At 31.9% G+C, this 57,671-nt stretch carries 63 protein-coding genes, 2 tRNA genes, 2 other RNA genes, 3 pseudogenes, 1 riboswitch and 1 other annotated feature (2 of these 72 only partly in view); of the genes and pseudogenes, 7 read left to right on the forward strand and 63 right to left on the reverse strand.

Annotated elements, in window-relative coordinates:
* The 6 genes from RCG18_RS02865 to fdhF all read right to left on the reverse strand — a co-directional run.
* On the reverse strand, positions 1 to 1,254 hold the 5' portion of the coding sequence (locus RCG18_RS02865; protein ID WP_308039935.1) for an NADH-quinone oxidoreductase subunit NuoF. 552 nt of this gene lie to the left of the window's left edge; 1,254 of the gene's 1,806 nt are visible here — the first part of the coding sequence; it begins with the start codon at positions 1,252 to 1,254; its stop codon lies beyond the left edge, outside the window.
* A gap of 2 nt (positions 1,255 to 1,256) precedes the next feature.
* The gene (nuoE, locus tag RCG18_RS02870) at positions 1,257 to 1,745 is read right to left on the reverse strand and encodes an NADH-quinone oxidoreductase subunit NuoE (protein ID WP_308039936.1); all 489 of its coding nucleotides are present in this window, start codon (positions 1,743 to 1,745) and stop codon (positions 1,257 to 1,259) included.
* A gap of 152 nt (positions 1,746 to 1,897) precedes the next feature.
* Positions 1,898 to 2,677, reverse strand: a complete 780-nt coding sequence (gene fdhD / locus RCG18_RS02875; RefSeq protein WP_308039937.1) for a formate dehydrogenase accessory sulfurtransferase FdhD — start codon at positions 2,675 to 2,677, stop codon at positions 1,898 to 1,900.
* Entirely contained in the window at positions 2,670 to 3,209 is a 540-nt protein-coding gene (gene mobB / locus RCG18_RS02880; protein WP_308039938.1) for a molybdopterin-guanine dinucleotide biosynthesis protein B, read from the reverse strand. The genes fdhD and mobB overlap by 8 nt, the downstream gene beginning before the upstream one ends.
* Positions 3,187 to 4,392, reverse strand: coding sequence for a gephyrin-like molybdotransferase Glp (glp, locus tag RCG18_RS02885; protein WP_308039939.1), 1,206 nt, complete (start codon positions 4,390 to 4,392; stop codon positions 3,187 to 3,189). Before glp ends, mobB begins: the two co-directional genes overlap by 23 nt.
* A gap of 74 nt (positions 4,393 to 4,466) precedes the next feature.
* Positions 4,467 to 6,617: a formate dehydrogenase subunit alpha gene (fdhF, locus tag RCG18_RS02890; RefSeq protein ID WP_308039940.1), complete on the reverse strand. Its 2,151-nt coding sequence runs from the start codon at positions 6,615 to 6,617 to the stop codon at positions 4,467 to 4,469.
* Between the two features lie 795 nt (positions 6,618 to 7,412).
* Between fdhF and RCG18_RS02895 the strand changes: the two genes are divergently transcribed.
* Positions 7,413 to 7,787, forward strand: coding sequence for a hypothetical protein (locus RCG18_RS02895; RefSeq protein WP_308039941.1), 375 nt, complete (start codon positions 7,413 to 7,415; stop codon positions 7,785 to 7,787).
* A 91-nt stretch (positions 7,788 to 7,878) separates the two neighbouring features.
* Here RCG18_RS02895 and ssrS (RCG18_RS02900) read toward each other — a convergent pair.
* From ssrS (RCG18_RS02900) to RCG18_RS02945, 10 genes are all read right to left on the reverse strand, one after another.
* Positions 7,879 to 8,075, reverse strand: a non-coding RNA gene (ssrS, locus tag RCG18_RS02900) — 6S RNA.
* An 11-nt stretch (positions 8,076 to 8,086) separates the two neighbouring features.
* Positions 8,087 to 8,169: transfer RNA gene (locus tag RCG18_RS02905), tRNA-Leu, on the reverse strand.
* 56 nt (positions 8,170 to 8,225) lie between these two features.
* On the reverse strand, positions 8,226 to 8,834 hold the full coding sequence (locus RCG18_RS02910; protein ID WP_308039942.1) for a lytic transglycosylase domain-containing protein: 609 nt from the start codon (positions 8,832 to 8,834) through the stop codon (positions 8,226 to 8,228).
* Between the two features lie 22 nt (positions 8,835 to 8,856).
* On the reverse strand, positions 8,857 to 9,480 hold the full coding sequence (coaE, locus tag RCG18_RS02915; RefSeq protein WP_308039943.1) for a dephospho-CoA kinase: 624 nt from the start codon (positions 9,478 to 9,480) through the stop codon (positions 8,857 to 8,859).
* A 31-nt stretch (positions 9,481 to 9,511) separates the two neighbouring features.
* Complete coding sequence (gene polA / locus RCG18_RS02920; RefSeq protein WP_308039944.1) at positions 9,512 to 12,178, reverse strand: DNA polymerase I; 2,667 nt, start codon at positions 12,176 to 12,178, stop codon at positions 9,512 to 9,514.
* 32 nt (positions 12,179 to 12,210) lie between these two features.
* Positions 12,211 to 13,356 (reverse strand): chorismate synthase, encoded by a 1,146-nt coding sequence (aroC, locus tag RCG18_RS02925; protein WP_308039945.1) that lies wholly within the window; start codon positions 13,354 to 13,356, stop codon positions 12,211 to 12,213.
* A gap of 278 nt (positions 13,357 to 13,634) precedes the next feature.
* Positions 13,635 to 14,552, reverse strand: coding sequence for a glutaminase A (glsA, locus tag RCG18_RS02930; RefSeq protein ID WP_308039946.1), 918 nt, complete (start codon positions 14,550 to 14,552; stop codon positions 13,635 to 13,637).
* Between the two features lie 335 nt (positions 14,553 to 14,887).
* Entirely contained in the window at positions 14,888 to 15,022 is a 135-nt protein-coding gene (locus RCG18_RS02935; RefSeq protein ID WP_308039947.1) for a hypothetical protein, read from the reverse strand.
* A gap of 205 nt (positions 15,023 to 15,227) precedes the next feature.
* Positions 15,228 to 16,229 (reverse strand): GGGtGRT protein, encoded by a 1,002-nt coding sequence (locus tag RCG18_RS02940; protein ID WP_308039948.1) that lies wholly within the window; start codon positions 16,227 to 16,229, stop codon positions 15,228 to 15,230.
* A gap of 20 nt (positions 16,230 to 16,249) precedes the next feature.
* Positions 16,250 to 16,942 carry an iron-sulfur cluster assembly scaffold protein gene (locus RCG18_RS02945; RefSeq protein ID WP_178905976.1) on the reverse strand — a complete coding sequence of 231 codons (693 nt, stop codon included), beginning with the start codon at positions 16,940 to 16,942 and terminating at the stop codon, positions 16,250 to 16,252.
* Positions 16,943 to 17,249: 307 nt separating this feature from the next.
* Here RCG18_RS02945 and RCG18_RS02950 point away from each other — a divergent pair.
* Positions 17,250 to 17,336, forward strand: a tRNA-Leu gene (locus RCG18_RS02950).
* Between the two features lie 243 nt (positions 17,337 to 17,579).
* On the opposite strand, the gene RCG18_RS02955 is transcribed toward RCG18_RS02950, so the two are convergent.
* The 13 genes and pseudogenes from RCG18_RS02955 to RCG18_RS03015 all read right to left on the reverse strand — a co-directional run bounded on the left by RCG18_RS02955 (position 17,580) and on the right by RCG18_RS03015 (position 25,841).
* On the reverse strand, positions 17,580 to 18,374 hold the full coding sequence (locus RCG18_RS02955) for an RnfABCDGE type electron transport complex subunit B (RefSeq protein WP_308039949.1): 795 nt from the start codon (positions 18,372 to 18,374) through the stop codon (positions 17,580 to 17,582).
* 18 nt (positions 18,375 to 18,392) lie between these two features.
* Positions 18,393 to 18,971, reverse strand: a complete 579-nt coding sequence (rsxA, locus tag RCG18_RS02960; RefSeq protein ID WP_178905973.1) for an electron transport complex subunit RsxA — start codon at positions 18,969 to 18,971, stop codon at positions 18,393 to 18,395.
* Between the two features lie 29 nt (positions 18,972 to 19,000).
* The gene (locus tag RCG18_RS02965) at positions 19,001 to 19,675 is read right to left on the reverse strand and encodes an electron transport complex subunit E (RefSeq protein WP_308039951.1); all 675 of its coding nucleotides are present in this window, start codon (positions 19,673 to 19,675) and stop codon (positions 19,001 to 19,003) included.
* Positions 19,675 to 20,247 (reverse strand): RnfABCDGE type electron transport complex subunit G, encoded by a 573-nt coding sequence (locus RCG18_RS02970; RefSeq protein WP_308039952.1) that lies wholly within the window; start codon positions 20,245 to 20,247, stop codon positions 19,675 to 19,677. The genes RCG18_RS02965 and RCG18_RS02970 overlap by 1 nt, the downstream gene beginning before the upstream one ends.
* Positions 20,248 to 21,179 (reverse strand): annotated as a pseudogene (locus tag RCG18_RS02975) (RnfABCDGE type electron transport complex subunit D). It lies immediately after the preceding gene.
* A 14-nt stretch (positions 21,180 to 21,193) separates the two neighbouring features.
* Positions 21,194 to 22,516 (reverse strand): electron transport complex subunit RsxC, encoded by a 1,323-nt coding sequence (gene rsxC, locus RCG18_RS02980; RefSeq protein WP_308039953.1) that lies wholly within the window; start codon positions 22,514 to 22,516, stop codon positions 21,194 to 21,196.
* 293 nt (positions 22,517 to 22,809) lie between these two features.
* Positions 22,810 to 22,863: a sequence feature (sodium ion sensor (DUF1646 type); this cis-regulatory element may regulate processes involved in with the transportation of sodium ions), on the reverse strand.
* A gap of 48 nt (positions 22,864 to 22,911) precedes the next feature.
* Positions 22,912 to 23,310, reverse strand: a pseudogene (locus RCG18_RS02985) (DUF2809 domain-containing protein).
* Between the two features lie 69 nt (positions 23,311 to 23,379).
* Entirely contained in the window at positions 23,380 to 23,541 is a 162-nt protein-coding gene (locus RCG18_RS02990) for an aspartyl-phosphate phosphatase Spo0E family protein (RefSeq protein ID WP_308039954.1), read from the reverse strand.
* Between the two features lie 589 nt (positions 23,542 to 24,130).
* The gene (locus RCG18_RS02995) at positions 24,131 to 24,325 is read right to left on the reverse strand and encodes an alpha/beta-type small acid-soluble spore protein (protein WP_308039955.1); all 195 of its coding nucleotides are present in this window, start codon (positions 24,323 to 24,325) and stop codon (positions 24,131 to 24,133) included.
* A gap of 467 nt (positions 24,326 to 24,792) precedes the next feature.
* On the reverse strand, positions 24,793 to 24,984 hold the full coding sequence (locus RCG18_RS03000) for an asparagine synthase (RefSeq protein ID WP_178905964.1): 192 nt from the start codon (positions 24,982 to 24,984) through the stop codon (positions 24,793 to 24,795).
* A gap of 91 nt (positions 24,985 to 25,075) precedes the next feature.
* Complete coding sequence (locus tag RCG18_RS03005; RefSeq protein WP_308039956.1) at positions 25,076 to 25,234, reverse strand: hypothetical protein; 159 nt, start codon at positions 25,232 to 25,234, stop codon at positions 25,076 to 25,078.
* A gap of 119 nt (positions 25,235 to 25,353) precedes the next feature.
* Positions 25,354 to 25,503: a polynucleotide phosphorylase gene (locus RCG18_RS03010; RefSeq protein WP_308039957.1), complete on the reverse strand. Its 150-nt coding sequence runs from the start codon at positions 25,501 to 25,503 to the stop codon at positions 25,354 to 25,356.
* 137 nt (positions 25,504 to 25,640) lie between these two features.
* Positions 25,641 to 25,841: an alpha/beta-type small acid-soluble spore protein gene (locus RCG18_RS03015; RefSeq protein WP_308039958.1), complete on the reverse strand. Its 201-nt coding sequence runs from the start codon at positions 25,839 to 25,841 to the stop codon at positions 25,641 to 25,643.
* Positions 25,842 to 26,045: 204 nt separating this feature from the next.
* Here RCG18_RS03015 and RCG18_RS03020 point away from each other — a divergent pair, with 204 nt between their 5' ends.
* Positions 26,046 to 26,399: a DUF2512 family protein gene (locus RCG18_RS03020; RefSeq protein ID WP_308039959.1), complete on the forward strand. Its 354-nt coding sequence runs from the start codon at positions 26,046 to 26,048 to the stop codon at positions 26,397 to 26,399.
* A gap of 47 nt (positions 26,400 to 26,446) precedes the next feature.
* On the opposite strand, the gene RCG18_RS03025 is transcribed toward RCG18_RS03020, so the two are convergent.
* From RCG18_RS03025 to RCG18_RS03070, 10 genes are all read right to left on the reverse strand, one after another.
* Complete coding sequence (locus RCG18_RS03025) at positions 26,447 to 26,653, reverse strand: hypothetical protein (RefSeq protein WP_308039960.1); 207 nt, start codon at positions 26,651 to 26,653, stop codon at positions 26,447 to 26,449.
* A gap of 95 nt (positions 26,654 to 26,748) precedes the next feature.
* Positions 26,749 to 26,898, reverse strand: a complete 150-nt coding sequence (locus tag RCG18_RS03030) for a hypothetical protein (protein ID WP_308039961.1) — start codon at positions 26,896 to 26,898, stop codon at positions 26,749 to 26,751.
* A 21-nt stretch (positions 26,899 to 26,919) separates the two neighbouring features.
* A complete protein-coding gene (locus RCG18_RS03035; RefSeq protein WP_308039962.1) occupies positions 26,920 to 27,054 on the reverse strand; it encodes a hypothetical protein in 135 nt (44 codons plus the stop codon).
* 92 nt (positions 27,055 to 27,146) lie between these two features.
* A complete protein-coding gene (locus tag RCG18_RS03040) occupies positions 27,147 to 27,692 on the reverse strand; it encodes an MEDS domain-containing protein (protein WP_308039963.1) in 546 nt (181 codons plus the stop codon).
* 83 nt (positions 27,693 to 27,775) lie between these two features.
* Complete coding sequence (locus tag RCG18_RS03045; RefSeq protein ID WP_308039964.1) at positions 27,776 to 28,558, reverse strand: NUDIX hydrolase; 783 nt, start codon at positions 28,556 to 28,558, stop codon at positions 27,776 to 27,778.
* Between the two features lie 168 nt (positions 28,559 to 28,726).
* The gene (locus tag RCG18_RS03050; protein ID WP_308039965.1) at positions 28,727 to 28,870 is read right to left on the reverse strand and encodes a hypothetical protein; all 144 of its coding nucleotides are present in this window, start codon (positions 28,868 to 28,870) and stop codon (positions 28,727 to 28,729) included.
* Positions 28,871 to 28,884: 14 nt separating this feature from the next.
* Positions 28,885 to 29,043 (reverse strand): hypothetical protein, encoded by a 159-nt coding sequence (locus tag RCG18_RS03055; RefSeq protein WP_308039966.1) that lies wholly within the window; start codon positions 29,041 to 29,043, stop codon positions 28,885 to 28,887.
* A gap of 12 nt (positions 29,044 to 29,055) precedes the next feature.
* Entirely contained in the window at positions 29,056 to 29,256 is a 201-nt protein-coding gene (locus tag RCG18_RS03060) for an H-type small acid-soluble spore protein (RefSeq protein ID WP_308039967.1), read from the reverse strand.
* Positions 29,257 to 29,296: 40 nt separating this feature from the next.
* Positions 29,297 to 29,431 carry a hypothetical protein gene (locus tag RCG18_RS03065; protein WP_308039968.1) on the reverse strand — a complete coding sequence of 45 codons (135 nt, stop codon included), beginning with the start codon at positions 29,429 to 29,431 and terminating at the stop codon, positions 29,297 to 29,299.
* A gap of 55 nt (positions 29,432 to 29,486) precedes the next feature.
* The gene (locus tag RCG18_RS03070) at positions 29,487 to 29,651 is read right to left on the reverse strand and encodes a CPC_1213 family protein (protein WP_308039969.1); all 165 of its coding nucleotides are present in this window, start codon (positions 29,649 to 29,651) and stop codon (positions 29,487 to 29,489) included.
* A gap of 212 nt (positions 29,652 to 29,863) precedes the next feature.
* Here RCG18_RS03070 and RCG18_RS03075 point away from each other — a divergent pair, with 212 nt between their 5' ends.
* The 3 genes from RCG18_RS03075 to RCG18_RS03085 all read left to right on the forward strand — a co-directional run bounded on the left by RCG18_RS03075 (position 29,864) and on the right by RCG18_RS03085 (position 34,552).
* On the forward strand, positions 29,864 to 30,949 hold the full coding sequence (locus RCG18_RS03075) for a hypothetical protein (protein ID WP_308039970.1): 1,086 nt from the start codon (positions 29,864 to 29,866) through the stop codon (positions 30,947 to 30,949).
* 183 nt (positions 30,950 to 31,132) lie between these two features.
* A riboswitch (ZMP/ZTP riboswitch) is annotated at positions 31,133 to 31,215 on the forward strand.
* A 75-nt stretch (positions 31,216 to 31,290) separates the two neighbouring features.
* A complete protein-coding gene (gene pflB, locus RCG18_RS03080; RefSeq protein ID WP_308039971.1) occupies positions 31,291 to 33,537 on the forward strand; it encodes a formate C-acetyltransferase in 2,247 nt (748 codons plus the stop codon).
* Positions 33,538 to 33,892: 355 nt separating this feature from the next.
* The gene (locus tag RCG18_RS03085) at positions 33,893 to 34,552 is read left to right on the forward strand and encodes a DUF6483 family protein (RefSeq protein ID WP_308039972.1); all 660 of its coding nucleotides are present in this window, start codon (positions 33,893 to 33,895) and stop codon (positions 34,550 to 34,552) included.
* Between the two features lie 69 nt (positions 34,553 to 34,621).
* Here the strand turns inward: RCG18_RS03085 and RCG18_RS03090 are convergent, their stop codons facing one another.
* The 22 genes and pseudogenes from RCG18_RS03090 to RCG18_RS03195 all read right to left on the reverse strand — a co-directional run bounded on the left by RCG18_RS03090 (position 34,622) and on the right by RCG18_RS03195 (position 55,546).
* On the reverse strand, positions 34,622 to 35,173 hold the full coding sequence (locus RCG18_RS03090) for a DMT family transporter (RefSeq protein WP_308039973.1): 552 nt from the start codon (positions 35,171 to 35,173) through the stop codon (positions 34,622 to 34,624).
* Positions 35,174 to 35,226: 53 nt separating this feature from the next.
* Positions 35,227 to 35,418, reverse strand: a complete 192-nt coding sequence (locus RCG18_RS03095) for an EamA family transporter (RefSeq protein WP_308039974.1) — start codon at positions 35,416 to 35,418, stop codon at positions 35,227 to 35,229.
* Positions 35,419 to 35,449: 31 nt separating this feature from the next.
* Positions 35,450 to 35,632, reverse strand: a non-coding RNA gene (gene ssrS / locus RCG18_RS03100) — 6S RNA.
* Between the two features lie 76 nt (positions 35,633 to 35,708).
* On the reverse strand, positions 35,709 to 37,496 hold the full coding sequence (gene aspS, locus RCG18_RS03105; RefSeq protein ID WP_308039975.1) for an aspartate--tRNA ligase: 1,788 nt from the start codon (positions 37,494 to 37,496) through the stop codon (positions 35,709 to 35,711).
* A 29-nt stretch (positions 37,497 to 37,525) separates the two neighbouring features.
* Positions 37,526 to 38,779: a histidine--tRNA ligase gene (gene hisS / locus RCG18_RS03110; protein ID WP_308039976.1), complete on the reverse strand. Its 1,254-nt coding sequence runs from the start codon at positions 38,777 to 38,779 to the stop codon at positions 37,526 to 37,528.
* A 34-nt stretch (positions 38,780 to 38,813) separates the two neighbouring features.
* A pseudogene (locus RCG18_RS03115) lies at positions 38,814 to 40,249 on the reverse strand (coproporphyrinogen III oxidase).
* Positions 40,250 to 40,452: 203 nt separating this feature from the next.
* Positions 40,453 to 41,052 (reverse strand): MBL fold metallo-hydrolase, encoded by a 600-nt coding sequence (locus RCG18_RS03120; RefSeq protein ID WP_308039977.1) that lies wholly within the window; start codon positions 41,050 to 41,052, stop codon positions 40,453 to 40,455.
* Positions 41,053 to 41,245: 193 nt separating this feature from the next.
* Positions 41,246 to 41,695 carry a D-aminoacyl-tRNA deacylase gene (gene dtd, locus RCG18_RS03125; RefSeq protein WP_308039978.1) on the reverse strand — a complete coding sequence of 150 codons (450 nt, stop codon included), beginning with the start codon at positions 41,693 to 41,695 and terminating at the stop codon, positions 41,246 to 41,248.
* A gap of 30 nt (positions 41,696 to 41,725) precedes the next feature.
* A complete protein-coding gene (locus RCG18_RS03130) occupies positions 41,726 to 43,906 on the reverse strand; it encodes a bifunctional (p)ppGpp synthetase/guanosine-3',5'-bis(diphosphate) 3'-pyrophosphohydrolase (RefSeq protein WP_308039979.1) in 2,181 nt (726 codons plus the stop codon).
* Positions 43,907 to 44,012: 106 nt separating this feature from the next.
* The gene (locus tag RCG18_RS03135) at positions 44,013 to 44,531 is read right to left on the reverse strand and encodes an adenine phosphoribosyltransferase (RefSeq protein ID WP_308039980.1); all 519 of its coding nucleotides are present in this window, start codon (positions 44,529 to 44,531) and stop codon (positions 44,013 to 44,015) included.
* Between the two features lie 110 nt (positions 44,532 to 44,641).
* Positions 44,642 to 45,514, reverse strand: a complete 873-nt coding sequence (locus tag RCG18_RS03140) for a DHH family phosphoesterase (protein WP_308041954.1) — start codon at positions 45,512 to 45,514, stop codon at positions 44,642 to 44,644.
* A gap of 164 nt (positions 45,515 to 45,678) precedes the next feature.
* Entirely contained in the window at positions 45,679 to 46,557 is an 879-nt protein-coding gene (gene secF / locus RCG18_RS03145; RefSeq protein ID WP_308039981.1) for a protein translocase subunit SecF, read from the reverse strand.
* A 1-nt stretch (position 46,558) separates the two neighbouring features.
* Positions 46,559 to 47,839 (reverse strand): protein translocase subunit SecD, encoded by a 1,281-nt coding sequence (gene secD / locus RCG18_RS03150; RefSeq protein WP_308039982.1) that lies wholly within the window; start codon positions 47,837 to 47,839, stop codon positions 46,559 to 46,561.
* Between the two features lie 145 nt (positions 47,840 to 47,984).
* Positions 47,985 to 49,352: a thioether cross-link-forming SCIFF peptide maturase gene (scfB, locus tag RCG18_RS03155; RefSeq protein ID WP_308039983.1), complete on the reverse strand. Its 1,368-nt coding sequence runs from the start codon at positions 49,350 to 49,352 to the stop codon at positions 47,985 to 47,987.
* 106 nt (positions 49,353 to 49,458) lie between these two features.
* On the reverse strand, positions 49,459 to 49,596 hold the full coding sequence (scfA, locus tag RCG18_RS03160; RefSeq protein ID WP_178905865.1) for a six-cysteine ranthipeptide SCIFF: 138 nt from the start codon (positions 49,594 to 49,596) through the stop codon (positions 49,459 to 49,461).
* 101 nt (positions 49,597 to 49,697) lie between these two features.
* Positions 49,698 to 50,066 (reverse strand): TIGR04086 family membrane protein, encoded by a 369-nt coding sequence (locus RCG18_RS03165; RefSeq protein WP_308039985.1) that lies wholly within the window; start codon positions 50,064 to 50,066, stop codon positions 49,698 to 49,700.
* A gap of 59 nt (positions 50,067 to 50,125) precedes the next feature.
* Complete coding sequence (yajC, locus tag RCG18_RS03170) at positions 50,126 to 50,473, reverse strand: preprotein translocase subunit YajC (RefSeq protein WP_308039986.1); 348 nt, start codon at positions 50,471 to 50,473, stop codon at positions 50,126 to 50,128.
* A gap of 325 nt (positions 50,474 to 50,798) precedes the next feature.
* Positions 50,799 to 51,929: a tRNA guanosine(34) transglycosylase Tgt gene (gene tgt / locus RCG18_RS03175; protein ID WP_308039987.1), complete on the reverse strand. Its 1,131-nt coding sequence runs from the start codon at positions 51,927 to 51,929 to the stop codon at positions 50,799 to 50,801.
* Positions 51,930 to 51,954: 25 nt separating this feature from the next.
* The gene (queA, locus tag RCG18_RS03180; protein ID WP_308039988.1) at positions 51,955 to 52,980 is read right to left on the reverse strand and encodes a tRNA preQ1(34) S-adenosylmethionine ribosyltransferase-isomerase QueA; all 1,026 of its coding nucleotides are present in this window, start codon (positions 52,978 to 52,980) and stop codon (positions 51,955 to 51,957) included.
* A gap of 42 nt (positions 52,981 to 53,022) precedes the next feature.
* Positions 53,023 to 54,084, reverse strand: a complete 1,062-nt coding sequence (gene ruvB, locus RCG18_RS03185; RefSeq protein WP_308039989.1) for a Holliday junction branch migration DNA helicase RuvB — start codon at positions 54,082 to 54,084, stop codon at positions 53,023 to 53,025.
* A 17-nt stretch (positions 54,085 to 54,101) separates the two neighbouring features.
* Positions 54,102 to 54,695 (reverse strand): Holliday junction branch migration protein RuvA, encoded by a 594-nt coding sequence (gene ruvA, locus RCG18_RS03190; protein ID WP_308039990.1) that lies wholly within the window; start codon positions 54,693 to 54,695, stop codon positions 54,102 to 54,104.
* Between the two features lie 245 nt (positions 54,696 to 54,940).
* Complete coding sequence (locus tag RCG18_RS03195; RefSeq protein WP_308039991.1) at positions 54,941 to 55,546, reverse strand: hypothetical protein; 606 nt, start codon at positions 55,544 to 55,546, stop codon at positions 54,941 to 54,943.
* A gap of 360 nt (positions 55,547 to 55,906) precedes the next feature.
* Between RCG18_RS03195 and RCG18_RS03200 the strand changes: the two genes are divergently transcribed.
* Positions 55,907 to 56,158, forward strand: a complete 252-nt coding sequence (locus RCG18_RS03200; RefSeq protein ID WP_308039992.1) for a hypothetical protein — start codon at positions 55,907 to 55,909, stop codon at positions 56,156 to 56,158.
* Between the two features lie 153 nt (positions 56,159 to 56,311).
* Here the strand turns inward: RCG18_RS03200 and RCG18_RS03205 are convergent, their stop codons facing one another.
* A complete protein-coding gene (locus tag RCG18_RS03205) occupies positions 56,312 to 57,052 on the reverse strand; it encodes a YebC/PmpR family DNA-binding transcriptional regulator (protein WP_308039993.1) in 741 nt (246 codons plus the stop codon).
* 321 nt (positions 57,053 to 57,373) lie between these two features.
* A protein-coding gene (locus RCG18_RS03210; RefSeq protein ID WP_308039994.1) for a YigZ family protein crosses the window boundary here: on the reverse strand, positions 57,374 to 57,671 show its 3' portion. Its footprint extends 353 nt past the window's final position; the window shows 298 of its 651 coding nt (coding positions 354-651); the start codon falls outside the window, past its right edge; the stop codon is at positions 57,374 to 57,376.

The following is a 57,671-nucleotide window of genomic DNA, read 5'->3' on the forward strand; positions in this document are numbered from 1 at the left end:
GTCTACTTGTAAATCTAAATATTCTTCAGGTAGACATCCACCAGAAGGTCCACCTATTTGAACAGCTTTAAACTTTCTGTCGTTTAATACTCCGCCGCCTATATCATATATTATTTCTCTGAGAGTAGTTCCCATCGGAACTTCTACCAATCCAGTATTTTTAACCTTACCAACTAGTGAGAAGGCTTTTGTACCTTTACTATCTTTCATAGTTCCTATGGAACTATACCAATCTCCACCTTTGCTAATTATTATCGGAATATTAGCCCAAGTTTCTACATTATTTAATACCGTTGGTTGACCCCATAAGCCTTTTTCAGTAGTGTGAATATACTTAGCTTTTGGCTCTCCAACTTTTCCTTCGATTGAGGATAATAGCGCTGTAGATTCTCCACATACGAAGGCACCACCACCTCTTACTATATCAATATCAAAATCAAAACCACTATTCATTATATTTTTGCCAAGATATCCTCTTTCTCTTGCTTGCTTTATTGCTAGCTTCATATTTTCAATAGCTAGTCCATATTCATCTCTTATATATGCAAAGCCTTGGTTTGCTCCGATAGCATAAGCACATATGGCCATACCTTCTATAACACTATGAGGGTCACCTTCCATTATACTTCTATCCATAAATGCACCAGGGTCACCTTCATCACCATTACATACTACATATTTAGGAGCAGTATCTATTTTAAAAGCAGTGTTCCACTTACGTCCTGTTGGGAAGCCTGCGCCTCCTCTTCCTCTAAGACCTGACTTAGTTACTTCTTCTATTACATCGCCCTTTTTCATATCAAATATTACTTTATGAAGAGCCTTATATCCATCTTTTTCTAGATAATCTTCAAAAACAACAGGATCTATTTCTCCTACATTTCTAAGTGCTATTTTTATCTGTCTTTTGCAGAATTCACTTTCCCTATGGTGTCTTAATCTTTGCTTTGTTGATGTTTCAAAGTAAAGAAGCCTATCGATAACCTCGCCATTCATTATTGTCTTTTCTACAATTTCTTGTGCATCTTCAATTTTTACTTTAAAGTAAGCAATATCATCAGGCTGAATCTTTACTACTGGCCCCTTTTCACAAAGTCCATCACAACCTGTAGCTTTAAATTCATATTCTGCTTCTACAGAAGCTGCTGCTCCTAATTCAGCTACTTTTTTCTTAAGCTCTTCATATAACTCCATACTATTTCTAGCTAAGCAACCTGTCCCACAACATACATAAATAGTTTTCTTTACACTCATCACTATTCACCTCTATATTCATCAAGAATTTCTTTTACCATTTTAGGCGTTAAGTTACCATAGTATCTTTCATTAATCATCATTACAGGTGCTATAGCGCAACATCCTATACAGTTAACAGTATTTATTGAGAACTTAAGATCTTCTGTAGTTTGTCCTGCTTTAATCCCTAAACATTTTTCAATCTCGTCAAGCGCAACCATTGAGCCTGCAACGTGACAAGCAGTTCCGTCACATACAGTTATAATATACTTTCCTTTTGGTGTTAAACTTAAAGCTTTATAGAAAGTTGCCATACCGTATAATTTACTTACAGGTATTTCTAAGTATTCTGCGAGAGTTTCTAATGCTTCTCTTGGTATATACTTATACTTTCTTTGTATATCCTGAAGTATTGCCAGAGTAAATCTCTGCTCCTTAGGATACTTTTCTATTACGTCTCTCGCACACAAGCTGTCTTCGCGTAATTCTTGTTTTTGTGCCGCTTGCATAAATAAATCCCCCTCTTATTGCAAATTTATATAAACAGAATAACAATAATTATCCCGCTTATCCCTAAAACCTAAAACCTATTTAAAACCCAAAATCAATTTAAAACCCCAAACCCATTTCTAATAAAACCTTATTTTTAAATTTTTGATAACTATTTTATCCTATAAGGACATGTATAAATCTTCATCTTTTCTCCTCTTACAAACCCAGCTAATGTTATATTTAATTTTTGTGCAAGTTCTATTGAAAGACTAGTTGGTGCAGACTTTGAAATAACTATTGGTAATCCAAACCTAGCAACCTTTAATATCATTTCAAAAGACACCCTACCACTTATGAAGATAATCTTATCATTTAGCGATATATTTTGCATAAGTGCCTCTCCAATTGCTTTGTCCATAGCATTATGGCGAGCTACATCTTCGCAAATCACAACTATTTTTTCCCCATCTGATAAAGCTACGCAATGCGCTCCTCCTGTTTGCTTAAAAGCCTCAGAGTATGATAAATTCTCTTCCATTAATTCGTAAACTTTTGAAACATCAATAGAAAGACAATTATCCTCTGCAGCTTTACAATTTAACGATTCAACTAACTTCGAAAAAAAATCTGCTCTACTCTCTTCATTAAAACCTACCGGTAATAGTTGTCTTAATTGTTTATCGTTATTTGCATCTAATTTTATCTTAACTACACCACTTTTTTCATCTAACTCAAAACTTTCTACTTCATTCATATCAGAGATTATTCCTTGAGTTCTTAAAAATCCCCAGACCAAAGCATCTAATTTTTCATGTGTACATAACAGTGTTGCTATATGTTTTTCATTTACGAATAAACTTAAAGGATACTCATAAATCATACTTTCAGAGCTACTTTCTTTTTCATGCTTATCATATCTAATTACAGGATATTTTTTTATCTTAATCAACTACACTTCCTCCCAAAATGTTTCTCTCAATAAAATCACACACTTCTTCTGGGCTGTTTATATCTAGAACTGGAATATTTATATTTAATGTTTCATTACTTGCAACAGCAATGAAGCTTGAGCTATCAAATTTAGGATTTTGACACAACAAATTACTGTCAACTTCCTTTCTATGAATCTCTATTTTAGGGAACTTGTTATCTTTAAACCCTTCGATTATAATGATATCCATATCTTTAAATAGCCATAGCAATTCATCTATTGTCCTTTTAGTTTCAATTCTTTGAATCATAGCTAATTTTGAGTCTGATGAAACTACAACCTTATCTGCTCCAGCCTCTGTGAGCTTAAAGCTATCTTTTCCTGGGTAATCTATCTCAAATTTATGGACATCGTGTTTTATTGCTCCTACTTTATATTTTTTATTTTTTAATATTTTTATAATATTCTCAATCAAAGTTGTTTTTCCAGTATCAGACTTTGTTGATACAATCGAAATTATTGGTACTTTATTTAAATATGAATCTTCCATTGACTTCCTCTCCTGCTTTTACAATTTCCTTATCTATTATAATAATTCCATTCGCCTTGCTTATTGTTAAGAGTTGATTTGAACTTTGAGAACCTACTTTGTATGCATAGCGGATTCCATCTTTTTCTTCAATATTTACATAAACATAGTTTATTCTCCCCTTCACAGAGCTAAAGTCTTCTCCTAAAACAACTTTAAATTCCTTATTATGTGTATCACTTTTACCCATCATCTTTTTAACTGCAGGTCTTACAAACTGTTCAAATGTATTTATTACTGCTAAAGGATTTCCTGGAAGCCCAAAGAATAACTTATTCTTGCATTTTGCAAATGTGAATGGCTTGCCAGGTTTTATAGCTACTGACGAAAATTTAACATCAGCACCTAATTCTTTTAAACAGTTCTCAACAAAATCATAATCTCCAGCAGATACCCCTCCAGAAGTTATAATAATATCACCCTCTTCAAAGGCATCTTTCATCTTTTTAAATAATAAACTCATATCATCTCTTACAATGCCATAAGACTTTACATTAGCTTGAAGATTTTTTCCAAGCGCCATAAGTGAATATCCATTACAGTCTCTTATCTTACCTGAGGTTAACTCTTCATTGACATCTATAAGTTCATCTCCGGTAGTAATTATAATTATTTTAGGTGCTTTAATAACTTTAGCAGAATTAAATCCCAGTGAAGCCATAAGCCCAATTTCTGATGGTCTTATAGTCATACCTGATAATAGAGCAATATCTCCTTTTCTAATTTCTTCACCAAGATTTAATATATTTCTATTCTTTTTTACCGGATTGAATATAGCTACCTCTTCGTTGTCGGCTTCAACATTTTCAATCTGAATTACTGCATCAGCCCCATTAGGTATAGGCGCTCCTGTCATTATTTTCAATGCTTCTCCACACTTTAGCTGACCTTCATAAAAATCACCTGCTTTAATTATCCCTTTTATTTTAAGTTTTACAGGCTTTTCTTCTGAAGCATTTTCTGTATTTTCACTTATAATGGCATACCCATCCATAGCAGATTTATCAAAAGGAGGTAAATTATCTTTTGAATAAATATCCTCCGCTAAGACCTTTTCTAATGAACTTAATATATTTACTGTTTCAAATCCTAATACTCTTGTTTCTTTTAATACTATTTCTAAAGCTTCTTCGATTGTTATCAATTTAATTTCCTCCTATGTTCGCTAAATAGTTTCTCAAAAGACCTATCTTTTCCAAGATAGGCCTTTATATTATTTTATGCTTCCACTTTTTCGGTTTGAACATTCATTGCTTTTCTTACTCTATTGTATTCCTCCTTAACAAACTGCTCTGCTTTTTCTTGGTCTTCTATTGTTTCAATTTTTACAGCACAGTATTTATATTCAGGAGTCTTCGATATAGGATCTAAATTATCTATAGTCAATTCGTTGCATGCACCTATCCACCATTGATATGTCATGTAAACTGCCCCTCTGTTAACTCTATCTGTAATTAGCGCCCTAGCTACTACAGAACCTCTTCGAGAGCTTATTCTTACTAGCTCCTGATCATTAACCCTAAGCTTTTCTGCATCCTTCGGGTTCATTTGTATGTAGCCTGGTTCATCAGCAAGTTGCTGAAGGGCACGACAATTGCCTGTCATTGTTCTTACGGAATAATGACCTACTTCTCTAACTGTAGATAAAACTAAAGGATATTCTTCATCTGGAGTTTCCATTGGCGGTCTCCATTCTGAAGCAGATAACTTTGCTTTTCCACTTGGAGTTGAAAATTTATTTCCTTCATACAGGTATGAAGTTCCTGGATGTTTCTCATCAGGGCATGGCCACTGAATACCCCCAAGTTCCTCTAATCTTTCATAGCTAGCTCCTGTAAAGTTTGGACATAAATTTCTCATCTCATCCCATATTTCTTTTGTATTATTATAATGCATATTATAGCCCATTGCAGTGGCAACCTCTGAAAGTATTTGCCAATCTGGCTTAACATCACCACTTGGCTCTATTGCTTTTCTAAACCTTTGGAAGCCACGATCAGCACAACTATAAACACCTTCATGTTCCCCCCAAGATGTTGCTGGTAATATTACATCAGCATGCAATGCTGTCTTGTTCATAAATATGTCCTGTACAACTACAAGTTCCATTTTCTCTAATGCTTCTCTAACTTCTGCTGAATTTGGATCACTTTGAACAGGATCCTCTCCCATAATATAATAAGCTTTAATCTTGTTTTCTTCCAATGTAATCCTTGGAACTTCAGTTAAATGATATCCAATCTTATTGGAAAGCTTTACACCCCATGCTTCTTCAAATTTTCTTCTAACATCATCATCATCCACTTTTTGGTAACCAGGATATACATTTGGTAAAGCTCCCATATCGCAGGCTCCCTGAACATTATTTTGGCCTCTTACTGGTCCAATGCCTACGCTTGGCCTTCCAAAATTGCCAGTTAATATAGCAAGAGCTGCTAGTCCTTTAACAACATCAACTGCCTGCCCAAATTGACATACTCCCATTCCATATAATATCATAGGATTCTTAGCTGATGAATACATTCTCATTGCTTTTCTTATATCTTCTTTCTGAACACCTGTTATTTCATTCGCATATTCAGGAGTATATTTGCTAACTAAGTCTTTGTACTCTTCAAAGCCTTCTGCATGCTTTTCAACAAACTCCTTATTATAAAGGCTTTCGTTTATTAATGCATTCCCTAGAGCATTAACTAACGCCATATTAGTTCCATTTTTTATTGGAAGCCATAAATCAGCTATCCTAGCAGATTCTGTTATACGAGGATCAACAACTATAACTTTAGCTCCATTTTCCTTTGCTTTAACAATTCTTCTAGCAACTATAGGATGAGAGTCTGCTCCATTATAACCAAAAATAAATATTAAGTCAGCATTGTCTAGTTCATGAATCCCATTAGACATTGCTCCATTTCCCAATGTGTAGGCCAAACCGGCTACTGAAGGAGCATGTCAAACTCTTGCACAGTGGTCTATGTTATTACTCCCAATCACTGCACGAATAAATTTTTGCATTATATAATTTGCTTCATTTCCTGATCCTCTTGCACATCCCGTTCCCATAATTGATTCAGGACCATACTTTTCCTTTATTTCACTTAATTTTGAAGCAGTAAAATTTATAGCCTCATCCCATGATACTTCCTGAAGCTCTCCATTTTTTCTAATCATTGGTCTTTTAAGACGAGAAGTTAAAAGTTGTGGATCATTTAAAAAGTCCCATCCATAATAACCTTTCAAGCATAAAGTTCCTTCATTAGTTCTACCATTTGCTGGCTCAGCTCTAACTATCTTATTATCCTCTACAATCAGATTAAGGTTGCAACCAGCACCACAATAAGGGCACACTGTCAGCACCTTATTTTCCATTGTAATTCCCCCCTTTTTGTCTATCTCTTAATTTTTCTTATTGATACAAATTTATTTATAACCATTGTTTAATATATTAGAATACCACAATGTCTCTCACGAGTCATTTGCAGCATACCTATCAGTTCTTGTAATTTACAAATAAACATGAGATTAATTAAATTATCAAATAATTAATTATTTTAAAATGTATAGCGGGAATTTATTCAAAGTATACTAGAGATTAGTGACAAGAACGATTACTGAGTAACTTAGTATAACTATTTCAATGAATATATAATTTAGTAGATTAGTATGTTTGATCAACCTTTAATTCATTTACAATTTTATTTGTGATTAATTAGATTAGTTCTACTTATAATAATATATTAAAATATTAGGAAATTCATGTCAAGTTCTACTAATAAAGCAAAAAATAACTATAATTTTTTTAAAATAACATTAAAATAAGTTAATTCTTAATTTTCTCACATATCATTTAATCACATTAAACTCACATAAAAAAACACAAATTCGCAGCAAATTTTTTATCATCTATTGTATATTATTGTATTACTGTTATTTTTTTATCAATAATTTATTATTTCAATTTATTCACTTTGCATTAAGCTGCACTTCTTAAATTAAAGTTATTGTAAAATCTCTCAATTAATAATGAGTATATCAAATTTCATAATTTCACTATTAATGTTAATAAGATAATAGAATACTATTATCTCATATGGGAATTCTACTTAATGGATTCACAATTATGAATCTATCTTAGTAATTTGCATTTTGAAAGGAGATTTTCTCATGGATAACAAAAAAGCTTTAGAAGAAGCAAAACAATTAAATCAACAGTCTAGACAAAGCATGTCTAGTACAGGAATGGCTGGTGGCATGACTAGCAGCACAAATACTTCAGACCTACAAGAGGCTGTTCAACTTAATCAGCAATCAAGACAAGGCGGCACTTCAGCAATGGCTAGCAGTACTAGCACTGGAATAACTAGTGGAGCAGATTCTGCAGATTTACAGGAGGCTAGACAACTTAATCAGCAATCAAGACAAGGTAGTACTTCAGCAATGGCTAGCAGTACTAGTATGGGAATGACTAGTGGAGTTGGCTCTTCTGATTTAGAAGAAGCTAAGAAGCTTAATGAACAATCAAGACAAAGCAAAAAATAGTTATTAATTATATAAGTTATGCAGAATATAACATATAATCTGTATAAAATAAAAGAGAGGTAAATTTACCTCTCTCAATTACTTTTCAAAAGTATAATCCGAAATACCGCCGCTCTAATTTTGACACCTATCTCTCCGATAGGTGGGTGTCCTCACAGATGTTTCTATCGCCTTCAAAGCCGTCACAAAGGGTCTCACAAGAAAGTACATATCTACGCCTAAATGTTGAACTCCCGTTCTAGTAATGTAGGTTCAAAATATAGAGCTTCTCAAATATCTCAGAAATTATACAATTTTAATGGTGCGAAAGACGGGACTTGAACCCGTACGGTCTCCCACACGCCCCTCAAACGTGCGCGTCTGCCAATTCCGCCACTCTCGCGTCTCTACCTATATTATAGTATATTTTATTTAATTGTCAACTGTAAAATAAATCTCCTAGTTTTTAAGCCTTACATATTGCATAAATATATCTATTGCTGTTTTTAATGATTTGCTTTGGTTTTTATCATATAAATACTTATAGATGTTATAATTTACTTTAACTTTTTTTACATACTTGTCAGTCTCCTTGAAAGGTATGTAGTGAAGATTCTTTCCATCTGCTGAATGATCTGAACTCTTTAACCATTTTTGTACATTTCCTCTACCACCATTATATGCAGCTAATACTACATCCATATTTCCGTTAAATTCTTCTCTTAAATTATTTAAATACCAGCATCCCATTCTTATATTAAATTCAGGATCATTTAACATTGAAACATTAAAATCCTTTATATTCATTTTCTCTGCAGCCCACTCCGCTGTATCAGGAGTTATTTGCATTAGTCCATAAGCATTCTTATGTGATCTTGCTCCTTCTTCAAAATTACTTTCTGCCTTTATTACTGCAGAAACCAAATAAGGATCCAATGCATATGTCTGAGAATATTTAACTATATAGTTAGAATACTTTAACGGAAAAAATAACTTTATTATATTTGCAATGTTCATTATAAAAACAATAAATACTATAAGCAATAATGCACGTTTAATAGTTTTCAATATACTTTATGTCTTAAAATATCTATAATTTAAGACACTCCACCCCCCTATACTTTTTGCCAATTTCTCTTAATGCTCTATATAGTTCCTTTTCAGTATACTCTAAAGTTTTTGAGTTATCTATTATAAAATCACATACCCTTTTTTTATCTTCTAAAGGCATTTGAGAACTAATTCTATCAATTACCTGTTCCTCTGTTAAGTGATCTCTATTTTTTACTCTTTCTATTTGGGTTTTTGAATCAACCCATACAAGTATATTTACATCCATATACTTATGAAGATTATTTTCTATTAACGTAGCTGCATCAACGAAACATACTTGTTTTCCTTCTTCTTTAAATCTATCTAGCTTGATAAATATATATTCTATTATAAATGGCATTATTATTTTTTCGTATTTTTTTCTTCTTTCTTCCACAGCAAATATGTAATTACCAAACTCTTTTCTTTTAAGTTCTTCCTTTTTATTAAAAAACTCTTTTCCAAATTGTTCTTTTACTTTTTGAAGTATCTCAGGATAAACTTTTAATACCTCTCTTGCAGCGATATCTGCATCTATAATGCTGAATCCTTTTTTTCTAAGCATATCAGATATAGTACTTTTCCCGCTTCCTATACCACCTGTAATACCTATTTTTAGCACACAGCAACACCTCTTTAATTACAGTTTTATATTATTTAGCTTCATACCAATTTTCACCTATATTTATATCAACTTCAAGAGGTACCCTTAAATCCAAAACCTCTTCCATCTCTTTTTTTACTATGGCTTTTACCTCTTCTAACTCTTCTTTGCGTACATTTAAAATAAGTTCATCATGAACTTGTAGTATTAATTTACTATTAAGGTTTCTTTTTCTTAATTCATCATATACATTAACCATAGCTAATTTTATAATATCTGCAGCACTTCCTTGAATAGGAGTATTCATAGCAAGTCTCTCTCCAAAAGATTTTACTATCTTATTTGATGCCTTTATCTCTGGAATAAATCTTCTTCTATTCATAATGGTAGTTACATATAGGCTTCCCTTCGCTTGCTCAATTGCATCATTTAAATATTTCTTTACACCCGGATATCTCTCGAAATATGTATCTATATAACTTTTAGCCTCTTTTCTAGATATCTTTAGATCCTTTGCTAAACTAAAATCTCCTATACCATAAACTATTCCGAAATTTACTGCCTTAGCATTACTTCTCTGCAGCGGAGTAACTTCATCTATAGGCACTCTAAATACTTCTGATGCAGTTTTAGTATGAATGTCACTATGGTTTACAAAAGCATCTATCAGATTTTCATCATTAGCTATGTGTGCAAGCACTCTGAGCTCTATCTGTGAATAATCTGCTGAAAGTATAACACAATTATCATTCTCTGGCACAAAAACTTTTCTTATCTCTCTTCCCATTTCATATTTGATTGGTATATTTTGAAGATTAGGTTCTGTACTTGAAAGTCTTCCTGTGGTTGTAACAGTTTGATTAAGGCTTGAATGAATTTTCCCATCCTCATCTACTACAGCTTTTAATCCTTCAATATATGTTGAGTAAAGTTTTGTAAGTTGTCTATAGTAAGTTATCTTTTCTATTATTGGATGCTTATCTGAAAGCTCATCTAAAACTTCAGCGTTAGTTGAATATCCTGTTTTAGTTTTCTTAATTACTGGCAAATCAAGTTTTTCAAATAATATTTTTCCTAATTGCTTAGGAGAATTTATATTGAATTCTTCTTCTGCAAGATCATATATTTCTTTTTGTATAGTGCTTATTTCAACTTTAAATCTCTCACCAAGCTCTGTTAACTTTTCTGTATCTACCTTAAATCCTTCATATTCCATATATGCTAATACTTCAGTAAGTGGTTGTTCTACTGTATATAAGAGTTCATCCATATTTGCTTCTTTTATACTAGTTTCCAAAGACTCAAATACCTTACTTAAAAGAGCAGTATGCTTTATTTGCTTTGTAAGTTCATCTCCTGTAGGCCTAATTAATAAATAATTTCCTATAATATCTTCAAGTTCATATTCTCCTTTTGAAGAATCAATTAAATATGCAGCTATTTTTGTATCAAATTTTATTCCTTTAAAGCTTATGCCCATTTTGCGCAATATAGTATGTGGTATCTTAACATCATGACTTACCTTCTGTATGTTTTTATCTTCTAATATAGATTTAAGTAAGTTTATTGCTTGCTCTTCGTTAACATCCATAAGTTGTTTTATTTCTATAACATAATTATTTTCATTTAGATTTACAAATATTTTTTCTATATAACTTTTAGAGTAAACACTAGCATCTGTTATTTTAAAGGTCATATACAAAAGTTCACTCTTATTTTTACAAACTGTAAGTATTTGCTCTATAACATCTTTAAATCTATCAATTTTGTTAATACTTTCAAATATAACATCTTGCTCTTCATCACTCTTATCTGACTCTATATCTATGCTTTCACTACCCTTTTCTATTCCTGGAATTTTATCAACTAGCGTTTTAAATTGGAGTCTCATAAATAACTTTCTTAAACCTTCAGCATTATAATTCTCCTTTGATTTTATAGAATCTAAATCTATATCAATAGGCACATCCTTCATAATTGTAGCTAACTTTTTACTAAATATGGCCTGCTCACTGTACTGCTGTAAATTTTCTTTTATTTTCTTACCACTTATATTGTCTATATTATTAAGTACATTTTCTATGCTCCCATACTCTTTTATAAGTTTAAAAGCAGTTTTTTCTCCTATTCCAGGAACTCCAGGTATGTTGTCTGATGAATCTCCCATAAGACCCTTTACATCAATAAATTGATTTGAAGTAACACCATACTCTTCAACCATTCTTTTCCCATCGTAAATTTCCTTTTCTGTAATTCCCTTTTTAGTTATTATAACCTTAATATCATCTGAAGCTAATTGAAGCGCATCTCTATCTCCCGTAACTATGTATACTTCTATATCTTTATTTTCTGCAAAAGTAGAAAGTGTTCCAATTAAATCGTCTGCCTCGAATCCGTCTATTTCAAAAATGTTAATTGAAAGCAATTCCAATAACTCCTTAACCACTGGGAACTGCTCAGCTAACTCCTCAGGCATTTTTTTCCTTCCAGCTTTATACTCCTTGTATTCACTATGTCTAAAGGTAGGCGCACTTCTATCAAAAGTGGATACAATATAATTAGGACTTATTTCTTCCTTCATTTTTAAAAGCATAGTAATAAACCCATATACAGCATTAGTGTGTAAACCTTCCGAATTTGTTAAAGGTGGAAGTGCGTAAAATGCTCTATTCATTAAACTATTACCATCTAGTATCAATAATCTTTCTTTTGTCATGTAAAATTACCTCCATTATAGTTTATATATCCTTATCTCTCATATACTTCTCGTCTGTATTCTACAACATATTGTTTTAGTTCTTGAAAGCTATCACAAGGAAACTTACTCATAATCTCTTTCAATATCTCAAAGGCACAAACATTTTCCAATACTACTGAAGCTGGAATAACTCCACATACATCAGATCTTTCATATCTATTTACTACATTTGTTCTATTAACTAAATCTATAGAATCTAAACTCTTTTTCACTGTGGGAATAGGTTTCATATAGACTTTCATATCTATATTTTCTCCATTAGAGACTCCTGCTTCTATGCCTCCACAATTATTCGAAGTTCTTATTATTTTTTCATCTACATAGTATATAGGATCGTTAAAGCTACTTCCTAGCTTACTTAAATCAAGCCCATTGCCAAATTCAATTGCCTTTATTCCTTGTACCGACATCAAAGCTCTGCTTAAATTTGCATCAAGCTTCCTATCCCATTGAGTATAACTTCCTATACCAATCGGCATGCCTTTTACAGAAATAAAAATACACCCTCCTATAGTGTCTCCCTGTTCTTTGCACATATCTATTTTCTCTATTATCTTTTCTTCAACTATACTATTATAACATCTTATTGAACTGCTCTGGATTTTTTTAAATATTTTATCGTCATATAGGTCTACTGTATCATCAAAAATATTACCCACACTATTAACCTTACTTCTTATCTCTATATCTAGATCTCTTAATATATTTCTGCACAAAGCACCTACAGCGGTCCTTATAGCTGTCTCTCTAGCTGAAGTTCTTTCTATTACATCTCTAATATCTCCTGTACCATACTTAAAGAACCCAACCATATCCCCGTGTCCCGGACGCGCTACCTTAATTCTTTCCTCATCTTTAGGTTCTCTACTCATTAATTCTTTCCAATTTTCATAATCCTTATTAAATATTACCATGGTAATAGGATTGCCCGTTGTTTTTGTCCCTCTAACGCCGGACCAAAATTCAACCCTATCTTGTTCAATTTTCATTCGATCTCCGCGGCCATATCCATTCTGTCTTCTTTTAAGCTCATTATTTATAAAATCTATATCTATATTAAAATTAGATGGTATACCCTCTATTATTGCCACTAAGGCCTTTCCGTGGGATTCACCAGCATCTAAGAATCTCAGCATACTTTAACTCACCTTTCACGATTTAAAATTAGAAAATAACATATATAATGTACCGTTGCTTTCTTTTACTATTATAAATTAGAAAAAGTCTATTGTAAAAAGTTAAATAAACTATACCCTTTTTCATATGATATATCAATAGAAATACTGGTAAATATTATATGAATTATATAAAAGTAAAAAAGATTATATCTGATACATATTTAATAGCTATTTACAAAATATGTCTATTAAATAATTATTTCAGATATAATCTTTTAAAATATTTTATCACCTATCTAAAATATACTTAAATCTAATTCTTTTGATAACTCTTCTAGAATTTTTACTCCAGCAATACTGTTACCTTTAATATCAAGTGCCGGTCCAAATACTCCAATTCCCATTCTCGTAGGAACTGCTGCAAGTATGCCTCCACCTACTCCACTTTTACATGGTATTCCTATCTTTACTGCAGTATCACCTGATGCATCATACATTCCACATGTAACCATTATTGTTTTAACAATCCTAGCCACATAGGCTGGTACAACCCTTTCACCATTCCAAGGTAAAACTCCATTATTAGCTAACACAGCTCCGACTCTTGCTATATCCTTGCAAGTTGCTTCTATAGCACACTGCTTAAAATATACATCTAGTACTTCTTCTACCTCTCCCTCTATTATTCCAGTACTCTTCATGAAATAAGCCAAGGATCTGTTTCGATGTCCTGTATTTTTCTCTGATTTATATACGTCTTCATTGATATTTATATCTGGATTTCCTGTTATTTTTCTAGTAAACTTTAAAATTCTTTCAAAGATCTTGTCCCCATCACTACCTGCAATTAAAGAAACCGTTGCAATAGCTCCTGAATTTATCATAGGATTTAAAGGTCTTTGTGGACTCTTAGTCTCTAGATTTATTATAGAATTAAATGCATCTGCAGTTGGCTCCATTCCAACCCTTTTAAACACATTTTCTTTGCCATTATCTAAAATAGCTAACATTAGAGTTATAACTTTAGAAATACTTTGAATTGTAAACTTCTCATCGCAATCTCCAGAACAATACTCTTCTCCATCTAAAGTAGTTATACATATTCCTAATGCTTCTGATTTAGCCTTAGTTAATTCTGGTATATAGGATGCTACTTTTCCATCTTTCGTATAAGCTTTATTATTTTCAATTAAACTATCTAATAACTTTTCCATATATTCTCCCACCTATCTAATACTTTAGATTATATATAATTTTAGTATTTCATTAAATTCATTCATATATTTAAATGAAACTCCTTCTCCTTTCGTCGAATGAGTAAGCGATTCACTGCAAATCAAAGATTTGAGTTCTCTGCTTAAATGAAATTTTTTCATAATTTGTTTGAAACTTAATTTATATCTTTTAAACTTTGATGAATTTTGTATTAATACCTGCATATATCATTATATATCGTTTTCACCTGTTTGTAATCACTTTTTTTGTTATCATTGTATAAAAAAAAGCAGCAGAATTTTATTAAATCTGCTGCTGGTATATTCAAAAATTATTAACCTCGTGGGAGGATTCTACCTATCATATCAAATAAAAATCTGCATGATTCCTTCTTTTTAGTTTTTACCTTTTTATTGTCATTACTTTTTTTGTCATCTCCAAAATTCATATTCTTTGTCATTTCCTTCATACAAACCACTCCCTTTTCCTATTTTTATTTGCAGTTTGTATAGCATTAAGCTATTCAAATCTTATATTTCTACTATTATAATATGTTTATATTAAAATGTCACTATAAAAATAAAAAATTTTTAGAATTTTTTTAATTTTAAAAATTTATGCCTCTATGCTTGACATAGAGGCACTTTAACAAAATTTTATTTATGAAATTTTTGCTATTTACTCATTGCTTCTTCGATAGCAACAGCTACTGCAACGGAAGCACCTACCATAGGGTTATTACCCATTCCGATTAGCCCCATCATTTCAACGTGAGCCGGAACTGATGAAGAGCCTGCGAATTGAGCATCTGAATGCATTCTTCCCATAGTATCTGTCATACCATAAGAAGCTGGGCCTGCTGCCATGTTGTCTGGGTGAAGAGTTCTTCCAGTACCGCCACCAGATGCAACGGAGAAGTATTTCTTGCCCATTTCAACACATTCTTTTTTATATGTTCCTGCAACTGGGTGCTGGAATCTTGTAGGGTTAGTTGAGTTACCAGTTATTGATACATCAACTCCTTCGTGATGCATTATAGCAACACCTTCTCTAACATCATCTGATCCATAGCATTTAACTTTAGCTCTTGGTCCATTTGAGTAAGCTTTTTCTTTAACTATTTCTAACTTTCCTGTATAATAGTCAAATTTAGTTTGAACATATGTAAATCCATTTATTCTTGAGATTATATAAGCAGCATCTTTTCCAAGACCATTTAATATAACTCTTAATGGCTCTTTTCTAACTCTGTTAGCTTTTTCAGCTATTTTTATAGCGCCTTCAGCAGCTGCAAATGATTCATGTCCTGCTAAGAATGCAAAGCATTTAGTTTCTTCTCTTAAAAGCATAGCCGCTAAGTTTCCGTGTCCAAAACCAACTTTTCTGTCATCAGCAACTGATCCTGGGATACAGAAAGATTGCAATCCTTCTCCTAAAGCTTCAGCAGCTTCAGCAGCTTTTGCACATCCTTTTTTTATAGCTATTGCAGCACCTACTATATAAGCCCAGCAAGCATTTTCAAAGCATATTGGCTGAGTTGATTTAACTATGTTATAAACATCTATTCCTTTTTCATCACATACAGCTTTAGCGTCTTCTAAAGTCTTCATACCATACTTTTCGAGCACTGGTGTGATTTGATTAATTCTTCTTTCATAACTTTCAAATAATGCCATTTTCGTGTCCTCCTTATATATTATTCATGTCTTGGATCGATAACTTTTACGGCTTCATCAAATCTACCATATTGACCAGTAGCTTTTTCCATAGCTTCGTTAGCATCCATTCCTTTTCCTATAAACTCCATCATTTTCCCAAGGTGAACAAATTTATATCCAATAACCTCATTATCTGCATCTAAAGCTATCTTTGTAATATATCCTTCAGCCATTTCTAGGTATCTTGTTCCTTTAGCCTTTGTTCCGTACATAGTACCAACTTGGCTTCTTAATCCTTTTCCTAAGTCTTCAAGTCCTGCTCCTATTGGTAGTCCACCTTCTGAGAAAGCAGTTTGGCTTCTTCCATATACTATTTGTAAAAATAATTCTCTCATAGCTGTATTTATAGCATCACAAACTAAATCTGTGTTTAATGCTTCAAGTATAGTTTTTCCTGGAAGTATTTCTGATGCCATAGCAGCAGAGTGAGTCATTCCTGAACATCCTATTGTTTCAACTAAAGCTTCTTCAATTATACCGTCTTTAACATTTAAAGTAAGTTTGCAAGCACCTTGTTGTGGAGCACACCAACCTACACCGTGCGTTAAACCTGATATGTCTTTTACCTCTTTAGCTTGTACCCATTTTCCCTCTTGTGGAATTGGAGCTGCTCCATGATTTGGTCCTTTAGTTACACAACACATTCTGTCAACTTCTGTTGAATAAATCATTTTTTATTCTCCTTCCTACATATATAATTATTATTTATATAGAACATAGTTATACTTATGTTCTAATAGTGTTATTTTTAACCCGCAGGGACTTTTTTGTTCCCACAAACACATAAAAAAATACATCTTTTCAACAATTATATTTTAGCAAATAAAAACTACTATCACAATAGATTTTATACAAAAATTGAAATCAAAACTATATACATAACATTTTGACAATTCAAGTAGAATATTTAATTATTTATATAATCTTAAACTCCTATTGACTATGTTTGGTATATGTGATATTATAATTTTGTCACTTGCCGAAGTGGTGGAATTGGCAGACGCAACGGACTCAAAATCCGTCGTTGGCAACAACGTGCGGGTTCAAGTCCCGCCTTCGGCACCAAGTTATATCAATGGTTAAAGGCTCCTTGGATGAATAATCCAAGGAGCTTTTTTCATGTCTATGTCCTCCAACAAATAAGCATACTGATGGAATCAAAGAACTTAATAATATTAACTTCAGATTATAAACACCATATATAGAGAAAATATCTTAGTGCAGAAAACCCTATAGCAAGAAAAGTTTCTAGCTATAAGGTCCTATTTAAGCATCAAATACTACATACTGCTCTTAATTTTATCCGCACTATTCTCTCTTCACAATAGCATGAGTCGGGCATTTCTCTATGCAGATTCCGCAACCTACACACTTCTCATGATCTATAACTGGAAGGTTATTAACCATTTCAATCGCTCCTTCAGGACAGTTTCTTGTGCAAAGGCCACAAGATATGCATCCAACGCTGCAGTTATTCTTAACTTCTATACCTTTTGTTCTCGAATTGCATCCTATCTCAACCTTTTTTGATAATGGTAGCAGATCTATAACTTTTTTAGGGCAAGTTTTTACACAAGCACCACATCCTATGCACTTCTCTTCATCTACTACCGCAATATCATTAATAATACTCAAAGCTTCAAACTTACAAGCTTCAACACAGCTGCCAAGGCCTAAACATCCAAACTCACAGCCTTTTGAACCGCTACCGGGTATATTCACTGCATCAGTACAGCTTGCTATACCATAATAGATTCCTTTTTCCTTAGCTTTATCGCAAGCTCCTTTACATTTTACAAAAGCAACATTGGCTTCTCCTGCATCAATAGACACTCCCATTATTTCTGCGATTTTTGCAGCTCCTGCTGCTCCTGCTGGAACGCAACAGTTTGTTGCAGCGATTTCGTCTGCAACAGCTTGGGCATAGGCATCACAGCCTGCATATCCGCAACCACCACAATTGGCTCCTGGTAAACATTCTTTTATTAATGGTACCTTTTCATCTACTTCAACAGTAAATTTCTTAGATGAATATCCTAAAATTATTCCAAATAATAAGCCAAGTCCACCTAAAGTTATCACTGCTAATAATAATTCTTTCATTCGTAGATATCTCCCCTCTTAATGTATTAATCCTTGAAATCCTAAAAATGCTATAGACATTAATCCTGCAGTTATTAATGATAATGGTAATCCCTTTAAAGCTTCAGGTATTTTATCATTAGCTTCCATTCTTTCTCTAAGCCCTGCGAGAAGCACTATCGCAAGCATATATCCGAGACCAGATGCAGCACCAAAGACTAAAGATTCTACTAAAGTATATTTTTCCTGTACATTAATTAATACCGCTCCAAGAATAGCACAGTTTGTTGTGATTAACGGAAGAAATATTCCAAGGGCAGAATAAAGAGATGGACTCATCTTCCTTATTACCATTTCAACGAATTGTACCAAAGAAGCAATAACTAAAATATATGCCATAGTGGTTAAATAAGTTATATTTAAAGGTATTAATATAAAGTTGCTTATTAAATAAGTAATAAGCGATGCAATGGTCATAACAAAGGTAACTGCAAGGCCCATTCCCTTTGCTGTTTCAATTTTTTTAGAGACTCCAAGGAAGGAGCATATTCCTAAAAATCTTGACATTACAAAATTATTAACAAATAAAGCTCCAATAACTAAATAAAATAGTTTCATTGTTAAACATCCTTTCTTTCAATACACTGCTATTTGGTAGAAGAACAGGCAGACTTATTGGGGCAGTGTGCACAGCCTTCAAATTCGGAAATTCTTTTACTTCCTTTTCCACTCTTTTTAAGTTTTGAGTAATTAAGAAGTGCCATTAAAATTCCTAATGTAAAAAACGCACCTGGTGCAAGTATCATAATCAAAGCAGGTTCATATGAAATTGGAGCAATTTGAATATCAAATATTTTACCAGTACCGAGAAACTCCCTTATGATTCCTATAACTCCTAAAGCCAATGTAAAACCTATTCCTTGACCAAGCCCATCAAATATTGAAGAAATAGGATCATTTTTAGAAGCATATGCTTCCGCTCTTCCAAGAATAACACAGTTAACAACAATAAGTGGTATGAATATACCAAGAGACTTATATAATGAAGGCACAAAACCTTGCATCAAAAACTGGATAAGAGTAACAAATCCGGCTATTACAACTATAAAGCTAGGTATTCGTATTTTATCAGGTATAAATTTTCTAAGAAGAGATATAACAAAATTAGAACCCATTAATACCACAGTTGATGCTAATCCCATTCCTATGCCATTTTTTGCACTTGTAGTAATAGCTAAAGTAGGACACATTGCTAGAACTTGTACGAATATTGCATTTTCAGTAAAGATACCATTTTTAAGCCTTTCCTTAATGCTTGCCATTATTTTTGTCCCCCTTTCAACTTGTTTTTGTAAAAATCTACTGCTTCGTTAACTCCAGTAGTAACTGCTTTTGAAGTAATTGTAGCACCTGTCATAGCTTCAATTTCATTTGGTTTTGATACAGCACTTTTTACTACTTCAAAAGCATTGGCTACAGGTTTATTCTTATATTGCCCTGAAAATTTTGGCTGCACAGCATTAGCACCAAGTCCTGGCGTTTCAGATTGAGACAATATTTTAATTCCTGTGACCTCTCCTTTAGTAGAAATACCTATCATAGTTTGTATTTCTCCACTATAGCCTTTGCTAGAAACTTTTATAGTGTATCCTATAGTTTTAGAATCTGCTATTGCTTCATTAACTTCTAAAATATTTTTTTCATCGACACCTTGGACTTTTTTAAAATCCTCTGCATCTGTAATTAGCTCTTTCATAGCCTCTTTATTAGTTTTAATATTTTGATTTTCTATAGGTGCCTTAGTAATTGAATAAGCACTTGCTAGTATAAAGCCTGCCACTGAGGCAATAACTAAAAGAATTAACCCTAATTTAATTATTTCTTTATCCTTCAATTACTTCACCTCCCCAAACACTCTTGGCGTTACATATTTATCTATTAACGGAACAAACAAGTTCATAATTAATATAGAATAGGACACTCCTTCAGGATAACCTCCAAAAATACGGATTACTGTAGCTAAAAAACCACAGCCTATTCCAAATACAATTTGTCCATTGGCTGTCATTGGAGAGGTAGTGTAATCCGTAGCCATAAAGAAAGCTCCTAACATGAGCCCACCAGCAAATATTTCATAAATGCCGTTTCCAGCCATTAATCCATTTCTACCTATAATAGTTGTAAGTATTAAAACCGTAACTATATAAGATACTGGTATATGCCATGTAATAATTCTTTTATAAAAAAGATAAGCCGCACCGACTAGCAGTGCTAAAACTGAGGTCTCACCTATACATCCACCTACATGTCCTATAAAAACATTATATAAGCTCGGTAAATTTCCCTGATGTAACTTTAGAATTGCAAGTGGTGTGGCTGAAGTAATTCCATCTATTTTCCATGTAGTCATAGCAACAGGGTAACAAGCAAGTAAAAACGCTCTTCCTGCTAGTGCTGGATTAACTATATTTTGCCCTATGCCTCCAAAAACTCCTTAACTATAAGTATAGTAAAAACACTACCTACAACCGCCATCCATAGAGGTAAGGTTGGTGGAACATTAAAGGCAAGTAAAAGACCCGTTACTACCGAACTATAGTTTCCAATAGTAATAGGACGTTTTGTAATCTTTTGCCATGCATACTCTGTGGCAACACAGGATATAACTGTTGTTAATATCACGAGTAAAGCTTGAGTTTTAAAGAAGTATACTCCCGCTATGTTTGCTGGTATCAAGGCAATTATTACATCCCTCATAATTGATTTTGTAGAATCATTATCACGAATATGTGGGGATGACGATAATGCGAAATTTGTTTTAATCATTATAGTGCCACTCCTTAATCTATTTTTTTTCTATTTGCTATAATTCTTCTCTTCGCTGTACGTATAGATTGTACTAAATGACGTTTAGCTGGACATGAAAAAGCACAGCACCCACACTCAATGCAATCCATGCCATGAAGCTTTTCAAAAGCCTCGTCTTCTTTTCTTCTTGAATAAGAATCAAGAAAACTTGGAGTTAATTTCATAGGGCAAACTTGTACACATCTACTGCATCTAATACAACTTGATTCCTCTGGTATTACCCCTTGTTCCTTCGTTAAGCAAAGTATACCTGAGGTTCCTTTAACAACTGGAATTTCTAAGGAAGATATAGTCATTCCCATCATTGGTCCTCCTCCTATAACCTTTATAGGCTCTTCCTTAAATCCTTCGCAGGCTTCTATCAGTTCAGACCAAGATGTACCAATCTTGACCTTTAAATTTTTAGGGTTTTTAACAACCTCCCCCGTTACAGTTACAACTCTTGTCATAACTGGCCTTCCAAGCACTACTGCATTATATATTTCACGAACAGTTGTAATATTTTGCACAATACATCCTACATCTGCTGGCAACTTACCTGAAGGAACTTCTCTTCTAGTAATAGCATATATTAGCTGTTTTTCGGCACCCTGAGGATATTTTGTCTTTAAAAGAGCTACCTCCATATTAGATATATCCTTAAGAGTTTTTTTCATTAACTGCACTGCATTCATCTTATTATTTTCAATTCCAACATATATTTTGGCTTGCGGAAATAAGAATGCTAATACCTTTAACCCCTCAACTATCTCACCGGTTTCTTCAAGCATTAATCTATGGTCACAGGTTAAATAAGGTTCACACTCTGCAGCATTTATCACTATAGAATCAATAGGCTTATCTGGTGGAGGAGTTAGCTTTACATGAGTTGGAAAAGTTGCTCCACCCATTCCCACTACTCCAGCTTCCCTAATAAGACCTATTATTTCTTCTTTAGATAACTTGTGATACTCTTCGGGTTTTGGTATTTCTATTTCTTCATAAAGCTCATCATTCTTAACGACTATAGACTTAACCTTACTTCCATTAGATGTAGGCATATCAATAACTTTTTCCACTGTTCCAGAAACAGAGCTATGCACCGGAGAGGAAACAAAACCGCTTGCCTCACCAATCTTTTGTCCGACTAATACTCTGTCTCCCTTTTTTACTAAAGGAGTACAAGGAGTACCAATATGTTGTGACATCGGATATATTAATAATTCTTTTGGAAGTAATTCTTCAATAGCTTTATTTTCAGTAAGATATTTCCCATGTGGTGGGTGAATACCTCTTTTAAAGGTGAATATATTCATAAGTAAACCTCCCTTATAAAAATGTATTTAAGAATTCTTTAGGCCTTCATTTATCCTAATCCTAGAGTGTTTTTTTATTCTATCCGCTAAAATTTCAAACTAAATTTTAAATGGTTCTTGTATTTTTAAAAAAATGCCTAAAAGAAGAGAAAATTCTCTAAGGAAATATATTTTCCATGGTCTAAAAATACATTTCTTTAGAGAAAAATTTAAAGCTATTAGCAAAACAAATAAAAAAGTAAATTTAAACGCTAGGCATTTCAAAAAATAAAAAAATGGGATACTCAAATAAGAGTTTCCCACCCTAGAAACAAATTTCTTGGAACCAAACTTTAGTTTGTCCAACCGATAAAAAAAATATTACATAAAGAATATACCATAAAATTTATATTAGTTCAATTTTCAAACAAAAAAAGCTCGATAATTACTCCTACCCCAATTCCTATAGCATAAGCTAGTAAATCACTCCATAAAAATACATATCCTAATACATATCCTAATACCAATCCTCCTATTGCTGTTTTTCTAATACTATCTATCCAACTTGCATGGTATAGCTGGCTTAATTCAATAAAATAGCAAAATACTATTGCTATTAATGCAACTTTCTTTGTTTCTATAGTTCTAAAAATAAAACCGAATGTAAAGAAAATCATTAACGCTCAAAGAGCATCACCTAAATATGTATTTAAAAATCCTGGTATAAGATTACTCATCCTTCTTGAGCATAATCCTAAAATAATTACAACTAGTACCATAACCCCATACAGCAGTCTATTGCGTTTATAAGTCATACTTAAACCTCACCTTAAATTAATTTTTTAAATTAATGAACTGATGATTAATATATAAATTTTTAAGATTTAAATGAACAATCTATTGTACTCATTTAAGCTACAATCTAGCATTTGGCTTGCTAATATCACTTCCGGATCAGTTAAACTGCCCTTTCTATTTATCAAGTCATGCATATAGTCTCTCATCTTTTCTATTTTTTTAATTTTTTCAATTAACTGCTTGTCCACTATAGGCACCTCCATTTTTAAATAATAATATTCGATATAAATTACTATGAACTTATCATTATTTGGTAATTATAATTATATTATACATCATTTAAAACAAATATTCAACCATTATTTACAAAATTTAAGATTTTTTTGAATTAAATTTGTATAAAAAACGGTATTTTAATTTTTTAGTTAATTACACAGTTCAAAAGTACAAAATTTAATTTCATAACAAAATAAGCACCTGAATTTAACAAGTGCTTTACTGTAGCGGCATTAAATGCCTATTTTTTATTATCTATTTATTTTTTGTAATATCGTAATATTAATTTAATATATTTAGCTTAAGGGGGTTTTAGTTTGATGAATTATCATATATTTGCTATAGTGGGTATTCTCATTATGGTGCTATTTATTTCATTGATGGGGTTGCTTATATATTCACTTATCCTATTTATTAAATTTGCTAATTTAGGAATAGAGTCATTTACTATTTACATTAGTAAGAATTCCAAAAGTAATAATTTAAACTAATATGTTAAAAGTCTATAGGCAAATAAAGAGTCAGAGCTAATTTAACTCTGACTTTCATTCTAGTATATTATTATAAGCCTTTTTCATAAGCTTCTACCATTTTTTTAACCATTTGCCCTCCAACAGAACCATTTTCTCTTGAAGTAAGATCTCCATTATATCCTTCTTTTAAATTTACACCTACTTCTCTAGCTGCTTCCATTTTGAATCTATCTAATCCTGCTTTTGCTTGTGGTACTAACACTCTATTTCCTCTGCTTGCCATAATCTAGTTCCTCCTTTTAATTTATTAAATATTTGATTGTAATATAAGTTTATGTATTTTTCTATTTAATAACCTATTAAATTACATGTAAAAAATCTACTTATTGCTAAAGGTTGTATCAAAAACTATTAATTAATGTTTGTGGCTCATTAGTATAAAACTTAAAATTTTGGCTAAAATATATAATGCCTTGATAATGTAACACTACCCATAAAGTTATGATTAACATCTACTTAAAACATTTAGCCGCATAATTAAAATAACTCTGATTAAATTCAGAGTTATTTTAATTTAAAACCGTAAAATATTATATCTATTTTCCAAACTTATCTTTTATATTTTAGTATAAAAATTTTTATTTGAGGTTAAACTTTACTTGAGATTAATAAAATAATTAATCTCGCTATAATAAATTTCCTTCATTTAAAAAAGAAGCTAGGCTTAAAACCCGGCTTCTTTTAATTTTTTTATCTATGCTCAATTAAATCTATAGTTCCTAGTACTATATGGGCTAATCCAAATCCTAATGCAGCTGTTTCTGCCATAGGCAACATTTCTTTTCTCTTCATTCCTCTCTTCTTCATATCCATTGCTCTTAGAGCCACTGCTCCTGTAGTTACTGCGACACCTAAAACTGTAGGTACTAAACCTTCTCTCATATGACTACCTCCTAAAAATTAAGTGTATTATTATTTTCTCTAATGCTACTTTACTTTATTCTGAATTTAAGCACCTTAGTTTCCACATTATTTATTCATTTCTAGGATTATAGTAATAATTTGTTGTAATTTGAGTAGATATATGAGTATCATCTCCATATACTTGACTATCTATATCAGAATCATTTTGTGGAGTTAGACTTTTTACCTGTTTTCTATCTGATTCTTGCTTTGAATATGTTTTTTCCATATAAACACTCCCTTCTAAACTTATTTTCTTACATAGAAATTATTTTATACTTTGTAATAATATTTTAGATTAAAATAAACATTCCTAAGGTTAGTAAATATAACCTTAGGAATATTACACTATCTATTTTGTTCCATGACCATAAAATAATATGCTGTACCAAACTCTTCATTAAACTTTTTTTCTAATTCTCTCATTCTTTTTTCTTGATGTTCCTTTAAATCTGCATATTCTAGAGCTTTTATGCTATTTACAAACTTATCTTCCATGTAAATACCTCCTAATGTTCAAATATAATTAAGATATTAATCTCTTATTATTTTAATAATTATATTACACTTTTATGCAACAACTTTATATTATAAAAAGTCAGATGGTAAATGACCCATCTGACTCTTATATATATTTAACTTAAGCCTTTTTCATATGATTCAACCATTCTTTTAACCATTTCTCCACCTATTGAACCATTTTCTCTGGATGTTAAATTTCCTTTATCTATATTCTCATAATTTGGCAACCCAAAATCACTTGCTACCTCTATCTTAAATTGGTCTAATGCATATTTAGCTTCTGGTACTAATACTCTATTTCCTCTGCTTGCCATAAAATATTACCTCCTCTTTAAACCTTTATAAGTTTTGGTGTGGTTGCATATAATATTTACTTGTATTATAAGTTTGCTCCATTACAGATTTATTAATCTATTTAATTAGATGAAAAGCAGCTATTATTTTTCAAAATTGGGACAGAATATTATTATATTAATAAACAAATCTGTATATTAAATAAAGAAGGGAGCTTTGTATTTATGGCTGGTTTCATAATAAAAATTATAATTTTTCCCGTTATATTATTACTATCTAACTATATATTTACTGATATATCTTATCCATATTTTTACCAATCTATATTTGTTGGTGTTGTGCTTGCCGCAATAACTCATTTGATAGATTTAGTTCTATTAAGACCAGGTTTTTTACTAATAAATACAATATGTGAGTTTTTAGCAGCATTTGCAGTTATTTATTCTACACAGTTTTTACTTCCAGGTTCTTCAGTTAACTTGATTGGAGCTTTAATAGCCGCAACTATTCTGGCAATTGTTGAATTTTTTATTAATAGATATTTATTAACTAACACTAAATTAAAAAAACTTGAATAATTAACTCTAGATTTATACATTAATAAAATAAAAGAGCTTTTCAGCTCTTATTTGTCTTTTATGCCATTTAATTCGTACATAAATGGCCTTATTTCTTCTTCTTTTATTGTTCCATCTTTATTGTACCCTGTTTGCATTGTAGGTTTAATTTCTATTGTTTCTATCTCATCTGCACTTCTATTAGCTTCATTAATGTCTTTTATTTCTTTAAGTCTTTCCTCACTTATTTGTTGCCCTATCATATGCCTTTTCATAATACTCACCCTCTTTATAGCTTATATAATTCACTGGCTAGGCATTGAAAACCTCAGTTATATCTTCTGAGGTTTTCAAGTTCTCTTTGATCTATTTATATGTCTTCATTTTTTATTCTTAATATTTCTGTATGGCTTAACTGAGTTTGTTGTATAACCTGTGAAATACTATTCCCTTTATCAAGTAGTCTTTTTGCATGCCTAACAGCTTGCGCATGCGGAAGTTTTTGATTTTTTTTAACCATAGCATATCCTCCAAACATAGACTAATGTGGTTTTACATTATCATTTTTCTTTTGCTTTTCCACTCTATCTTTTTTGTATTTATTTTGACCATTATCCATTGCATATAATCCTATGGCTGCAGCTTGCTTGTTTGTCAATTTACCTTTAGCACTCATAAAAAAACACCTCACTCCCAAATTTATTTTTTCCAAAGCAAAGTGTTTTATGCTTTTATAATTAAAGCATAAATACCAGATGCATGTAATTTTTATATGCACCTGGTATTTTTCATTAATCTAAACTTATAAAACCTATAATTATGATTATCGAAAGATTGTTCTAGTAAAACATCATTGATAAATTTCTTTTTATTAATATAATCATCAAAATCGTAAGCACACATCATAGAGACATTCTTTCCTTCAACAGCCTCAGTTAACATATTTTCGAAATCTAAAAAATCTTCATTTGATACTTTTTTTAATAAATAACTTACTTGATTAACAATCCTTATACCTAAATAACCTTTATCTTTCGCCTTTCTTTCACAATCAAGAAAATAATCAGCTAAACATTTTATTTCTTTATTATTATAAATCTGCATTAAATGTGGGATATTAAAAGTTTCTATCTGAAAACCTTCTTTATGTAAGCTTTCTGAAATAACTTTATACAACTCTGGTTCTACATGTAAATATACTAATTGTTTCTCTTCAATTCCCTTATTTACATAATCGTAAATATTAACAAGCATATGTTCTATTCCACAGTAATATAAAACACAATGCACTCCGTATACCCCGTAATTATTCATGATAGTTATCCTTTTCATAATATAGTTTTAACAAGTATATTCTACAATTTATACATATATTCCTTCTAAAACTTAACTCTAGTCTATACACTTTTATTTACTTTTTCTATAATATTTTGACAAATTCTATCTAAATTCATTTGATATAATTCATCATATTTAAACCATTTTCCTCCACATTCTACATCAATATCATAACTATCAGATATCTCAATGTAAATTATATCTATTTTATATAAAATTCCATCGTTTTCACTTAAAAAAAACCCTATATTATTTATTAATTTGTTGTTAAGATTTCTAATATATTTCGATATAAATTGATTTTTTTGAGACGGTAACTCAAATTGTTGATTTTTTTCATTATAAAGCAATAAACAATACTTAGTTTTATTTACTATTTTACATATAAAAAATTCCTTTTTTTTAATAAACTTTTCCGAATCTATAATATTTCTAAATGGAACTATCTCATTATAAGTTATTCTCTCTAAATCACTATCATCATAGAAATCTTTCCACTTAATATCCACTAATCTGTAATATTGTTTTAATTCTGGTTCTGGTTCATATCCAAGCTTAGCCTTTCCCTCAGTAGGATATGCTAAAAAAGTAACTACTCGATTATACATGGACGTTTTTATTTGAGGTACCCCTTCTATTTTTATAGATAAAAGTTTAACTTTTAATCCAGTCTCTTCATATGCCTCTCTTATTGCAGCTTCTTCATCAGTTTCACCAATTTCTCTTCCACCTCCAGGAACTCCCCAAAAGTATAGATCTCTTTTTATATCATGATGCTTTAGTAAAATATACTTTCCATTTTCTACAATAAAAATTTGAACTCTTGTATCTCTTTTAAGCATTTCCTTCACCGCCTCGTAAGCTTATTCTATAAAATCAAAGTATTCTATTATATTTATTATACAACATTCTTCAAGGTTTATATCATAAATTTACATAAACAGAATTCTAAGCTCAACACACATTAAAAGGCTAATGAATTTATACTCCATCAGCCTTTTGTTTATAATTTAAAAGTGTTTTGTTATACCCTTTTGTACTCTTTTTATATCCTTTTCTCTTAGATGTGTTTCCTTTCTAATTTTGTCTCCTGTTTCTCCATCTATAAGCATCTCTCTAGCCCTCTCTTTTAAGCTATCTACTTTATCACTCATAGCTAGACCTCCTTTTATCTGTTACCATTCATTTTATCCTTAGCCTTTATTACATCCTGTTCATTAAGCTCTGTTATTTCTTTTATTTCTCCCATACCCATTCCTTTGTCAAGCAGATCTTTTGCTGTTTCCATTGCTTTTTCATGATGCCCTTTATTTCTCCATCTTCCCATAAACTAACACCTCTATCTATCTATATTAATTATTTTTCTTGTATCTACCAAATCATCTACTGGAACATAAACATTTTCTCCCATATCCAAAATTCTAACCTTAACTCTACCAGCTTTATCATCTACACCATCAAGCCATACTGAATGACGATTATATAGTACTTCTATATTCTCCGGTGAGCTCATTATTTCTTTAACTCTTTCTATATCCATAATAAATTACCTCCACCTTTTGCAAATACATCTAACTAGTTTAATCTGCATTCCAATTTTCCTTAGTATTTTTTCCATCTTTATGCTCTGCCTTATATTTTGCACTTCTAGAATGATATTTTGCACTATTAGGGTCATCTGACCACTTTTTAGGTTGCTTGTTTCTATTTTCCATAAAAACTCTCCTTTTACTCATTATTTATATAAAAATTATATTTCTGTATAATAACTTATTGCTCTTCGTCTAATCCTACTAATGAGTCCAAATGTTTTTCCGATTGTGTGCCAAACTTTGCTCTTGAACTTTCATCTTGTGGACTGTGATCTATATGTTTTTTTCTAAATCTTCCATCTTCTTTTTTATTATTATTTGTGTGCTCCATTTTGTTTTGCATACACATCTCTCCTTTCTAGTACTAGCTTTTCCTCTATAGTTGTTTTTATGCTTAAAGAATAAACCTTCAAATATAGTTAAACAATATAATTAAATTAATCGTATGTATTAATGTTTTATATTTACTACTAAACAGTACTTTGATAAAATTTATCTACCAGGTACTATATTAAATAAGTTAAACACTAATTTTTTTTATACGGAGGTACTTTTATGAGCTTTAAATTACCTGAATATCACTCACCAAATTTTGCAGAAGAACCTTTTATATCAGCTCCTAACGTTAAAACGGAAAGAGTTACATTAAAAGGAATAGCTCCTGATAACTATCATGCAACATCAATATATCCTGAATACTTTAAGATAGATGGAAAATGGATTCTCGCTTCTGAGAGCCGCATGGATTGTGTTGTAGTTGTTAATGAAAATAAAAAATTGGATATTAAAGAATTTAGAAATTTAAATGTTGGAGATAATGTTGTTCTAGGTAGAAGAGAAAATGCTGAAGATGGTATATTTGTATATGTTGATGGTTTTATACAGGATTCAGTTGAGGAGCAGTCATTTGCATTCAGATCCGGCCGAACAAGGGAAAGTTCATATTCAAAAGACTATGATAGTTTGTATGAACTATTAAAATATGAAAAGGATAACGGATACATATTATGGGTTTTAGGGCCTGCTGTAATATTTGATCATGATTCAAAAAATGCTATGTCTCAATTAATAGAAGGTGGTTATGTTGATGCCATTTTCGCAGGAAACGCATTGGCAACACATGATTTAGAAGGTTCAGTATTAAAAACTGCTTTAGGTCAGGATATCTATACACAATATTCAGTTTTTAATGGTCATTATAATCATATCGATATTATTAATAAGGCAAGACGCGCAGGTTCATTAGAAAAATTTGTTGAAAGTGAAAATATTACAGACGGAGTAGTTTACACCTGTGTAAAAAACAACATTCCTCTGGTACTAGCTGGTTCAATAAGGGATGATGGGCCTCTACCTCCTGTTATTGCTAATGTTTATGATGCCCAAAATGCTATGAGAGTTCACTGCAAAAAGGCTACTACTGTTATCTGCCTTGCGACACAACTTCACACTATAGCTACAGGAAATATGACACCAATGTATAAAGTTGAAAATGACAAAATAAGACCAGTATATATATATACTGTAGATATATCGGAATTTGGAGTAAATAAACTTAGAGATAGAGGAAGTTTAGAAGTAACCTCAGTTGTTACCAATGTTCAAGATTTTCTCGTTAATATAGCTAATAATTTAATTTAAAGAAAAATAGATTTTAGAGTAATTAATTTATTTAACTCTAAAATCTATTTTTTGTTTAAATTAAATTTTTTAGATTTAGTAATTGACATAAATTAGATTATTGGTTACTATTATAATATAATTAAAAAAAGTCAAAAAATTTTTAAATTACGTTACAATATTTAGTATTTGTATTGTCTTTACAATTAGTCACATTACTGGCGGAAGTGGAGTTTACCACAGGGAGTGTGATTTGTAAAAAAATGCCGACCGCCTGGGCAAAATGTCCAGGTGGTATTACGCTTTTCGATGCCTTCTGGACTACTAGTAAACTATTTTTTTATTTTAAGGAGGCATTTTTTATGAAGAAAAACGTATGGCAAGGATTCCAATTAGGAAAATGGACAGAAACAATAGACGTAAGAGACTTCATACAAAAGAACTATACAATGTATGATGGAGATAAAAGTTTCTTAGCAGCTCCAACAGTTAAAACTAAGAGTTTATGGGACAAGGCAGAAGCTCTTATTATAGAAGAAATTAAAAAAGGCGTTATGGACGTTGAGACTAAGGAATTCTCTGGTATAAACAACTTTAAACCAGGATACTTAGATAAAGAAAATGAAGTAATCGTTGGATATCAAACAGATGCTCCATTAAAGAGAATAATGAACCCATTCGGTGGAATGAGAATGGTTGAGCAATCCCTTGAAGAATACGGCTTCAAAATGGATGAAGAATTAAACAAGAACTTTAAGAAATACAGAAAAACTCACAACGAAGGAGTTTTCGATGCTTATACAGAAGAAACAAGAAAAGCAAGAACAGTAGGTCTTTTAACTGGACTACCTGATGCTTATGGAAGAGGAAGAATAATAGGTGACTACAGAAGAATAGCTCTATACGGAATGGACTTCCTAATAGCACAAAAGAAGAAGGATTTAAACGAATTAAAAGGATCCTGTGATGAAACTATAAGACTTAGAGAAGAAGTTTCAATGCAACTTCGTGCTATGCAAGAATTAAAAGCAATGGCTTTATCATATGGAATAGATATATCAGCACCAGCTTCAAATGCTGTGGAAGCAGTTCAATTCGTATACTTTGGATACTTAGCTGCAGTAAAAGAAAATAACGGAGCAGCAATGTCACTAGGAAGAAACACTACTTTCTTAGATATATTCATAGAAAGAGATCTTCAAAGTGGAGCTATAACAGAAGCAGAAGCTCAAGAAATAATCGACCAGTTTGTTATAAAACTAAGAATGGTAAGACACTTAAGAACTCCTGAATACAATGACTTATTTGCAGGAGACCCTAACTGGATAACTGAATCAATCGGTGGAGTTGGAGTTAACGGAAAGTCATTGGTTACTAAAACAGCTTTCAGATTCTTACACACACTAACAAACTTAGGACCAGCACCAGAACCAAACATGACAGTACTTTGGTCAGAAAAGCTTCCTGAAGGCTTCAAGAAGTATTGTGCAGAGATGTCAATAAAGACAGACTCAATCCAATATGAAAATGATGATATAATGAGACCAATATATGGAGATGACTACGCTATAGCTTGCTGCGTATCTGCTATGGAAGTAGGTAAGAGAATGCAGTTCTTCGGAGCAAGAACAAACTTAGCAAAAGCGTTACTTTATGCTATAAATGGTGGAGTAGATGAAAAGAAAAAAGCTAAGGATGGCAGCTTAATAGAAGTAGTACCTGGAATAGAAAGAATAACTGATGAAGTTCTTGATTTCGATAAGGTAATGACTAACTACAACAAAGTATTAGACTATGTAGCTGAGTTATATGTTGATACAATGAACACAATACACTATATGCACGATAAATATGCTTATGAAGCAGGACAAATGGCTCTTCACGATACAAAGGTTAAGAGATTCATGGCATTTGGTGTAGCAGGATTATCAGTTGCAGCTGACTCTTTAAGTGCAATAAAATTTGCTAAAGTTAGACCAATAAGAAATGAAGAAGGAATAGCAGTTGACTTTGAAATAGAAGGTAACTTCCCTAAATACGGAAATGACGATGATAGAGTAGATGATATAGCAGTAGAATTAACAAAGAAATTCTCAACTGAGCTTAAGAAGCATAAGACATATAGAAATGCAGATCACTCACTATCAGTGTTAACTATAACATCAAACGTTGTTTATGGTAAGAAAACAGGATCAACTCCTGACGGAAGAAAAGCTGGAGAAGCTTTTGCACCAGGAGCAAACCCAATGCACGGAAGAGATGAGAATGGAGCTTTAGCATCACTGAATTCAGTAGCTAAAATACCATATAGAGAATACTGCCAAGACGGTGTATCAAATACATTCTCAATAATACCAGATGCACTTGGAAAAGATGAAGAAAGCAGAATAAATAACCTTGTAAACTTAATGGATGGATACTTCGCACAAAGTGCATTCCACTTAAATGTAAATGTACTTAGAAGAGAAACTCTAGTAGATGCTATGGAAAATCCAGAAAAGTATCCAACTTTAACAATAAGAGTTTCAGGATATGCTGTTCACTTCAACAGATTAACTAAAGAACAACAAAAAGAAGTTATAAGCAGAACATTCCACGAAAAAATTTAGCCCAAAAATTAAACTTTCCAATCCCCTTCCGGAAAGTTTAATTTAACCTAATAAAACCTAAAACCTAAAAATACATCCTTAAGCTATTTTGTTTAAGGGTGTATTTTTAATTTCAATAATTGAATGTCTTCTTATATGAATTATTATCTACTTGATATATAATAATAGTGATATAAAATGCAACTTTGGGAGGTTAAAGTCCTAAATGGACTTTAACGGGTAATTTGGCTAGGTAAAAGTTATAAATGAACTTTTACGGGTAACTTGTGAGCGGAAGCGAAAATCTTAAGTTACTCAGTACTCGAAGGGAAACAAGCAAAATTACCCAGTGTTCCGACTAAAAGGAGGATTCAATATGTTAAAATCAAGTCTTACATCTGAATTAGTTAAAAAGTTTACTAAAGCCTTGGAAAAAATATTGGAATATAAAAATAATGGTAAAAATGAAGAAGCACTTTCCGTAATTGATGACACTTTTAAGGAAATATTCAGACTTAGCTCTAAATTTTTCAGTTCTTTTTCAGACGAAAACTTAATGGATATGATTAAAACCGATGGAACCTTAAATGCAGATAAATGTATAATGATGGCAAAGCTTTTGGAGGAAGAGGGAGAAATCTATGAGTCCCAAGGTAATCATAACGAAGCCTTTTGTTTAGATTTAAAAGCTATAAATTTATTGTTAGAAGCATACATAAATAAGGATAACAATTGTGATCTTCAAAGCTACTTTTCAGATATAGATTTAATAATAGAAAAGATATCAGATTATAAATTGCCAATCTCACTAGAAAATAAAATACTAGATTATTATGTTAAAATTGATAAGTACGATAAAGCAGAAGATATGCTTTATGATATTCTTCAACACAATAACTTTGATAAGGACTCTATAAAAAAAGGAATTGCTTTTTATGAGCTTTTACTTACAAAAGACGATGAATCTTTAGAGAATAGTAACCTTCCTAGAGAAGAAATAAACGATTCTTTGCAACAGCTAAAAAGAAAACTATAAAGAGAATTAGACTGAAATATAACCTATGCTCCGGAATATATTTATAGTCCCTGCGCATAAGTTATATTTCTAGTTAGTTTCTCTATGCAATTCAATATTTTTTTGTTGTTTTCCTTTGAATGTTATAAACGAGCCTATTAAAATGAATGCCATTTCAATTAATGTATTAGTAGATATGCTTTCATGAAGTATTATTAAAGAAAGTATTGGGGCTAGTGCAGGTTTTATAAAAAATATAATAGACGCTGTTGACGCAGAGGTCTTTTCCATCGCAAGAAAATAGAGGAGATAACCTAGGCCAGTCACTACTACACCAAGGTAAATTATCATAAGTACATTGCCGTAATTTATTCCGTATGCAATAGGTATATTAGCAAAAATAGATACTCCATGATTCTTAGCTCCTGCTGCAACTGAGTTTATATTAGAAAAAAGCATTAATATTAACATTATCATATCTCCAGTTAAAAAAGTAAAACAGTTTAATGATAAACTTCCATATTTATCAGAACGCACCTTCCCAATCACACTATATATAGAGAAAGTTATCGCCGCCAGTATAGCAAGAATTATTCCTTTTAAATCACCATTAATATTAAAATGGTTCAGTATAAAAGCCACACCTATTAGACTAATTAATAAGGATACTATAGTATGCTTGCTTAATTGTTCTTCTAATAAAAAGTAAGCAAAAGGAACTGTAAATACAGGTTTAATTCCATTGGAAGTAATATTAAAGCTCCAATGAGAAATCTTAAGAAGTTTAATTGAAAGGGATTTATTTGATCGGAAATCATTTTTCCTGCTATCTCTATAGTACTAAAAATAAATGCTGATAACATAATATATAAATATTCTTTTTTCATAACATATTCCCCCAGTCATAAAAAAACGAAATAAAACCCCACCACGCCGTATCCTGAGCTATGTTTGAACCCGCTCTCGCAGGTGGGCATCTCCTTTTTACTTCTTGTTCTCAGGGAAAACTGCCTGAGCATCACATTCCATAAAAAGAGTCCGATTCCCATTTCAAAATTGTTGGGTCAATATAAACTCACTCTACGCACATGGTAGGAATTTTTACATTAATTATATATTTTCTTTGAGAATATTATATCATATTTTTCAGAATTTATCTATAATTCATTTAATTAAATTATTCATTTTTTTCTTCTATTATACCTATTCCTAGGTCTTTTAATTGTCCTTCATCTACAACATTAGGTGCTTCAGTTAAAGGACAGAATGCATTTTGGTTCTTAGGGAATGCTATAACATCCTTTATGTTATCTGTACCAGCAAGGAACATAACCATTCTGTCAAAACCATAAGCAAGACCGCCATGTGGTGGTGGACCAAACTTAAATGCATCTAATAAGAATCCAAACTTTTCTTGAGCCGCTTCTTTTGAATGGCCTATAACATTAAACATTTTTTCTTGAAGCTTTGTATCATGTATTCTGATACTTCCTCCTCCAAGTTCCTCACCATTTAAAACTATATCATAAGCTTTAGCTCTTACCCTTGCTAAATCAGTATCTAAATATTGAATATCTTCATCCATTGGCATAGTGAATGGATGATGTTCTGCCTGGAATCTTCCTTCTTCTTCATTATATGAGAAAAGAGGGAACTCTGTTATCCATACAAATCTAAATTCTTTATTATTTTCAAGAATTCCTAGTTCCTTTGCCATATGAAGTCTTAAAGCACCAAGACTTTGGAAAACTGTACTATTTTTATCTGCAACTATTAATATTAAATCTCCAACTTTAGCATCTATAGAATTTAAAATATTTTTAGCTTGCTCTTCTGTTAAAAACTTACTTATAGATGACTTAATTTCATCTTCTTTATAAGCTATCCATGCTAATCCCTTAGCTCCATATGTTTTTACAAATTCAACCAACTTGTCAATTTGCTTTCTTCCCATACCTGCACTGCTTCCAGCCTTTATAGCTCTTACTGATCCACCATTTGTGATTGCATCCTGGAATACTTTGAAATCTACGTCTTTAACAGCTTCAGTTAAATCATTTATTTCCATTCCAAATCTCAAATCTGGTTTATCTGAACCATACTTCTCCATAGCTATTCTATATGGCATTCTTTCTATCGGAAGTTTAACATCTACTCCTAGAATATCCTTAAAAACTCTTTGAATTAGTCTCTCATTCAATTCTATAACATCATCTTGTTGAACAAAGGATAGCTCCATGTCTATTTGAGTAAACTCTGGTTGCCTATTTGCTCTTAAATCTTCATCTCTAAAACACTTTGCTATTTGAAAGTATCTATCATAGCCTGATACCATTAACAACTGCTTAAATAGCTGTGGAGACTGTGGAAGAGCATAAAACATTCCTGGATAGTTTCTACTTGGCACAAGATAGTCTCTTGCTCCCTCTGGCGTACTCTTTGTAAGTATAGGAGTTTCCATTTCTAAAAATCCATTCTCGTCTAAGAAATCTCTTACCACTTTAGCTGCCTTATGTCTTGTCATAAGAATTCTCTGCATATCTGGTCTTCTTAAATCCAAATATCTATATTTTAATCTAACATTTTCACCAGCATCTAGGTCTTCTTTTATGTATATAGGTGGCGTCTCTGATTCTGATAATATCTTTATGGACTCACCCTTTAATTCAACCATTCCTGTAGGAATCTCTGTATTCGGAGACTCTCTTTTAACTAAGGTTCCTGTAACAGCTATACAGTATTCTGATCTTAATGAATCAGCTTTTTCAAAAGCTTCTTTGTTTATTTCCTCTCCAAATACTACTTGAAGAATTCCTGTTCTATCTCTTAAATCTACAAATATAAGTCCTCCAAGATTTCTTCTTCTTTGAACCCATCCCATAACAGTAAATTGATTATCTACATGGGATTCTCTTAATTGTCCACACATAATCGTTCTTTTAAGCCCTCTTAATGCTTCTCCCATTTTTTATTCCTCCAAATTCATAATTGATTTTAGTTGTTATTTATAAGCTCTACTATAGCATTTAAGTCGTTAAGGTTTACTTCAATTTGCTCACCATCAACCATTCTTTTAAACTTTGCTATTCCTGATTGCAATTCATCATCACCTAGAATCACAGAAAATTTAGCTTCTATTTTATTTGCATATTTCATTTCAGCCTTCACTTTTCTATTCATGTGGTCACACTCACATTTGACTCCCTTTTCTCTTAAAGAATTAACAAACCTTAAAGCTTCTATTTTAGCATCTACGCCAACTGCACCTACATATAGTTCGATATAAGCATCTTTTGGGATTTCAATTCCATGCTCTTCAAGAGTCAGAAGAGTTCTTTCTATTCCCATACCAAATCCCATTGCAGGCATAGATGGACCTCCTACTTCTTCTATAAGATAGTCATATCTTCCACCACCACAAACAGTAATGTTCTTATCTATTATTTCAAATACAGTTTTGCTATAATAATCTAATCCTCTTACTATATGTGGATCTATTTTAAACTCTATTCCTAATACCTTTAGATACTTTTGCAGACTTTCAAAGTGCTCATTACATTCATCACACAAATAATCTAAAATTATTGGAGCACCCTCTACTATTTCCTTGCAATTTTCAACTTTACAATCAAGTATTCTCATAGGATTTTTATCAAATCTTGTTTCACAAGTCTTACAAAGATTATGTAAGTTATCCTTAAGAAAAGCTTTTAAAGCATCATTATAATTCTTTCTGCATTTAGGACATCCTATGCTGTTTATGTTAAGGGTTAGCCCCTCTACTCCTAACTCTTTATAAACTCTCATAGCAAGGCTTATAACTTCTGCATCTGCTGAGGCCTCTTGTGCACCAAATATCTCTATACCAAACTGGTGATGTTCTCTAAGCCTTCCCTTTTGAACATTCTCATATCTTAACACTGGAGTGAAATAATAAAGCTTTGTTGGTTGAGATTCGTTATATAAGCTGCTTTCTACAAATGCTCTCACTGCCGGTGATGTTCCTTCCGGCTTAAGTGTTATACTTCTATCAGCTTTATCATTAAAAGTATACATTTCTTTCTGAACAACATCTGTAGTTTCACCTACTCCCCTTTCAAAAAGCTCCGTATACTCAAAAACTGGAGTTCTAATTTCTCTATATCCATAGGATGCTGCAATATTTTTAAATTTTTCTTCTAGGTAATGCCACTTATATGAGTCTCCAGGCAATACGTCTTTAGTACCCTTCGGCGCCTGTATAATCATCTTATCTCCTCCTCTGTCTCTGCAACTAAAGATATTATCCATAAAGAGTATCTAAAAGATTTAACTTTTTTTCTACCATTTCTTCTACTCTATTTATATATTCTCTAACATCTTTAACATTAGCGTGTCTCTCTATTCTATTTTCATCTAAAAATACGACTTTAGTTACCGCATCAGCACCGCAAGCTATAATGGTCTGTTTTTCTTCAATCATTTGAATATTATATAAACCTTCTTTTCCAGTCTCACAATAGCCTACGTTTTCCATATTACCTACCATATTTTTTTGTCTATACATGTAGTATGGATTTATATTTAATCTTTTGGCTAAATTTACTGTTTCCTCATACATTAAATTAAGCTCTTCCTGCTCTGGTACATGAAAATCCATCTTGTTAATAATATTTTCATGCAGCTTTGATCCTCTTTTTACTGACATACCATGAACAGTAATGCTATCTGGTGTAAGATCAAAAATTTTATCACAGGTTTTTCTTATATAGCTTAAATCTTCTCCTGGGAGTCCTACAATTATGTCCATATTTATGTTGTCTAATCCACATTGCCTTGCCAAATTAAATTTATCGATTACTTCATCTACACTATGTCTTCTACCAATTAACTTTAATGTATCATCATTCATTGTTTGTGGATTTATACTTATTCTATCTACCTTATATTTTTTCATACTTTCCAATTTGCTCATAGTTATACTATCCGGTCTACCACATTCCACTGTAAACTCTTGAACTTTATTTTCTCTGACAAAACTATTATATATATGTGCCATAATTTTTTCAAATTGTTCATCATTTATCGCTGTAGGAGTTCCCCCGCCAAAATAAACACATTCAATATCTAACTTTTTTTCTTTTATGTATCTTGCTATTTCTTCTATTTCAAAATACAAACCTTTTAAATAAGGCTCAACAACACTTTTGCAACCTTCAATTGGATTAGATGTAAATGAACAGTATAAACATCTTGTAGGGCAAAAAGGCATGCCAACATAGACACTAATTTTATTAGCATTTTCATTTATTAATTCTTTTTCAACCTTTGCAATCTTTATGCATAATTCTACTTTATCTCTTCTAGTATAAAAGTGTTTATAAAAATAGCCTACTATATATTCATCATCTTTTCCTTCATTTATTAAAGATAAGGCTATCTTGCTTGGCCTTATTCCCACTAATGTTCCCCATGGCATAATTTTGCCACTTCTCTCTGAAAAATACTTAAATATAAATTTTTTAATATTTTCTTTATGTGTTAAATCACTCTCAAAAAATCTTCTCTATGTAATTCTTCTTCTTTATCTTTTACAATAACACTTTCTTCATTAATATCAATATAAAAATCCCAATTATTATCAACAAATTCTACATCTACAGATGCATAGAATATGTTAACCATCAGGTATACATCATATCTATAGTCCATATTATTTAATTTTATACTAATTTTCATTGCTGCTTATTTATTAAGCCTCCTTTTAAATTAAAAAATGAAACTCATTCTCCTTTCGTCGAATGAGTACTCGCTGAGTAAGCGATCATCACAAAATCAGCACGCTGTGTAAGTGACTATCACCAAATCATAGATTTGGGATATCTACTTAAGATTTTGGATTCCTGCTTAATAGAGAATACTCTCCATTTTTAACGTGCATTTTACAAAAATGGGTTATGAACTCTTTCTCTCCCTATACTGCTTTGTGATCCATGCCCTGGAAATACTGTAATATTATCTGGTAATATCATAAGTTTATTTTTTATATTACTTATAATTGCATCAAAGTCTCCTCCTGCAAGATCTGTTCTTCCTATAGACCCTGCAAACAATGTATCACCTGTAAATACAACATCCTCTACCATAAAACAAATTCCACCTGGTGTATGGCCTGGCGTGTGAATACATTTGATTTCAATGTCTCCTATTTTTAAAGTATCACCTTCATTTAAGAATTTATCTACTTTTCCAATAACATTACCATAAATATATTCACCATTTTCCATCATTCTATAATCTTTTTCATTAATATAAATAGGTGCATTATACTCTTCTTGCAACTGAATTGCTGCTCCAGTATGATCTGTATGACCATGAGTTAACAATATATATTTTACTTTTGCGTCCATTTCGTTGACAGCTTTTATTAAATCCTCGGAATCTCCACCCGGATCAATTACTGCTGTTTCTTTTGTATCCTCATCCATTAGTATAAAACAATTAGCTGCATAAACTCCCGCAGGAATTCTTTTTATCTTCATAACATTCCCCTCCTGAAATTACTGACAACCTAATCTTAGGCACATGAAAATAAATATCAAGTCAAATAGACTACCATACCGGTCTTAGGCATCTTCACATGCCTTATTTCTATACAATAATTAAATGAAACTCCTTCTCCTTTTGTCGAATGAGTAAGCGACCATCACAAAATCATAGATTTTGGATGCCTGCTTAAAAGTTTTTCTTACTATCTATCATAATAGTAACAGGACCATCATTTTCTATTGTCACTTTCATATCAGCACCAAACTTTCCTGTTTCCACCTTGGAGACTTCTTGTCTGCATAGTCTCACAAATTCTTCATACATCTTTTCTGCATCATCACCACCCAAAGCTTCAATAAAACTTGGTCGGCGACCTTTTCTGCAGTCTCCATATAGGGTAAACTGTGAAACTACTAGTAATTCACCAGATATATCCATAAGTGACTTATTAAGTTTTCCATCTTCATCTTCAAATATTCTTAAATTTAATATTTTATCTTTCATGTAACTTATGTCTTCGGCTGTATCTTCTTTAGATATGCCAAGCAAAACATTTAATCCTTTTTGTATTTCTCCAATTTTCTCCCCATTTACTTCTACTTTAGAGTATTTAACTCTTTGCACTACTGCGCGCATATAATCCCCCCTTATAAGCCTTTCACATAATTAATTTTTTGTTCTATAAACATCAAGAACTCCCTTGAGTTTTTTTATCTTTTTCATTACATCCTTGAGGTCTTCAATGGCAATTATTTTTAATTTAATATTTATTAGAGCTATTCCATTCTTAGCAGGTTTAGCATTTACCGCATAAAGTGATGTTTTACTGCTACTTATTATTTCCATTGATTCAGCTAGCAGGCCTTCTCTATCTTCAGCCTTAATCTGTATTTCCGCTACATATTCAGCACCTTTTGGTCTACCCCAGCTTACTTCAACAAGTTTATTATCTTCATTTTTTAATAAGTAATCAATATTTTTACAGTCTTCTCTATGAATTGATACCCCCCTGCCTTTTGTTATATAACCAACAATCTCATCTCCCGGAACTGGATTGCAGCATTTTGCAAACCTTACAAGTACATTTGTTTCACCTTTGACAATTATACCTGGCGCTTTAACTTTTGATTTATTATTATGTTGCTTATTGTTTCTATTCAGCTGCTCTTGTATAACTCTCCATTCATTAACATCAGGTTTAGCAGACTTTGAATAAAGCTCCTTTAGTTTTCCAACTACAGTAGATGGAACAACAGCTCCTATCCCAACTGCTGCATATAAGTCATCTATAGAGTTCATGTTGTATTTTTTTAACACGCTATCCAAAATTTCACCTTTGGCAAATTCTCCAAAGTTGTATCCCTGCTTTTTAGTTTCTCTTTCTAAAAGATCCTTGCCTTTTTCAATATTTTCTTCTCTCTTGGCTCTTTTAAACCATGCTCTTATTTTGCTTTTAGCCTGATTACTCTTAACAAGACTCAACCAATCTATACTAGGTCCCTTTGGAGTACTAGATGCAAGTATTTCAACAATCTCTCCCGTTTTAAGGTGATATTCCAGTGGAACCATCTTTCCATTTACCTTTGCACCAACACATCTGTTTCCTATATCAGTATGAATCTTATATGCAAAGTCTATAGGCGTAGCATCATTAGGTAAATTTATTACACTACCCTTAGGTGTAAATACAAATACCTCATCTGAAAATAAATCTATTTTAAAACCTTCCATAAATTCTTCTGCATCAGAGGTCTCTCTTTGCCATTCAAGAATTTCTCTAAGCCATGTAAGTTTCTTATCTATATCTTCAGCATTTTCAACGCCTTCTTTATATTTCCAGTGAGCTGCTATACCATATTCTGCTGTTTTATGCATTTCAAAAGTTCTAATCTGTATCTCAAAAGGTTTACCCTGCGGCCCTATTACTGTTGAGTGAAGAGATTGGTACATGTTAGGTTTAGGCATAGCGATATAGTCTTTAAATCTTCCCGGTATAGGTTTATATATAGTATGAACTATTCCTAGAACTGCATAGCAATCCTTAACGGTATCAACAAGTATTCTAAATGCAGTTAAATCAAATATTTGATCAATAGTTCTATTCTTCTTAACCATTTTTCTATATATGCTGTAAAAATGTTTCGGCCTTCCATCTATATCTGATGGTATTCCTGACTTATCAAGACTTTCTCTAAGCTGATTTAATACCAAATGTATATAGTTCTCTCTTTCAACTCTTTTTTCAGCTATTTTTCTTACTATAAAGTAGTATTCATTTGGATTCATGTATCTAAATGCCAGGTCTTCTAATTCCCACTTTATTTTAAACATACCTAATCTGTGCGCAAGTGGAGCATAAATATCAAAGGTTTCCTTTGCCTTCTCTTTTTGCTTTTCTACAGGCATGTATTTTAAAGTTCTCATATTGTGAAGTCTATCTGCTAACTTGATTAGTATTACCCTAATATCCTTAGCCATAGCAAGCAACATTTTTCTTACATTATCCGCCTGCTGCTCTTCTTTTGTCTTGTATTTTATCTTTCCGAGTTTGGTTACACCTTCTACAAGGTTTGCAACTTCCTCGCTAAATTCTTTGCTTATTTCTTCATGAGTATAATTTGTATCTTCTATTACATCATGCAGTAGTCCTGCTGTAATGGTGCTGGTATCCATGCCCATATCTGCCAATATGCCTGCTACTTCTACTGGATGCATTATATATGGCTCACCTGATTCACGCCTTTGATCCTTATGTGCATCATAGGCAAGATTATATGCTTTTTTTACCATATCTTTATCTATATTACTGCAATTTTTATCAATTTTTTCCATTAATTTTACCAGCATACTACTACTCCCTTAAAATCAATGGCTGGTTTTGTTAACCAGCCATTATTTTTTATTACTATTATATTATATACTGTAGAAACTTGCAATTTTAAATTTGATACGCTTAAATGTCATATTGAACTAGAGATTTTATATTGTAGTTTTTTAATTTTTCTCTTCCGTTTAGCTCTGTTAACTCCATTACAAAATCTATAGATACAACTTCTCCTCCAACTTGTTCTACAAGTTTTGCAACGGAAGATATAGTTCCTCCAGTAGCCAACAAATCGTCTACTATTGCAACTCTTTGTCCTGGTTTTATTGCATCCTTATGTATTTCTAGTTCATCACTGCCATACTCTAGATCGTAACTCATGCTTATAGTATCGTAAGGAAGCTTTCCTTTCTTTCTTACTGGTATAAAACCTACACATAGAGCATAAGCTACTGGCGCTCCAAATAAAAATCCTCTAGCTTCAGGACCAATAACAACATCTATGTTTTTATCCTTTAAATTTTCTGCTATTTTGTCGATTGTATATTTATATGCATTACCATCCTGTAATATTGTAGTCACATCTTTAAAGCTTATACCTTCCTTTGGAAATCCTTCTATCACTCTTATTTTTTCCTTTAAATCCACTTGTATTCCCCCTCTAAATAGCATAGACACAATTTTAGAAAGTATTAATAAAAGTACTTTCTAATTATATATTAATTATTGACATGTATTCAAGTTTTTAAAATGCTTTCCTATAGAACGAATAATTCATTACCTCTTATTTCATTTTTCAAGTATTTAGCTATCTGCTCTGCCCTATCCATATTGGCAGTGGTAAAAAGCTCTATTGCTATTCTAGCATTGTCCACATATCTTCTATTTTTCATTGAAGGTATTATGCTGTGCGCTAACATATAGAGGTTTTCTTTATTTATATTAGCAACGTTATATATCTTTATTAAAGCTTTAAACCCATAATTATTTGTATAGTTTAAGTGATATATTCCTTGGCTAACCATTATTTTATTTTCACCTTTTACTGAAGCACATTTCGAAAGAGTCCCTAACATAACTAAATCCAGATATTTATTGATACATTTCATTTGATAGTACATCGATATAGCTTGTGCAAGCTTAAAAGCAATTCCAACTGCAGTTAAATCTTTAAAAGGATACTTACATCCTTTTTGATTCGGATTGATTATAACGGTCTCAGGTAAATCACCTTTACAATTATGATAATCTGTTATAATAACATCTATTCCTAATTCTTTACATAATTCTACTTCATCAACTGAGTTAATACCGCATCCTACAGTAATTATTAAACTTGCCCCTAAAAAATTTATGTGATTTTTTACAATATCAGAATTTATATTAAAGTCTTCGTCCATGTCATCTGAAATAAAATATTCAACATCTGCATTTAAATATTTTAGAACAAGCAGTAATAAGGATACAGACGTTATGCAATCTAGATCATAGTAACCATAAATTACAATTTTTTCTCTTTCATTTACTGCTTTTATTATTCTTTTTAAGGATTCTCCCATCCCTTTTAAAAGAAATGGATCACGTCTGCCCAAACCCCTAGAATAATATATATTTCTTTCGTGTTTTTCCATCATATAATCCTCCAAAATTATCGAAAGCATATATATTATATATGATATTGTCGTTTTTTACAATTACTTTGTAAATAGAATATTAACAGTAAAAAAATCTAGAGCGTTTTATACTCTAGATCTTTCCAATTTATCATAATAAAATGATACTTTAAATACATTTTTTAATTTGCAGGTTTTAGTCCTCCAACTTTTTTCTTGTTAGCAAAATGTTTTTTTAGTATTACCCAGAAAGGTGTAGCTATACACAAAGATGAATAGCAACCAGTAATAATACCAATTAAAATAGGTTCTGAAAAGTTTCTTACTGAAGGCACCAATACATATACAGCTGTTAATGTTATTACAACTGTTAATACTGTATTTATAGACCTTGCCAAAGTCTGAGTTAAACTAGCATTTGCAACTATTACAGGATCTACTCTTCTCATACTCTTTTCATTTTCTCTTATTCTATCAAAAACAACTATAGTATCATGTACTGAGAAACCTATAACAGTAAGTGCTGCTGCTATGAAGCTTGAATCTATAGGTACTCTAAGTACAGCATAAACAGATAACATTACAAGTACATTATGAATAAGTGAAATAATAGCTGCCATACCGAACTTAATTTCGAACCTTACTCCTATATATATAAATATAAACACAATAGCAACTGCTACTGCTTGTAGCGCTTTTACTCTGGCTTCTTTTCCTATAGCAGCTCCTATTTGCTCTTGGTTTGTAAGACTGCTATCTTTATATTTAGCTTTTATATCCTTTAATATATTGCTAACATCATCACTGGTTAAAGTAGCACTTTTTATTTCTATTGATGTATTATTAACTTTATTAGATTGAATATCAGAGGCATACTTTTTAGTTATGCTATCTATATCTGATTTATTAAAATCTTTCCCAACATTTATTTCCACCACAGTACCGCCTTTGAAGTCTAAACCATATTCTAAGCCTTTTGTGACCATGGTAAACACACCTATTAGAATTATAATGAGGGATATCGAAAACCATATTTTTGTTTTTTCTATGATTTTAAGCATATTATTTTACCCCCCTTCTAAAGTCATGTACTCCAAAGGTTCCTATTGTCCATTCTTTCTTAAACCAACCTATATCTGCTACCAAATTCATTAATGTTCTCGTTACTGTTATAGCTGTAAACATACTTAACGCAACACCTATTATTAGTGTAAGCGCAAATCCTCTTACAGAACCTGAACCAACACTATAAAGTACTAAACCTGTAAGAATGGAAGTTATGTTAGAGTCAAGTATTGATGTCATAGCTCTATGGAATCCTGAATCTATGGAAGCTTTAATAGACTTTCCACTTTTAAGTTCTTCTTTAGTTCTCTCAAATATAAGTATATTAGCATCAACCGCCATACCTACTGTAAGAAGGAATCCAGCGATACCTGCCAATGTTAAAGTAACATTTACACTAGCAAAGGCAAAAAGTACTAAGTATATATATAATGATAATGCTATGCTAGCAATAATTCCTGGAACTCTATAATATAAAATCATGAATAGCATTACTAATCCTATACCAATTTCACCGGCTAATACACTTAGAGGCAAAGCATTAGCACCTAAGGATGCACCTATTACTTTACTTTGTACATTTTTAATTGGAACAGGTAGTGCTCCTGAATTAATTATATTAGCTTCCCTCTTTGCTTCATCAAGGCTTTTACTACCGGAAATTTCAGCTTTACCATCAGTTATATGTGCATCAACTCTTGGAGCTGTAAGCTCCTGATCATCCATAGTGATTGCTATAGTTTGACCCATAAACTTTTGTGTAGCATCAGCAAATTTCTTTTTTCCTGTATCATTAAGCTCAAGACCAACTTTAGATTGGCTATCCGAACCTATATATGCTGAAGCTTTTTTAACGTCCTTACCAGTAAGAATGACCTGCTTGTCAGGACCTACAAATTTTAATTCACCAGTTTTAGCAATACCATCTACTACTTCTTTAGCATCAAATTTTCCTGGTATTTCTATTCTTATTCTTTTTTGTCCTTCTCTTGTAACAACAGTTTCACTTACACCTAGCTTATTAACTCTCATTGATAAAAGCTCTACAGTTCTATCTAGAGTTTCTTGGTCAACTTTATCTGCTTGAATTTCTTCTAAAACAGAAACTCCTCCTTGAAGATCTAGTCCTTTATTTATAACTTCATTAAAAGACTTAAGCCTATAATCTCCTATTGTAACACCATGTGCACCTGAGTAAGCTAAAAAACCTATCACAAGTATACATAGGAAAAACAAAGCGGTACTTCTTCCAGCCGAACTTTTTCCTCTACTCCTCATTTTTATCCTCCTTTGTTAATAATGGGATATTCCTTTTTTACATGTATTTACATTAGCCATTATATTACTTATAAACAAACCAGTCAATATATAGAAATGCAACTGTTATGTAAAAAACATCACTTAATACAAAATAATGTCATTATTACTTTTGCATAACTTTTGATTTTAACGCAATAGCACATTCAATTCTCTTTTTTTGCATTTTACAACCAATATGATATGGAACATTCATATCCTTATTAAAATTATAGTTATTAGCTTGACATCCTCCACTGCAATAGAATCTTGCCCAACAATTCTTACACTCTGGCTTATTATATATGTGCGCAGCTTTAAATTTATTAGCTATTTCCTTATTTAGGTCACGATTTGTTAAAACATCTCCCATTTTAAAATCTTCATTACCTACAAATTGATGGCATGGATATATTTCTCCATCTGGAGTTATGGCTACGTACTCATGACCTGCTCCGCACCCAGATATTCTTTTATATACACAAGGTCCACCTTGTAAGTCTATGTTAAAATGATAGAATTTAAATTCTGTACCTTCTTTGTGACGTTTTAGCATTTCTTCATAAAGTTTGTCATACTGTTCAAATATAACGGTCAGATCTTCTTCTCTTAATGATAGTGGATGCTCATCTGGAAGTACTACCGGTTCTACTGAAACTTCATCGAAGCCTTGATCTGCTAAATATTTTACATCTTCAAAGAAATCGGTATTTTCTCTTGTAAATGTTCCTCTAGCATAGTATTGCTTAGATTTATCTCTCATCTCTACCATTTTCTTTATCTTAGGCATTATTGCATCATAGGAACCGCTTCCATCTACTCTAACTCTAACTTTATCATTTATCTCTTTTCTTCCATCTATGCTTAAAACTATATTTCCCATATTTTTATCTAAGTAGTTCATTATTTCATCATTTAATAATGTTGCATTAGTTGTCATTGTAAATCTTATATTTTTATTATGAACTTTTTCCTGTTCTTTTGCATATTCCACTATTTCTTTAATTGTGTCAAATGCCATTAATGGCTCTCCACCAAATAAATCTATTTCTATATTCTTCCTAGGTCCAGATTTTTCCATGACAAAATCAATAGCTTTCTTACCTATTTCTGGTGTCATTAATTTTCTGCAACCTTTATATTCTCCCTCATCAGCAAAACAATATTTACATCTTAAATTACAATCGTGAGCTATATTTAAACATAAAGCTTTAATAAATGATTCAGATTTATCAGTGCTTAAAGCTATACTCTCATATAAATCTTTTGAATACAAAATTCCATCTTTTATTAACTGTTCTAATTCGTCATAAGCTTCCTCAATATCTTCTACCAAATACTTGTCCTTATATTTGCTAACAAGCTCATTCTTATCTCTTAATTCCTCTTCATCTAAGATATCATATACTAATTCGTCTACTATATGTACTGATCCAGAGTTCACATCTATCACGTAATACTCTCCACCCTGGATAAACTTATGAATATCTGCCAAATTCTTTTCCTCCCTAAACTAAATAGTCATTATTATTCTGAAAATTATCCCACAAATGTCCGCTTAAATTTAAAGCAGTAACATAATGTTACTGCTTGAATTTATATTAATTTTCGCAAGCTAAGTTAGCAACTGTACAAGAAGTTTTACATGCTGATTGGCATGAGTTAGCACATTCTTTGCATCCTGGCTTCTTTAAGCTATCCTTTATATTTGTTCTGTTTATAGTTTTTATATGTTTCATATAAAATTCCTCCATTCATAAAGTTTTCCGTTTGATTATAACACAAACTTTCAACAAAATAAAGTTAATTAATAAACAAGTTGTTTAATATTAACAATTCGTTAAAGGTTTATTCCAAGCATTCCAGACATCATACCTACTAATATTGCAAGTGAAAATCTCTCTATTCTGTTGACTCCTATTACTGCAGAGTTACCGGATATTACAGAAACCAAATAAAGTATTAATAAGTATAGAACAGTAACCATCATGCCTATAAGCCAGCCTCGTCTCTTCACCTTTTTTACTGCATATATAGACCCATACATTATGCTAAGTAATGTTGTAATTAGGTAAAAAGCTGAACTTGTTTTTTCATTGATATCAATGAATGTCATTATTACTGCAAAAATCAGCAATAATACTACAGTTAAAATAAATCCCCTTAGCACGCCTTCTGCGGCAGGAAGATAGCTTATGTTCTTTTCCACTTTAAAACACCTCCCATCTAATAGTATCTATGTAGAGAGAAGGTGTTTTATGATTAAATCTAAGCTTCTTTTTTATTTTCAGTTTTATTATTATCTACTTTTTTATTATCTTCATTTTTATTTGAAGATTCATAAGGCTCAACTTCTGAAAGTAGGTTTAAAACTCCTGTTTTATCTAGCTTTATTTTAACTTTATCTGGACCAGTTTGTAGTATTACAAATCTGTCCTGTACATTTATTATTTTTCCTACTATCCCACCTTTAGTCATAACTTCATCATTAACTTTAAGGTTATCTAGCATTGCTCTATATTTCTTTTTTCTCTTGCCTTCTGGTACAAATATTATCAGGTAAAATAAAGCAATCATAAATATTAATGGTCCAAACTGCATTAATGCCTTAGTCATTTAATTCACCTCCCTTTTTATAAGTTTATGTTATTAAGCTAAACAATAAATGTCTAACTTAGTAACTATTACAAAATTGAGAATTTTGATAGCCGCTTAATAGATTTTCTACATATAGGATTAAAAATCCTCTATTAAGCAGACATCCAAAATCTTAAGTAGGCATCCAAAATCTATGATTTTGAGATGATCACTTACACAGAGTGTTGATTTTGTGATGATTGCTTAAGCAGATAACTCAAATCTCTGATTTGAAGTGAATCGCTTACTCAGCGAGTACTCATTCGACGAAAGGAGAAGGAGTTTCATTTATATAACTACTATTCTAAGCTCTTCCGCCCCACTGCTCAAGTTTCTGCTTCTTGTATTCTTTAAAATAGTTACCATCAATAGCATCTCTTATCTCTTGCATAAGATTATTGTAAAAATATAAATTGTGTAATACACAAAGTCTCATAGCAAGCATTTCTTTTGCTTTAAATAAATGCCTTATATAAGCTCTTGAATAATGTCTACAAGTTGGACACTGGCATCCTTCATCGATAGGATTGTCATCAAGTTCAAATTTTGCATTTAGTAAGTTTATTTTCCCATCTTTAGTAAATACATGACCATGTCGTCCATTCCTTGCAGGAAGCACACAATCAAAAAAGTCCACTCCTCTATCTACCGCTTCAAGTATATTACTTGGTATTCCAACACCCATCAAATATATTGGCTTATCTTCTGGAAGATGCGGAACTACTGCATCTATAATTCTATACATTTCTTCATGGGTTTCACCAACGGCTAACCCTCCTATTGCATATCCATCAAGATTCATTTTAGTTATTTCTTTAGCATGTTCTATTCTTATATCTTCATAAACTCCGCCCTGATTTATACCAAAAAGCATCTGCTTCTTATTTATAGTTTCCGGTAAGGAATTTAATCTATCCATCTCATCTTTGCACCTTCTAAGCCATCTAGTAGTTCTTGCTACTGATTTTTCTACATAATCCCTTGGAGAAGGGTTTGGTATACATTCATCAAAAGCCATAGCAATAGTTGACGCTAGATTACTTTGTATTTTCATACTTTCTTCTGGTCCCATAAATATTCTTTTCCCATCTATATGAGAATTAAAGTATACACCTTCTTCTTTGATTTTTCTCATTTGCGACAAGGAAAATACCTGGAATCCACCTGAGTCTGTTAATATAGGTCTATCCCAATTCATAAATTTATGTAATCCACCCATTTTACTAACTACATCATCACCTGGTCTTAGATGAAGATGATATGTATTAGAAAGTTCAACTTGACACCCTATTTCTTTTAAATCCATACTTGATACTGCACCTTTTATGGCTGCTAAAGTTCCAACATTCATAAATACTGGAGTTTGAACTACACCATGAGGAGTAGTAAACTCACCTCTTCTAGCCTTTCCTTCTTTCTTTAGTAACTTATACATTTAAACACTCCTTCTTGCGTATTACTTACTTGATAAACATAGCGTCTCCGAAACTAAAAAACCTATATTCTTCTTTAACCGCTGTTTCATAGGCCTTCATAACATTATTCCTTTCAGCCAAAGCACTCACTAACATTATTAAAGTAGATTGAGGAAGATGAAAATTTGTAATTAGATTATCTACGACTTTATATTTGTAACCTGGATATATAAATATATCGGTCCATCCAGACTGCTCTCTTACTCTACCATTTTCATCACCTATAGTTTCTAAAGTTCTGCTAGATGTAGTTCCTACTGCTATTACCTTTTTCCCATTTTCCTTTGTGCTATTTATTATATCTGCTGTTTCTTTAGACATACTATAGTATTCTGAATGCATATTGTGCGCTTCAATCTCTTCAACTTTTACAGGTCTAAATGTTCCAAGCCCTACATGAAGTGTTAGAAATGCTAATTTAACACCTTTTGCTCTGATTTTATCTAAAAGTTCTTCAGTAAAATGTAACCCTGCGGTAGGAGCTGCAGCAGACCCCTGTTCCTTAGAATAAACAGTTTGATACATCTCTTTATCTTCTAATTTTTCTTTTATGTAAGGAGGTAATGGCATTTGTCCAAGTTTATCAAGTACCTCTTCGAATATGCCTTCATACTCAAATTTAACTATTCTACTGCCTTCTTCCCCCATATCTATAACTTCTGCCGTAAGTTCTCCGCCTCCAAATTGAAATCTCGCTCCAATTTGTGCTTTTTTTCCTGGTTTAACTAGGGTTTCCCAAGTATCTATATCAACTCTTTTTAATAGCAAAAATTCTATTTTCCCACCAGTGCCTTCTTTTGAACCAATAAGCCTTGCAGGAAGTACTCTTGTATCATTTAGTACAAGACAATCTCCAGCTTCTAAGTAATTAATTATATCTTTAAATACTTTATGTTCAATTTCACCTGTCTTCTTATCCAATATCATTAATCTAGCTTCATCCCTTTTTTCTATTGGATATTGAGCAATTAATTCTTCAGGCAAATAAAAATCAAAATCTGTAACTTTCAAAGTTCTTCATCCTCCATTTCTTTTATCTTACGTATAGCATTCTTAACTGTTATTTTCTTTATTATCAAAGATAGAGAACTGATCCTCTGACTTTTGACTTACACTAGAAGATTTTTTGTTTCTCTTTAGATGCTTATATGCCATATCTGAAACGACCCTTCCCCTTGGTGTTCTTATTATAAAGCCTTTTTGAAGAAGATAAGGTTCATATACATCCTGAATTGTATCTAGTTCTTCTCCAATAAAATAGGACAATGTCTCTATGCCTACAGGGCCCCCATTAAAATTATCTATTATAGCTGTCAAAATTTTATTATCTATGCTGTCAAATCCTTCTTTGTCAACATCCAAAAGTTCTAATGCATCCTGAGCAATCTTAACATCTATAATCCCATTTCCTTTAACGTCTGAATAGTCTCTTACTCTTTTTAATAACCTGTTTGCTATTCTTGGAGTTCCTCGGGATCTTCTTCCTATTTCTATGGCTGCCTCAGCATCAATCTCCACATTAAGTATTTTAGCTGACCTTACTATAATCTCTTTAAGCTCGTCAGTATCATAATACTCCATTGGACATAATACACCAAATCTATCTCTTAATGGTGATGTTAAAAGTCCTACTCTTGTAGTTGCTCCAATAAGAGTAAACTTAGCCAAGTCAAGCCTTATAGATTTTGCAGATGCTCCCTTTCCTATTATAATATCTAATGAATAATCCTCCATTGCAGGGTATAGTATCTCCTCAACACTTCTATTTAATCTATGTATTTCATCAATAAATAGAACATCGTTATCATTTAGGCTTGTAAGAATCGCAGCTAAATCACCTGCCCTTTCAATGGCTGGGCCGGAGGTTACTTTTAGCGTTCCTCCCATCTCTATCGCTATAATATTAGCTAAAGTAGTTTTACCTAAACCTGGGGGACCATAGAGCAATACGTGGTCTAAAGCCTCTTTTCTTTTTTTAGCTGCTTCTATAAATATCTTTAACTTTCCTTTTACTTTTTTCTGACCAATGTACTCACTAATTTTTTGAGGTCTTAAGCTATATTCATTATCCTTATCTTCATCTATATTTACAGGTGTTACAATCCTACTCTCCATAAGCTATCCCACCACTCCTAACTCATTAAGAACTTCAATGAACTTTTTATTATATTCTCTAATGATTCTTTTTTATCCACAGATTCTAAAGCTTTTTGAGCTTCTTTTTCCGAATATCCTAGTGCGACAAGTGCCTCTAGTGCCTCTGTAACACTCTCTTTATTTTCCTCTATAATTATATCTTTGTTATCCAGCGATAAAAGTTCGTTCGGCATTATTTTATCCTTAAGTTCTAATATAATCCTCTGAGCCATTTTCTTGCCTACACCTTGAGCTTTAGTTATTGTTTTTTCATCGCCAGATAAAATAGCATATTTCAAATTACTTACATTACTTATGGACAAAAGAGAAAGTGCTGCTTTAGCTCCCACTCCGCTTATAGTTAGAAGTAATTTAAACATATCAAGTTCTTCTTTAGTCAAAAATCCATATAATCCAATGAAATCTTCTCTTACAATTTGTTGAAGGTAGAGTAACGCATCTTCTCCATTTTTCGGAAGCTTAGCTAAAGTACTTCCAGATGTATGTATCTTATATCCAATACCATTATTTTCAACTACTATGTAATCCTTATTCATTCCTACATATGTTCCTTTTATATATTCATACATAGCATCTCCTCCTTTTAGTCGGAACACTGAGCAATTAAATCACTGGGTTGCCTAGCCAGTTTCCTTGGCTAGGCAGCCCGTTAAAGTCCATTTAGGACTTTAACCTCGCTCCCGCTCGCTAATTGCTCGTTAAAGCCTATTTAGGGCTTTAACCTTCTAAAACTATATTAATTGGGTTCCCTGCTTATATTACTTTACCATTTTAATAAGTTTAATTCAAGTAAACAAAAACACCTTGAGGCCTATTATTCATAGTCCTCAAGGCGTGCCTCTGCATCTTCTCGTGTGTCACATTGAAAGTATTTATCTCCCTTGGTTAAAAGTTGAATATCCGCTTGCTTTAATCTATCAACCTTAATATCTGTAATATCTCTCTTTTCATTTTCTATGGTCATATTGCTATCTTTATCCGTCTTATATATAGCGATAAATCCATCTTTTATACCTAAAACATATTTATTGGGAGCGTATTTATCAACTTTCTTCATTAAAATAACCTGTAGTGAATTTATATTTTGTACTTCATACCCATCATCCTTGTAAATTGCTTCAATATCGCTTTTTTTCTTCCCAGCTAGACTTCCAACAGGTTCTTCTTTTTCAATAACAACATCTCCGCTTTTATCATATTTAGTTTTAAATACTAAGTTAGCATTACGTGAAACTATTCCATCTCCATTAGAGTTTGCAGCTAAGCTACCTACTCCGCCTTCTTTGCCAGCATTTATTTCATATTTATTATTCCTTATATTTGCATTTCTTAGTTTATTTATACATATATAATAGCTTAAAGTAAATATTGAAATAGTCAAAACAACTAACACAAGTGTTCTTATTTTCCTTTTATCCATAATATCCCTCCTCATAAATATTATGGACAATTACCTTATGTGTTATTCATTTTTATGCATGTTTTTATAACAAATTAATTAATTAGCAACAAAACGTCCATCCCATCTTTAACTTGTCATTTTATTTTAGGTTCCTAAGTAATAAAATTATTTTTTAAAGAAACAATATTTATATAATATTATTATATATGCGGAGGTTAAAGTCCTAAATGGACTTTAACGGATAATTTTGCTAGGTAAAAGTTCTAAATGAACTTTTACAGGTAACTTGTGAGCGGAAGCGAACATCTTAAGTTACCCCGTTCCCGAAGGGGAACGAGCAAAATTACCTGGTGTTCCGACTAAAAGGAGGAATAAATCATGAAACAAAAATATTCTGTAATAATTGTAGATGATAACAACTCTTGTACAGTTAAGCAAGTAAGCCAAAATACCTATGATCACATACATAACATGGTAAAAAAAGATGAAGATGATATGAAAGTTCTTAACAGCCTTACAGAAATAACTACCACAGAAGATAACATTTTATTAAATGGTGTCAGCACAAATGAAGCAATAGATTACCTGTCAGATGCCGGTCAAAATTATGTTATAGTTCACTCTCGTTAATGCTCATATATATCCAACTTTGATAATTGACTTAACCAAAGTACCCCTATGAATACTGCTAATAAGTCAAGCATCTAGGTTGAATATATATAAAGAAACACTCTTTTATTTTGGATATATACCAATATAAAAGAGTGTTACATCTATTCATTCCTAACCTTCAAAACCCTCTGGGAACTCAGCATTATGATAAACGTCTTGAACGTCATCATCATCTTCAAGCTTATCTATAAGTTTTTGAACTAAAGCTGCTGTTTCCATATCTACTTCACTAGTAGTATCAGGTATCATAGTTACTTCCGCTGATAAAAATTCATATCCTGCGCCTTCTAAGGATTCTCTAACTGTACCAAAATCCTCTGGAGCAGTAGTTATTTCAAATACTTCTTCTGTTGCATTGAAATCTTCTGCACCTGCATCTAAGGCTTGCATCATTATTTCATCTTCATCTATGTTATCTTGTCTTTCTATAACAATTTGACCTTTCTTTTGGAACATGAAAGATACACATCCGCTAGAGCCAAGATTTCCTCCACACTTTGTAAAAGCTGACCTTACGTTTCCCGCACTTCTGTTTTTGTTATCAGTTAAAACATTTACTATAACTGCAACCCCTGCTGGACCATATCCTTCGTAAACTATTTCTTCATAGTTTACACCTTCCATTTCTCCAGCACCTTTTTTAATTGCTCTCATTATTGTATCTTGAGGCATATTATTAGCTTTTGCCTTAGCAACAACGTCTCTTAGTTTACTATTAGTATCTAAGTTTGATCCACCATTCTTAGATGCTATTGCTATTTCTTTACCTATCTTAGTAAATATTTTACCTTTTTTAGCATCCATTTTACCTTTTTTAGCTTGTATATTATGCCACTTTGAATGTCCTGACATCTTAATTACCTCCTAGATTTACGGTTTATATAAAATTATTTTAAATTAAGTTTAAATTAAAAAACAGTTAAAACTAATGAAACTCCTTCTCCTATCGTCGAATGAGTACTCGCTGAGTAAGCGATTCACTTCAAATCAGAGATTTGAGTTCTCTGCTTAATCGATCATCTCAAAATCAACACTCTGTGTAAGTGACTATCACCAAATCAAAGATTTGGGATATCTACTTAAGATTTTGGATGCCTGCTTATGTACATTATTGTTGGCAAAATGCCTAAATAATTATATCATATAAAACCTTGTAGATACAAATACTAAAATTTATATATTCTCTTTAAATAACCTGTTATCTAATTTAAAATAATATTCTTCATCTCCTACGATAATTTCACACTTTCCATTGGTAGCTTCTATTATTTCTCTTTGTACCTCTTCCAATTTGTCTACTTCACAATACATCAGAAGCTTTACCTTATCAGTGTAATCAGTGTTTTCTATATGCCATAACTTTTGTTCAAATAAATACTGAACCTTACCCAGCATATCGTACTCAAGAATAATATCAATTATAACACCTTTAACTTTTTCTACTATTCCACCATCATTTACAGCCATAGCG

Source organism: Clostridium sp. OS1-26, from assembly GCF_030915445.1.
GTDB lineage: Bacteria > Bacillota > Clostridia > Clostridiales > Clostridiaceae > Clostridium_AM.

Coding starts and splice junctions, on each gene's coding strand:
- nuoE (WP_308039936.1), bottom strand. CDS start 1,745: ATGCAAGCGGCACAAAAACAAGAATTACGCGAAGACAGCTTGTGTGCG.
- mobB (WP_308039938.1), bottom strand. CDS start 3,209: ATGGAAGATTCATATTTAAATAAAGTACCAATAATTTCGATTGTATCA.
- RCG18_RS02895 (WP_308039941.1), top strand. CDS start 7,413: ATGGATAACAAAAAAGCTTTAGAAGAAGCAAAACAATTAAATCAACAG.
- polA (WP_308039944.1), bottom strand. CDS start 12,178: ATGACAAAAGAAAGATTATTGATACTAGATGGTAATAGTTTAATGAAT.
- aroC (WP_308039945.1), bottom strand. CDS start 13,356: ATGCTGAGATTCTTAGATGCTGGTGAATCCCACGGAAAGGCCTTAGTG.
- glsA (WP_308039946.1), bottom strand. CDS start 14,552: ATGGAAAAGTTATTAGATAGTTTAATTGAAAATAATAAAGCTTATACG.
- RCG18_RS02935 (WP_308039947.1), bottom strand. CDS start 15,022: ATGAAGGAAATGACAAAGAATATGAATTTTGGAGATGACAAAAAAAGT.
- RCG18_RS02940 (WP_308039948.1), bottom strand. CDS start 16,229: ATGGCATTATTTGAAAGTTATGAAAGAAGAATTAATCAAATCACACCA.
- RCG18_RS02945 (WP_178905976.1), bottom strand. CDS start 16,942: ATGATTTATTCAACAGAAGTTGACAGAATGTGTTGTGTAACTAAAGGA.
- RCG18_RS02955 (WP_308039949.1), bottom strand. CDS start 18,374: ATGAAAGAATTATTATTAGCAGTGATAACTTTAGGTGGACTTGGCTTA.
- rsxA (WP_178905973.1), bottom strand. CDS start 18,971: ATGAAACTATTTTATTTAGTTATTGGAGCTTTATTTGTTAATAATTTT.
- RCG18_RS02965 (WP_308039951.1), bottom strand. CDS start 19,675: ATGGCAAGCATTAAGGAAAGGCTTAAAAATGGTATCTTTACTGAAAAT.
- rsxC (WP_308039953.1), bottom strand. CDS start 22,516: ATGAATATATTCACCTTTAAAAGAGGTATTCACCCACCACATGGGAAA.
- RCG18_RS02995 (WP_308039955.1), bottom strand. CDS start 24,325: ATGGCAAGCAGAGGAAATAGAGTGTTAGTACCACAAGCAAAAGCAGGA.
- RCG18_RS03000 (WP_178905964.1), bottom strand. CDS start 24,984: ATGAGAGAAGGTTTAGTACCTACAGTTTTAGGTGTCGCAGTAACTACA.
- RCG18_RS03005 (WP_308039956.1), bottom strand. CDS start 25,234: ATGGAAAAAACATATTCAAAGCAAGAATCAGATAGAAAACAGGTAAAA.
- RCG18_RS03010 (WP_308039957.1), bottom strand. CDS start 25,503: ATGGAAGATAAGTTTGTAAATAGCATAAAAGCTCTAGAATATGCAGAT.
- RCG18_RS03015 (WP_308039958.1), bottom strand. CDS start 25,841: ATGGCAAGCAGAGGAAATAGAGTATTAGTACCAGAAGCTAAATATGCA.
- RCG18_RS03020 (WP_308039959.1), top strand. CDS start 26,046: ATGGCTGGTTTCATAATAAAAATTATAATTTTTCCCGTTATATTATTA.
- RCG18_RS03025 (WP_308039960.1), bottom strand. CDS start 26,653: ATGAAAAGGCATATGATAGGGCAACAAATAAGTGAGGAAAGACTTAAA.
- RCG18_RS03030 (WP_308039961.1), bottom strand. CDS start 26,898: ATGGTTAAAAAAAATCAAAAACTTCCGCATGCGCAAGCTGTTAGGCAT.
- RCG18_RS03035 (WP_308039962.1), bottom strand. CDS start 27,054: ATGAGTGCTAAAGGTAAATTGACAAACAAGCAAGCTGCAGCCATAGGA.
- RCG18_RS03040 (WP_308039963.1), bottom strand. CDS start 27,692: ATGAATAATTACGGGGTATACGGAGTGCATTGTGTTTTATATTACTGT.
- RCG18_RS03045 (WP_308039964.1), bottom strand. CDS start 28,558: ATGCTTAAAAGAGATACAAGAGTTCAAATTTTTATTGTAGAAAATGGA.
- RCG18_RS03050 (WP_308039965.1), bottom strand. CDS start 28,870: ATGAGTGATAAAGTAGATAGCTTAAAAGAGAGGGCTAGAGAGATGCTT.
- RCG18_RS03055 (WP_308039966.1), bottom strand. CDS start 29,043: ATGGGAAGATGGAGAAATAAAGGGCATCATGAAAAAGCAATGGAAACA.
- RCG18_RS03060 (WP_308039967.1), bottom strand. CDS start 29,256: ATGGATATAGAAAGAGTTAAAGAAATAATGAGCTCACCGGAGAATATA.
- RCG18_RS03065 (WP_308039968.1), bottom strand. CDS start 29,431: ATGGAAAATAGAAACAAGCAACCTAAAAAGTGGTCAGATGACCCTAAT.
- RCG18_RS03070 (WP_308039969.1), bottom strand. CDS start 29,651: ATGCAAAACAAAATGGAGCACACAAATAATAATAAAAAAGAAGATGGA.
- RCG18_RS03075 (WP_308039970.1), top strand. CDS start 29,864: ATGAGCTTTAAATTACCTGAATATCACTCACCAAATTTTGCAGAAGAA.
- pflB (WP_308039971.1), top strand. CDS start 31,291: ATGAAGAAAAACGTATGGCAAGGATTCCAATTAGGAAAATGGACAGAA.
- RCG18_RS03085 (WP_308039972.1), top strand. CDS start 33,893: ATGTTAAAATCAAGTCTTACATCTGAATTAGTTAAAAAGTTTACTAAA.
- RCG18_RS03095 (WP_308039974.1), bottom strand. CDS start 35,418: ATGAAAAAAGAATATTTATATATTATGTTATCAGCATTTATTTTTAGT.
- aspS (WP_308039975.1), bottom strand. CDS start 37,496: ATGGGAGAAGCATTAAGAGGGCTTAAAAGAACGATTATGTGTGGACAA.
- hisS (WP_308039976.1), bottom strand. CDS start 38,779: ATGATTATACAGGCGCCGAAGGGTACTAAAGACGTATTGCCTGGAGAC.
- RCG18_RS03120 (WP_308039977.1), bottom strand. CDS start 41,052: ATGAAGATAAAAAGAATTCCTGCGGGAGTTTATGCAGCTAATTGTTTT.
- dtd (WP_308039978.1), bottom strand. CDS start 41,695: ATGCGCGCAGTAGTGCAAAGAGTTAAATACTCTAAAGTAGAAGTAAAT.
- RCG18_RS03130 (WP_308039979.1), bottom strand. CDS start 43,906: ATGCTGGTAAAATTAATGGAAAAAATTGATAAAAATTGCAGTAATATA.
- RCG18_RS03140 (WP_308041954.1), bottom strand. CDS start 45,514: ATGGAAAAACACGAAAGAAATATATATTATTCTAGGGGTTTGGGCAGA.
- secF (WP_308039981.1), bottom strand. CDS start 46,557: ATGCTTAAAATCATAGAAAAAACAAAAATATGGTTTTCGATATCCCTC.
- secD (WP_308039982.1), bottom strand. CDS start 47,839: ATGAGGAGTAGAGGAAAAAGTTCGGCTGGAAGAAGTACCGCTTTGTTT.
- scfA (WP_178905865.1), bottom strand. CDS start 49,596: ATGAAACATATAAAAACTATAAACAGAACAAATATAAAGGATAGCTTA.
- yajC (WP_308039986.1), bottom strand. CDS start 50,473: ATGACTAAGGCATTAATGCAGTTTGGACCATTAATATTTATGATTGCT.
- tgt (WP_308039987.1), bottom strand. CDS start 51,929: ATGTATAAGTTACTAAAGAAAGAAGGAAAGGCTAGAAGAGGTGAGTTT.
- ruvB (WP_308039989.1), bottom strand. CDS start 54,084: ATGGAGAGTAGGATTGTAACACCTGTAAATATAGATGAAGATAAGGAT.
- ruvA (WP_308039990.1), bottom strand. CDS start 54,695: ATGTATGAATATATAAAAGGAACATATGTAGGAATGAATAAGGATTAC.
- RCG18_RS03195 (WP_308039991.1), bottom strand. CDS start 55,546: ATGGATAAAAGGAAAATAAGAACACTTGTGTTAGTTGTTTTGACTATT.
- RCG18_RS03200 (WP_308039992.1), top strand. CDS start 55,907: ATGAAACAAAAATATTCTGTAATAATTGTAGATGATAACAACTCTTGT.
- RCG18_RS03205 (WP_308039993.1), bottom strand. CDS start 57,052: ATGTCAGGACATTCAAAGTGGCATAATATACAAGCTAAAAAAGGTAAA.